The sequence below is a fragment of the Terriglobia bacterium genome (genome assembly GCA_020073085.1).
Classification (GTDB): Bacteria; Acidobacteriota; Terriglobia; order JAIQFV01; family JAIQFV01; genus JAIQFV01.
Genome location: JAIQFV010000003.1, coordinates 115,344 through 173,014, shown reverse-complemented (window position 1 = coordinate 173,014; position 57,671 = coordinate 115,344). Strand labels below are relative to the sequence as shown.

General features: G+C 56.7%; 46 protein-coding genes and 1 tRNA gene (2 of these 47 cut by a window edge). 17 read left to right on the top strand and 30 right to left on the bottom strand.

Annotation, left to right across the window (positions count from 1 at the left end; genetic code table 11):
• A protein-coding gene (locus LAO21_05050) for an MdtB/MuxB family multidrug efflux RND transporter permease subunit (protein MBZ5552066.1) crosses the window boundary here: on the top strand, positions 1-1,220 show its final stretch. 1,885 nt of this gene lie to the left of the window's left edge; only the last 1,220 of its 3,105 coding nucleotides appear in the window; its start codon lies off the left edge, out of view; its stop codon occupies positions 1,218-1,220.
• Positions 1,221-1,229: 9 nt separating this feature from the next.
• The gene (locus LAO21_05045; protein ID MBZ5552065.1) at positions 1,230-4,322 is read left to right on the top strand and encodes a multidrug efflux RND transporter permease subunit; all 3,093 of its coding nucleotides are present in this window, start codon (positions 1,230-1,232) and stop codon (positions 4,320-4,322) included.
• A gap of 125 nt (positions 4,323-4,447) precedes the next feature.
• Here LAO21_05045 and LAO21_05040 read toward each other — a convergent pair whose 3' ends face one another.
• The 5 genes from LAO21_05040 to LAO21_05020 form a co-directional block, all read right to left on the bottom strand.
• Positions 4,448-4,651: a hypothetical protein gene (locus LAO21_05040; GenBank protein MBZ5552064.1), complete on the bottom strand. Its 204-nt coding sequence runs from the start codon at positions 4,649-4,651 to the stop codon at positions 4,448-4,450.
• Positions 4,648-5,466, bottom strand: coding sequence for an ABC transporter permease (locus LAO21_05035; GenBank protein ID MBZ5552063.1), 819 nt, complete (start codon positions 5,464-5,466; stop codon positions 4,648-4,650). Before LAO21_05035 ends, LAO21_05040 begins: the two co-directional genes overlap by 4 nt.
• The gene (locus LAO21_05030; protein MBZ5552062.1) at positions 5,463-6,383 is read right to left on the bottom strand and encodes an ABC transporter ATP-binding protein; all 921 of its coding nucleotides are present in this window, start codon (positions 6,381-6,383) and stop codon (positions 5,463-5,465) included. Before LAO21_05030 ends, LAO21_05035 begins: the two co-directional genes overlap by 4 nt.
• Before the next feature lie 470 nt (positions 6,384-6,853).
• Positions 6,854-7,300 carry a GNAT family N-acetyltransferase gene (locus tag LAO21_05025; protein MBZ5552061.1) on the bottom strand — a complete coding sequence of 149 codons (447 nt, stop codon included), beginning with the start codon at positions 7,298-7,300 and terminating at the stop codon, positions 6,854-6,856.
• Positions 7,301-7,476: 176 nt separating this feature from the next.
• Entirely contained in the window at positions 7,477-7,821 is a 345-nt protein-coding gene (locus LAO21_05020; GenBank protein ID MBZ5552060.1) for a PadR family transcriptional regulator, read from the bottom strand.
• Between the two features lie 785 nt (positions 7,822-8,606).
• Here LAO21_05020 and LAO21_05015 point away from each other — a divergent pair.
• Positions 8,607-9,026 carry a hypothetical protein gene (locus LAO21_05015; protein MBZ5552059.1) on the top strand — a complete coding sequence of 140 codons (420 nt, stop codon included), beginning with the start codon at positions 8,607-8,609 and terminating at the stop codon, positions 9,024-9,026.
• Positions 9,027-9,206: 180 nt separating this feature from the next.
• Here the strand turns inward: LAO21_05015 and LAO21_05010 are convergent, their stop codons facing one another.
• Positions 9,207-9,533, bottom strand: a complete 327-nt coding sequence (locus LAO21_05010; protein ID MBZ5552058.1) for a hypothetical protein — start codon at positions 9,531-9,533, stop codon at positions 9,207-9,209.
• 791 nt (positions 9,534-10,324) lie between these two features.
• Here LAO21_05010 and LAO21_05005 point away from each other — a divergent pair.
• Positions 10,325-12,889, top strand: a complete 2,565-nt coding sequence (locus LAO21_05005) for a SpoIIE family protein phosphatase (protein MBZ5552057.1) — start codon at positions 10,325-10,327, stop codon at positions 12,887-12,889.
• A 90-nt stretch (positions 12,890-12,979) separates the two neighbouring features.
• Here the strand turns inward: LAO21_05005 and pepE are convergent, their stop codons facing one another.
• Positions 12,980-13,693 (bottom strand): dipeptidase PepE, encoded by a 714-nt coding sequence (gene pepE / locus LAO21_05000; protein MBZ5552056.1) that lies wholly within the window; start codon positions 13,691-13,693, stop codon positions 12,980-12,982.
• Between the two features lie 492 nt (positions 13,694-14,185).
• Here pepE and LAO21_04995 point away from each other — a divergent pair, with 492 nt between their 5' ends.
• On the top strand, positions 14,186-14,662 hold the full coding sequence (locus LAO21_04995) for a (2Fe-2S)-binding protein (protein MBZ5552055.1): 477 nt from the start codon (positions 14,186-14,188) through the stop codon (positions 14,660-14,662).
• Complete coding sequence (locus LAO21_04990; GenBank protein MBZ5552054.1) at positions 14,662-16,815, top strand: molybdopterin-dependent oxidoreductase; 2,154 nt, start codon at positions 14,662-14,664, stop codon at positions 16,813-16,815. The genes LAO21_04995 and LAO21_04990 overlap by 1 nt, the downstream gene beginning before the upstream one ends.
• Positions 16,816-16,909: 94 nt before the next feature.
• Here the strand turns inward: LAO21_04990 and LAO21_04985 are convergent, their stop codons facing one another.
• The gene (locus LAO21_04985) at positions 16,910-17,635 is read right to left on the bottom strand and encodes a dienelactone hydrolase family protein (GenBank protein ID MBZ5552053.1); all 726 of its coding nucleotides are present in this window, start codon (positions 17,633-17,635) and stop codon (positions 16,910-16,912) included.
• A gap of 511 nt (positions 17,636-18,146) precedes the next feature.
• Between LAO21_04985 and LAO21_04980 the strand changes: the two genes are divergently transcribed.
• The 3 genes from LAO21_04980 (at position 18,147) to LAO21_04970 (ending at position 23,750) form a co-directional block, all read left to right on the top strand.
• Positions 18,147-19,628, top strand: coding sequence for a hypothetical protein (locus LAO21_04980; GenBank protein ID MBZ5552052.1), 1,482 nt, complete (start codon positions 18,147-18,149; stop codon positions 19,626-19,628).
• Between the two features lie 535 nt (positions 19,629-20,163).
• A complete protein-coding gene (locus tag LAO21_04975; protein MBZ5552051.1) occupies positions 20,164-21,024 on the top strand; it encodes a prohibitin family protein in 861 nt (286 codons plus the stop codon).
• A 296-nt stretch (positions 21,025-21,320) separates the two neighbouring features.
• Positions 21,321-23,750 (top strand): ABC transporter permease, encoded by a 2,430-nt coding sequence (locus tag LAO21_04970; GenBank protein ID MBZ5552050.1) that lies wholly within the window; start codon positions 21,321-21,323, stop codon positions 23,748-23,750.
• Positions 23,751-23,825: 75 nt separating this feature from the next.
• Here LAO21_04970 and LAO21_04965 read toward each other — a convergent pair whose 3' ends face one another.
• The 3 genes from LAO21_04965 to LAO21_04955 all read right to left on the bottom strand — a co-directional run bounded on the left by LAO21_04965 (position 23,826) and on the right by LAO21_04955 (position 27,480).
• A complete protein-coding gene (locus tag LAO21_04965) occupies positions 23,826-25,976 on the bottom strand; it encodes a molybdopterin-dependent oxidoreductase (GenBank protein ID MBZ5552049.1) in 2,151 nt (716 codons plus the stop codon).
• 65 nt (positions 25,977-26,041) lie between these two features.
• Positions 26,042-26,497 (bottom strand): (2Fe-2S)-binding protein, encoded by a 456-nt coding sequence (locus tag LAO21_04960; GenBank protein ID MBZ5552048.1) that lies wholly within the window; start codon positions 26,495-26,497, stop codon positions 26,042-26,044.
• A gap of 605 nt (positions 26,498-27,102) precedes the next feature.
• Positions 27,103-27,480: a VOC family protein gene (locus LAO21_04955; protein ID MBZ5552047.1), complete on the bottom strand. Its 378-nt coding sequence runs from the start codon at positions 27,478-27,480 to the stop codon at positions 27,103-27,105.
• A gap of 84 nt (positions 27,481-27,564) precedes the next feature.
• Between LAO21_04955 and LAO21_04950 the strand changes: the two genes are divergently transcribed.
• Positions 27,565-28,350, top strand: coding sequence for a helix-turn-helix transcriptional regulator (locus LAO21_04950; GenBank protein MBZ5552046.1), 786 nt, complete (start codon positions 27,565-27,567; stop codon positions 28,348-28,350).
• 54 nt (positions 28,351-28,404) lie between these two features.
• On the opposite strand, the gene LAO21_04945 is transcribed toward LAO21_04950, so the two are convergent.
• Positions 28,405-29,385, bottom strand: coding sequence for a DUF362 domain-containing protein (locus LAO21_04945; protein MBZ5552045.1), 981 nt, complete (start codon positions 29,383-29,385; stop codon positions 28,405-28,407).
• 392 nt (positions 29,386-29,777) lie between these two features.
• Here LAO21_04945 and LAO21_04940 point away from each other — a divergent pair, with 392 nt between their 5' ends.
• Positions 29,778-31,334: an aromatic amino acid ammonia-lyase gene (locus LAO21_04940; protein ID MBZ5552044.1), complete on the top strand. Its 1,557-nt coding sequence runs from the start codon at positions 29,778-29,780 to the stop codon at positions 31,332-31,334.
• A gap of 135 nt (positions 31,335-31,469) precedes the next feature.
• On the opposite strand, the gene LAO21_04935 is transcribed toward LAO21_04940, so the two are convergent.
• The 6 genes from LAO21_04935 to LAO21_04910 all read right to left on the bottom strand — a co-directional run bounded on the left by LAO21_04935 (position 31,470) and on the right by LAO21_04910 (position 36,677).
• Positions 31,470-32,138: a PAS domain-containing protein gene (locus tag LAO21_04935; protein ID MBZ5552043.1), complete on the bottom strand. Its 669-nt coding sequence runs from the start codon at positions 32,136-32,138 to the stop codon at positions 31,470-31,472.
• Between the two features lie 679 nt (positions 32,139-32,817).
• Positions 32,818-34,458: an ABC transporter permease gene (locus LAO21_04930; GenBank protein ID MBZ5552042.1), complete on the bottom strand. Its 1,641-nt coding sequence runs from the start codon at positions 34,456-34,458 to the stop codon at positions 32,818-32,820.
• On the bottom strand, positions 34,455-35,378 hold the full coding sequence (locus tag LAO21_04925; GenBank protein ID MBZ5552041.1) for an ABC transporter ATP-binding protein: 924 nt from the start codon (positions 35,376-35,378) through the stop codon (positions 34,455-34,457). Before LAO21_04925 ends, LAO21_04930 begins: the two co-directional genes overlap by 4 nt.
• Positions 35,379-35,383: 5 nt before the next feature.
• Positions 35,384-35,833 (bottom strand): GntR family transcriptional regulator, encoded by a 450-nt coding sequence (locus LAO21_04920; GenBank protein MBZ5552040.1) that lies wholly within the window; start codon positions 35,831-35,833, stop codon positions 35,384-35,386.
• Positions 35,834-35,957: 124 nt separating this feature from the next.
• Entirely contained in the window at positions 35,958-36,119 is a 162-nt protein-coding gene (locus LAO21_04915) for a hypothetical protein (protein ID MBZ5552039.1), read from the bottom strand.
• A 117-nt stretch (positions 36,120-36,236) separates the two neighbouring features.
• Entirely contained in the window at positions 36,237-36,677 is a 441-nt protein-coding gene (locus LAO21_04910) for a hypothetical protein (GenBank protein ID MBZ5552038.1), read from the bottom strand.
• Between the two features lie 148 nt (positions 36,678-36,825).
• On the opposite strand from LAO21_04910, the gene LAO21_04905 reads away from it, so the two are divergent.
• Positions 36,826-37,287 carry a MerR family transcriptional regulator gene (locus LAO21_04905; protein ID MBZ5552037.1) on the top strand — a complete coding sequence of 154 codons (462 nt, stop codon included), beginning with the start codon at positions 36,826-36,828 and terminating at the stop codon, positions 37,285-37,287.
• Here the strand turns inward: LAO21_04905 and LAO21_04900 are convergent.
• From LAO21_04900 to LAO21_04870, 7 genes are all read right to left on the bottom strand, one after another.
• A complete protein-coding gene (locus LAO21_04900; protein MBZ5552036.1) occupies positions 37,277-37,438 on the bottom strand; it encodes a hypothetical protein in 162 nt (53 codons plus the stop codon). The genes LAO21_04905 and LAO21_04900 overlap by 11 nt on opposite strands.
• 13 nt (positions 37,439-37,451) lie before the next feature.
• On the bottom strand, positions 37,452-39,671 hold the full coding sequence (locus tag LAO21_04895; protein MBZ5552035.1) for a protein kinase: 2,220 nt from the start codon (positions 39,669-39,671) through the stop codon (positions 37,452-37,454).
• A 114-nt stretch (positions 39,672-39,785) separates the two neighbouring features.
• Positions 39,786-39,950 (bottom strand): hypothetical protein, encoded by a 165-nt coding sequence (locus tag LAO21_04890; GenBank protein MBZ5552034.1) that lies wholly within the window; start codon positions 39,948-39,950, stop codon positions 39,786-39,788.
• 43 nt (positions 39,951-39,993) lie between these two features.
• Positions 39,994-40,401: a hypothetical protein gene (locus LAO21_04885; protein ID MBZ5552033.1), complete on the bottom strand. Its 408-nt coding sequence runs from the start codon at positions 40,399-40,401 to the stop codon at positions 39,994-39,996.
• A 323-nt stretch (positions 40,402-40,724) separates the two neighbouring features.
• Positions 40,725-41,156 (bottom strand): hypothetical protein, encoded by a 432-nt coding sequence (locus LAO21_04880; protein ID MBZ5552032.1) that lies wholly within the window; start codon positions 41,154-41,156, stop codon positions 40,725-40,727.
• A gap of 139 nt (positions 41,157-41,295) precedes the next feature.
• On the bottom strand, positions 41,296-43,482 hold the full coding sequence (locus tag LAO21_04875) for a S46 family peptidase (GenBank protein ID MBZ5552031.1): 2,187 nt from the start codon (positions 43,480-43,482) through the stop codon (positions 41,296-41,298).
• Positions 43,483-43,672: 190 nt separating this feature from the next.
• Entirely contained in the window at positions 43,673-45,259 is a 1,587-nt protein-coding gene (locus tag LAO21_04870) for a glycosyltransferase family 39 protein (GenBank protein MBZ5552030.1), read from the bottom strand.
• A gap of 928 nt (positions 45,260-46,187) precedes the next feature.
• On the opposite strand from LAO21_04870, the gene LAO21_04865 reads away from it, so the two are divergent.
• From LAO21_04865 to LAO21_04845, 5 genes are all read left to right on the top strand, one after another.
• A complete protein-coding gene (locus LAO21_04865; GenBank protein ID MBZ5552029.1) occupies positions 46,188-47,369 on the top strand; it encodes an ABC transporter substrate-binding protein in 1,182 nt (393 codons plus the stop codon).
• A 108-nt stretch (positions 47,370-47,477) separates the two neighbouring features.
• Complete coding sequence (locus tag LAO21_04860) at positions 47,478-48,353, top strand: branched-chain amino acid ABC transporter permease (GenBank protein ID MBZ5552028.1); 876 nt, start codon at positions 47,478-47,480, stop codon at positions 48,351-48,353.
• 12 nt (positions 48,354-48,365) lie between these two features.
• Positions 48,366-49,370, top strand: a complete 1,005-nt coding sequence (locus LAO21_04855; protein ID MBZ5552027.1) for a branched-chain amino acid ABC transporter permease — start codon at positions 48,366-48,368, stop codon at positions 49,368-49,370.
• A 9-nt stretch (positions 49,371-49,379) separates the two neighbouring features.
• Complete coding sequence (locus LAO21_04850; GenBank protein ID MBZ5552026.1) at positions 49,380-50,099, top strand: ABC transporter ATP-binding protein; 720 nt, start codon at positions 49,380-49,382, stop codon at positions 50,097-50,099.
• Positions 50,092-50,796: an ABC transporter ATP-binding protein gene (locus tag LAO21_04845; GenBank protein ID MBZ5552025.1), complete on the top strand. Its 705-nt coding sequence runs from the start codon at positions 50,092-50,094 to the stop codon at positions 50,794-50,796. The genes LAO21_04850 and LAO21_04845 overlap by 8 nt, the downstream gene beginning before the upstream one ends.
• Positions 50,797-51,000: 204 nt before the next feature.
• Here the strand turns inward: LAO21_04845 and LAO21_04840 are convergent, their stop codons facing one another.
• From LAO21_04840 to secG, 5 genes are all read right to left on the bottom strand, one after another.
• Entirely contained in the window at positions 51,001-52,182 is a 1,182-nt protein-coding gene (locus LAO21_04840; GenBank protein MBZ5552024.1) for a response regulator, read from the bottom strand.
• A 232-nt stretch (positions 52,183-52,414) separates the two neighbouring features.
• Positions 52,415-53,605, bottom strand: coding sequence for a response regulator (locus LAO21_04835; GenBank protein ID MBZ5552023.1), 1,191 nt, complete (start codon positions 53,603-53,605; stop codon positions 52,415-52,417).
• Between the two features lie 23 nt (positions 53,606-53,628).
• Positions 53,629-56,421, bottom strand: a complete 2,793-nt coding sequence (locus LAO21_04830; protein MBZ5552022.1) for a PAS domain S-box protein — start codon at positions 56,419-56,421, stop codon at positions 53,629-53,631.
• A 752-nt stretch (positions 56,422-57,173) separates the two neighbouring features.
• Positions 57,174-57,258, bottom strand: a tRNA-Leu gene (locus LAO21_04825).
• A gap of 86 nt (positions 57,259-57,344) precedes the next feature.
• Positions 57,345-57,671 carry the 3' portion of a preprotein translocase subunit SecG gene (secG, locus tag LAO21_04820; protein ID MBZ5552021.1) on the bottom strand. 138 nt of this gene lie beyond the right edge of the window, so the window shows 327 of its 465 coding nt (coding positions 139-465); the start codon falls outside the window, past its right edge; its stop codon occupies positions 57,345-57,347.

Genomic DNA, 57,671 nt, shown 5'->3' with positions numbered 1-57,671 from the left:
CGGATGTCATCCGGCGACTGCAGCCGGCGCTCCAGAAAGTCGGGGGCATCACGCTATTCATGCAGCCGGTGCAGGATCTCACCGTCGAGGATCGCGTCAGCCGCACGCAATTTCAATACAGTCTCGAGGATGTTGACTCCAAGGAACTCGCCTACTGGACGCCGCGCATGATCGACAAGATGCAGAAGATTCCCGAATTGCGCGATGTTGCCAGTGACCAGCAGAACCTGGGCCTGCTCGCCACCCTGGAGATTGACCGTGACACGGCCTCACGGCTGGGCATTCTTCCGCAGACCATTGACGATACGCTCTACGATGCCTTTGGTCAGCGGCAGGTCTCCACCATATTCACCCAGCTCAACCAGTACCACGTGGTCCTGGAAGTGGCTCCGGAGTTTCAGAAAGACCCCAACTCGCTCAAGGACATCTATGTGCACTCGACGACGGGCCAGCAGATCCCGCTGAGTTCCTTCACGCGATTTGTGCCCTCCACGACCGCCCTGGCCATCAACCATCAAGGGCAGTTCCCGGTGGTCACGTTGTCGTTCAATCTGGCCCCGGGCACTTCGCTGGGGGAGGCCGTCAGCACCATTGACGGGGCCAAGCAGGAACTCGGCATGCCCCCCAGCATTCAAACGAGTTTCCAGGGAACGGCCGCTGCATTCCGGGCGTCTCTCGCCAACGAGCCCATCCTGATTCTGGCCGCAATCATCGTTGTCTACATTGTCTTGGGCATCCTTTACGAAAGCTACATTCATCCCATCACGATTCTTTCGACGCTCCCTTCGGCCGGCGTCGGCGCGATTCTCGCGCTCCTATTGTGCAAGACGGAGTTCAGCGTCATCGCGCTCATCGGGATGATTCTGCTGATCGGCATCGTGAAGAAGAACGCCATTATGATGATCGACTTCGCCCTCGAGGCCGAGCGCAAGGAGGGCAAGTCGCCGCTCGATGCCATTTACGAGGCCTGCCTGTTGCGCTTTCGCCCCATCATGATGACCACCATGGCGGCGCTGCTCGGTGGATTGCCGTTGGCCCTCGGGTCAGGGGTCGGGTCCGAACTGCGCCGGCCTCTTGGCATCACCATTGTCGGCGGATTGGTCCTCAGCCAACTGCTGACACTTTATACCACCCCCGTGATTTACCTGGCCTTTGACTGGTTGGCACGGAGGGTCCATTTGCAGATTGGCAATCCCCTTGGGGAGCCGGCGGGAGAATAGGCGTTGAATATTTCTTCGAACATTTCGGCGCCCTTTGTTCGCCGCCCCGTCGCGACCTCGCTTCTCACCCTGGCGATCCTGATGGCGGGAGCAGTCGCGTTTCGTTTTCTTCCCGTCGCCCCCTTGCCGCAGGTCGATTTTCCCACGATTTCGGTGAACGCCGGACTGCCGGGAGCGAGCCCGGAGACGATGGCTTCGGCCGTGGCCACTCCTCTCGAGCGGCAGTTCGGCCGCATCGCCGCCGTGACCCAGATGACCTCCTCCAGTTCACTGGGCTCAACCAACGTCACGCTGCAATTCGATCTGAACCGCGACATTAACGCTGCCGCCCGCGACGTCCAAGCCGCTATCAATGCTGCCCGAGGCCAGCTTCCGGCCGATCTCCCCGGCCAGCCCTGGTACCGCAAGGTCAACCCAGCCGATGCCCCCATTCTCTTGCTGGGACTTTCCTCCGAAAACATACCCCGCGGGGAGGTGTACGATGCCGCGGACTCCATTCTGGCCCAAAAACTCTCTCAGGTAGAAGGGGTAGGGCAGGTTTTTGTGTGGGGAGGCGCCCGGCCGGCGGTCCGGGTGGATGTGAATCCCAACCAGCTTAACGCGTACGGGATCAGTCTGGACCAGGTCCGCTCCGTCCTTTTTACGGCCAATGCGAACCGTCCCAAGGGCCAACTTTCGAATCAGGACGAGTCCTGGCAGATCAACACCACGGACCAGTTATTTAAGGCGAAGGAGTACCGCCCTCTCATCGTGGCATGGAAGAACGGGGCGCCCGTCCGATTGGATCAGATCGCCTCGGTCACAGACTCCGTGGAGAACACCCGGAATGCCGGAGTGTCCAACGGAAAACCAAGCGTGATCATGCCGATTTTCCGCCAGCCCGGGGCCAACATGATTGAAACCGTGGATCGCATCTTCGGGCTCCTGCCGGTTCTGCAAAACTCGATCTCCCCGTCCATCCATCTCGGTGTGATTCTCGACCGCACCACTACCATCCGGGCCTCGATCAAGGATATCGAAATCACGCTGATGCTTTCCATCGTGCTGGTGGTTTTGGTGGTGTTCGCCTTCTTGCGGAACCCCTGGGCCACCGCGATTCCGAGCATCGCCGTTCCGCTTTCACTGGTGGGCACATTTGGGGTGATGTACCTGCTGGGCTATAGCGTCGACAACCTTTCTTTGATGGCCCTGACCATTTCCACCGGGTTCGTGGTAGACGATGCCATCGTGGTCATTGAGAACATCGCCCGGCATCTCGAGGCGGGCATGCAGCCGATGCAGGCGACGTTGCAGGGCGCGCGCGAAATAGGATTCACGGTGATCTCGATGAGCACCTCGCTCATCGCTGTGTTCATCCCGATTCTTTTGATGGGCGGTATTGTGGGGCGGCTGTTCAGGGAGTTTGCCGTGACGCTGAGCGTGGCTATTACCGTCTCCTTGCTCGTGTCCCTGACGACCACCCCGATGTTATGCGCGCGCTTTCTGCGCCACGAAAAGCGCGAACATGGCATGGCTTACCGCATCGCCGAAGGGGGCTTTAACTGGCTTTATAACACCTACCACATCGGCTTGCGATGGGTTTTGCGAAATCAGCCGGTGGTGCTGGCTTTGACTATTCTGACTGCGTGCGTCAACGTGTACCTCTTCATCATTGTGCCGAAGGGCTTTTTCCCCCAACAAGACACGGGTCGATTGACAGGAAGCATCGTGGCCGATCAGGACATCTCTTTTTCAGCCATTACCGACAAGATGATGGCTTTCGCCAGGATAGTTCAGGATGACGCGACGGTTGACACCGTCACGGCATCAACCAGCAGCGGGAACACGGCACGCATGTTTATTCAGCTGAAGCCCCTGGCGGAGCGCAAGATGAGCGCCGACCAGGTGATCGCCCGGCTGCGCGGCAAGTTGGCCCATATCCCCGGGGCCACGTTATATCTTCAGGCCGTCCAGGACGTTAATGTGGGCGGACGCGGGAGTAATTCACAGTTCCAGTATACCTTGCAGGCCGATACCCTGCAGGACTTGAATTACTGGGCGCCCCTCATGTTAGAACGCCTGAAAAAGATCCCCGAACTCAGGGATGCGAACAGTGATTCGCAGAACCACGGTCTTGAGACCCAGTTGGTCGTGGACCGGGATACCGCCTCCCGGCTCGGTGTCTCCATGACCGCCATTGACGCCGCCCTGGGCGACGCCTTCGGCCAGCGGCAGGTCTCCAATATTTATAAGGGCCTGAATCAATACCATGTGGTGTTGGAAGTGGCGCCCGAGTTTCAGAAGAATCCGGAGGCGCTCAAGTCCATTTACGTCGCTTCAAAGACGGGCAGCCTGGTCCCCCTCAGCACGTTCTCGCACTATGAGACGTCGTACAGTTCCCTCTCCGTCAACCATCAGGGGATCTTCCCCGCCATCACGCTCTCGTTTAATCTGGCGCCGGGCACCGCGCTGGGCGATGCCGTGCGCGACGTCAAAGAGGCAGAGCGTGAAATCCGGTTGCCGGCAAATGTCCACGCCAACTTCCAGGGCACGGCGCAGGCCTTCCAGGATTCACTTTCCAGCCAGCCTGTTTTAATTCTGACCGCTCTCGCAGCTGTTTACATCGTGCTGGGGGTACTTTACGAAAGCTATATCCACCCCATTACGATCCTCTCGACCCTCCCTTCGGCCGGTGTGGGGGCGCTGCTCGCGATCTTTATCTTTCATACCGACCTCAACGTGATGGCGCTGATCGGGATTATCCTATTGATCGGCATTGTTAAGAAAAATGCCATCCTGATGATTGATTTTGCCATTCAGGAGGAACGCATCCGGGGCAAGCCGCCCCTAGAGGCGATTTATCAAGCATGCCTGCTCCGCTTTCGCCCCATCATGATGACCACGATGGCGGCCTTGCTGGGGGCCTTGCCGCTCGCCATCGGGGGGGGCACCGGGGCTGAACTCCGCCGTCCGCTGGGTCTCACCATCGTCGGAGGCCTCATCCTGAGCCAGATGCTGACGCTGTTCACTACCCCGGTTGTTTACCTCTACCTCGACCGGCTTCAGACTTGGGCCCAGCGCTTGCGCTTGCGTCGCGCCACGTCGGGACTGGCGTCTGAATGAGACCTCAAACCGATTGGAATATTCAACCTGCCTTCTGTTGGGGGACAGGTGCCCTTCCCTTTGTTCTCTCTAGGCCTGCAGTCCAAGTGCGCCTCGGCGCCTAGCCCCTCGGCCCTAATCACTCCTTATTTCCGTGGCTTCAATAACCGCCTTCTCTTGACTCTCCGTCGACCCTCCCACTTCTCGCGAAGCAATGCCCAGCGCTCGTGATCTCGCCAGCGCCCTGCGATCTTCAGATAGCGGGGCGAATAACCCTCGAGACGAAACCCCAGGCGGGCCACCAGGACGCGAGCCACCCCGCTCCGCTGGCCGACCCTGGCTGTGGTCATTGCGAGATATCTCTTCGGGAGAACAGAATATAGGCGAGCACAAATCCCGCTATGGCTATGCCTGCGAGCACGATCAGGTTCCTGGCTGGCAGTGGACTGCCCATCAACAACTCAAACGGGCTGTAATACCGAAAGGGAGACATCCAGGCGACCGATTCGGCCGGGGGCCAAGCGCGCGCAATATAGTCCAGAAGAAACGTCGCCAGTGCGAGGAGACCCACGAGCGCCCCGGCCACACTCCGACGTCGAGATGCGGCGCCGATCGCCATGGCGACTCCACTCCAGCACAGCATGAGCAGCCCCAGGTTGGCGGCAAGCGACAGAATCAGTCCTGGCGCCGGCCACGCCACGTCTCTGGGGGCAAGCGTCTTAAGGCCGCCCCAGGTGCCGATCATCATCATGACAAGGAGCGCCACCGTAGAGACCGTCGTCACCAGGATCGATCGCGTGATGATCCAGTGGCGCGCCAAGGGGCGGGCCAGGATTAAATCCATGAAGCCGGTTTCAATTTCCGAGGTCGGGGTGGTCGAAAGGGTCATGGAAAGCGCGACCAGCGAACCCATCACGGCCAAGTGAAAATACCCCACACAGACGAGTCCATCGAAGGATAGAAAGCTCGTGATGGAAGGCCCCATGATCTCGCGCATGAACGGAGGAATCATCGAGCCAATCTGCGCGAACGCATTGGATGACTGAAGCGATCTCGCCACAATGATCAGAAACACCTGAAAGGCGGCCAGCAAAACTCCCATCACCAGGACGAGAGTCCGCACCCGCCGGAACGAATGAGCGAGCAGGATCAACGGGCCTCTCATGACGCCCCTTCGCGATAGTATGGGATGAGCACGTCTTCAAGACGCCGTTCTTCAAATTCGATGTCCCGCACCGGAAGTCCCGAAAGCCGCTTGAGGAGAGGGCCCAGCGGACCCTCGACGCGCAAGCTCCACATGCGGGGATTGATTTCGACGGCTTCGTGGCCCGGTGGCAAATCCTGTTCGAGCTTGACCTCCTCTGAAAAGAACACTCGCACTCGGCGCGGGGCCAGCCCCCGGATATCTTCTACCGTCGAGAGAAGCACCAGTTCCCCTTTGCGAAGCAGGGCGATCCGATTACAGACGTGCTCCACCTCCGAGAGGACGTGCGAGGACATGAAGATCGTTCGACCGCGATGCTGGACGCCCGCCAGCAGTTCATAGAACGAATCCTGCATCAATGGATCGAGGCCCTCTGTGGGTTCGTCCAGGATCAGGAGCGGTGGATCAGCCTGAAACGCCTGGATGAGCCCGAGCTTGCGCTTCATGCCAGTACTATATTCACGCAACTTCCGTCGCAGGTCGGCTTCCGGGAGTTCTAACCGGTCTTGAAGTTCGCCCTGGTATTGTCGATCGACAATCTGTTGATTGAGTCCGGCAAGGAAATCCAACACCTCCCGCCCAGTCAAGTGGGAATACAAGCCCATCTCTCCCGGAAGGTAGCCGACGAGTGATCGCGCCTTGAGGCCGTCCGCCTGGCAGTCATGTCCCAGGATGAATGCCTTGCCGCTCGTCGGCCGGAGCAGGTCCAGCAAGATGCGAATCGTCGTGGTCTTCCCTGCCCCGTTCAAACCGAGAAATCCGAGGATCTCGCCTTGCTTGACTTCCAGCTGGAGGTTGTTCACCGCGGTCAATTTTCCGTAGCGTTTCGTGATCCCGCGGGCGGAGATGGCTGGCGTGGCTACGTCGATTGAATTCACAAGATGTTTTCCCGGGAAGCGCCGGCTTGCGCGCAACGATTCCGATGTCCGAAGTCCCCAGGCCTTCGGAAGGTACTTTCTTGAGGTCCGTCCCGAATCGGAGCCTGTTCCCGTTCGGGTCCACAACGCACATTTCGCGAATCCCCTACGATGTGTTCTCCGGGGGAATCACGAGGTGGATGCCGTGTTCAAGGAATTCGCGATGCCATGGGTCAACGTCTTCGACGAAACAGGTTCCATACTAAGCGACACCCTCCTCCAAGAGTTTGTCCATTGGCTGGTCCTAAAAACAACAAGGGAATATTGTGACAGGAAACACGCTGAGAAGGCTGAACTTTTGCAATAGAGCCAAAGAAACACACTCCACTCACAGAATTCCGCGGAAGGGCCGCTGTCATGCGTGGTCTGTGCTCCCGGAGCTCCCACTCCGGTCCAGACGATAATGTGATCGAGTTCGCACGGCATAAGATCTATTGAATATCCGACTCCTTCTCTTGCGGTACCGACCGCATGATTGGAACCGTTTCTACACCCCGTTCGCGGTAGCCCGCCCATCGGGCTTGTAAGAATTCGGGGGCATGGGAGAGATTCACGGGAATGAAGCCAATGCGTCCATAGAATGCCACCAGATCCGGATAGGCCAAGCCATAACAGGTGCGCTGTCCGATCACTGTTTCAGCCACGGCAAGCATGAGCTCTCCTATGCCTTGCCCTCTCCGGTCCGGTCGAACGCGCATTCCCCGGAGCAACAGGTGACCCTGCTCTTCACAGACGCGCAGGACGCCAATGATTCTGCTCTCCTCCTTGGCGATGACAAGCCGATCCGATGGGTTCAGGCCTCCCGAATACTCCATCTCCGAATAGAACTTCTGTACCGCGCTCAAATCCTCATTGTCGAACACGCGAATTGAGATCATCGTCTGGGCTTCCTCATTGTCTTGGATCCACGGAGATCGGATCGGTGATCAGGAGCCAGCAAACAAGAGACCGCCGCCGCTGGAATGATTGTTTTTGCTGACAGCTGAAAGCTCTCCACCAAAAGCTGATGGCTCTTCATTCCACTCATCCGGCATGGTAGCACAATGGAAAGCCGTCATACCCCCTCTGCTCCTTGCAACAGGCGGGCGATGATGCCTGCCCTTCGCTCCCAGCTCCTGGTTTCAGCAGCCAGCTGCTTGCGTCCCCCGTTCGTCAGCGAGTAATACCGGGCGCGCCGATTGTTCTCCGACGTTCCCCACTTTGAAGTGATCCAGCCCCTCTTGTGAAGGCGGAGAAGGGCCGGATAAAGTGTCCCCTGATTCATCTGAAGCGTGTTTTCGGAGATCTGTTCAAGCCGGCGGGCGATCCCGTAACCGTGCATCGGACCCGTGACCTCCAGGATCTTCAACACCATCAGATCCAGCGTCCCCTGCAGGACTTCGGCCCTGAATGGAACCACGATCTTTCTCCTTTAGATTATCAACAGGAAGGATACCCTCAGCCCTGTTGATTGTCAACATGAATGACTATACTTTCCCGTGCAGCCATGGCGACGCGGAAGGACACGTTTCACAGATGCAGTGTGTACTCCAGTCGGTGGGTAGTGCTATCCTTATCCTTCCCGTGGTCCGCCCAACGAGTTCGTGGCGATTGACCGGACTCCCTTGAACGGGAGTCAAGGAGGAGATCATCCCGTGAGTAAAGCCGACTGCGCTAGAGCCCTGGGTATTGTTTGCTTACTGGCAGTTGTTGCCGTCACGGTGTCCATCCCATTGACTGCGGCCAGAGGGGGTGGATTATTGCCACCGGCCTCGGGCGCGGGAAAGCCGGGGTTCAGTCCTCAGAAGTCCCCGGATCATCCCGGCGATCCGTGGATGGCCGGCGAGCTCATCACACCTGAAGATTTATTGAAGCAGATGTCGGGCCCGGACAAGCCTCTGGTTCTTCATGTGGGAGTCCCCACGCTGTTCAAAAATGGCCACATTCCAGGGTCAAAGCATATTGGCCAGGCGTCAACGCCGAGGGGCATCGAAGAGGTAAGAAGGCAGGTTCAAGATTTGCCGCGAAACCGTCTAATCGTGCTTTATTGTGGCTGCTGTCCCTGGGCCGATTGCCCCAACATCCGTCCGGCATTCAAGGCCTTGCTACAAATGAAATTTAGTCGCCTGCGGGTTCTACATCTCCCAAACAACTTCGGGGAGGATTGGATTAGAAAGGGATTTTCCACTGAAAAGTAATCGATCCATGCCACATCTCTTTGAACCGCTTCGATTGCGCGGCCTCACTCTTCCGACTCGCATTGCAGTTTCCTCGATGTGCCAGTATTCGAGCCCGGAGGGTTATGCCACGGACTGGATCGAAGGTGGGTGGGATATTGAGCAATCAGTCGTGCTGGTTCATCAGCTCGAGGATCGGGGAGTTGACCTGGTGGATTGCTCCTCGCGGGGCAGTTCCCCGGCAGCGCGCATTCCGTTTGGCCCCGGCTCTCAGGTTCCATTTGCCGATCGCATCCGCCGCGAAACTGGAATGATGGTGGGGGCGGTGGGCACTTCGCGAATCACCCCGGAGTTTGGTCTCAATCTCCGCGGAGGTGCCCTCACTGCGAAGCAGGCGGCAGATGGGGGTAGCGCCACCTGCCGCCTCTACTCTGCCTCGCGAGATTAATCAATTAAGAAGGCTCGCGGACAGAACAACAAGCCGATCAATTCAAGCGCTTGTTTGGTAAACACCTCCCTCTTTGAGTAGCCTCTTTTTTTCTGTCATTGGAGCGATGCGCCTGTACAGCTCGCTCTTCTCACCAATTTCATAAACCACCATCGGCGCCTGTCTGAACAAACAGTCGCCTTAATCCATTGGTTCGATTGAACTCACTGTGATGACGTCACCTTTCAGGGTACCGGTGACTTTAACCGACTTATCAACCAGACTGGAGGCCTGATTCTCCGGAGTCAGGTGGAACATTTTCCCGTCACCTGTGACCAGGATCAACTTTCCCGAGTCGTCCTTCTTGATGGTTCCTGTCCACGTCTGCTGGCTGTCCTGACCGGCATTCATCTGCTGCATTTGTGAAACCGGCAATGGGCCCGCCTGGGTTAAAACAAAGGAACTGAGAACCAGTACCATTCCAAACACCAGCGCCAACAATGAGCTCATTCTCTTTTTTCTAATCATGGGTCTTGCTCCTTTCTCTTTTGAATTATTCTTATGAAAAGCACCCCCGAAGGAGGAGGCTTCCCCGAACTTCTTGGTGCCCCGTTGCGAACAAATTACCATTCCCGGTATGGCATTGAGCACCTGCGCCGAGAATTGGGTCGTTCTTACGCTAAACGAGTCCGCCCTGATTTCTCAGAACGGTCCAGTGAAACTACTTTTCCAATGACCTTAGTGAACCGCAAAAGCCATTGGCCATGACGCTCAAGGGCATCATCTCCTGACTGCGCTTTTCTCAGGTCTGAGAATTCCCAGACCTGTTCTGCAAGGAGCCGCCCTACCGAGAGGTATTCGGGCTCTTCATTCTTCCCTGGCCAACGGCCTTTGCGTAATCCTGCAATACGCCTGATGTCTGACAATGTGCAACAGTACGCCCAAATCAAACAAAGTTCCTAACTCATGGTAAAAAAAAGCCAAACTTAATATTGACGTCTTATGGGCCGACTTTCGGCAGAGGAGTCTAGATGGAAAACGGGGAAAAACTCCCTTCTTTCCTCGTTATTCGGGTGATCAGTAGATCAAGCGGGTAACCCGAATACAGGGAGTAAAGGATTTGATCTTTACTTTCTGAATTTGCAATCTGCGTCTGTTTAGCCAGGAGGATTCTCCAGGCTTCATTTCCAATCCGTAGTTGCTTGGATCCGCACGGTTGGATATTCTCTTCCCGGCTGATCCAAGACACGCTCCCTTTGAAATGGAGATTTCCATTGTCGCAAATCTTAAAATCTACCACTCGCCCAAAACTTCTATATGTGACTCTTGCGCTTTTGTTTCTACTCACGGCTGGGTATCAATTCCGCCACGCGAAATTTGTTCTGGACTACATTGATGGGCGCGCCTGGGCTGTCACCGATCCAGGCGTCGTCAACCTGGGCAGTCCAGTCATCCAGTCCGTGAGCAAGGAGACCGAGGAGGCGGGGGTCCATGCGGGCGATACGATTCTCGCCCTCAATGGAAAGTCTTATCGAGGCCTATCGGATTTGATCCGGGTGGTTGAGTTTGCGCAGCCCGTGGATTTTTTCACAGTGAAGGTGCGTCACAAAAGCGGCTACCCATCTGAGGAAACAATTCGCGTTCCTTTTGTCCCGAGAAAGGCGGCGGCGTCAGATCAATGGTTTTTTATTGTCATTCTTCATTTGTTGTTGCCCTTCTGTTGTGTGGTGCTGGGGTTCTGGGTGAGTGTGGCCCGTCCGAGAGATCCGCTGGCGTGGCTTTTGCTGGCGTTGCTCCTCGGCTTCAGTCAACTATTTTCGCTGGGACTCGAGAATCAGGATGGGACGCTGATCAGCAACCTGGCGTTCGCCTATCATCTGTGGCTTGCTGCAAGTTGGTTTATTTGGCTCTTCCTGCTGGGACTTTATTTTCCGTCACATCTCGCCTTCGAGCGCCGCATCCCCTGGCTGAAATGGCTGCTTCTCGTTCCTCTTGGTATTTCCTCGGTGATGCAGGTGGTGCTGTTTGAAGGATTGCTTCAGGATGATCTGTTCGGCGCCCACTTCTTGGTTTACTATCAGAAATTCAGCAGATTCTTTGCGATCCTCCCCCTGGTTGCAATTGTGCTCTTCTTCGGAGCGATCATTGTCAAGTATTTCCTCGAACCCACTGCGGACGCTAAACGGAGACTACGACTGTTATATACCGGGATCTTCCTGGCGCTTGCGCCCACGATCACCCTGCTGATCGTCGGCAGCCGGACCGGCAGAGCCCTCGATGATTTTCCTCCCTGGATAGAGCTGCCCTGCCTGCTGATGACGTTCCTCTTCCCTTTGACACTGGCCTATCTCATCGTGATCCACAGAGCGATGGATGTCCGGGTCGTAATCCGACAGGGGGTTCAATACACCCTGGCGCGCGGTGGCGTGACGATTCTCCAAGGGGCGCTTGCTGCAGGGCTGGTGGTGACTATTTCTTATGTGGTGGCGTCTCACCGAACCCGCTTGCCTCAAACCATTGCCCTCATTGCCCTGGGCATGGTCATCATTTTGCGTCTCCGCTGGGTCATGCAAAGGGTGGCGGCGTGGATCGACCGCCGATTCTTCCGCGAATCCTACAATGCGGAGCTCCTTCTATCAGACTTGAGTGAAAAAGTGCGAACCATGGTCGAGACCCGTCCTTTGCTGGAAACCGTGACAAGCCGAATCGCCGAATCCTTGCATGTGCCCCGCATTGCCGTGTTGCTCGACGCCCTCGGACCTTACCGGCCCGCTTATGCGCTCGGGTATGATGGCACCCTGGACGTTACATTTCCTCGTGGGGGAACCGTCGAGCGCTTGCGCGAAAGCAAGGAACCCGCCCGCATCTACCTGACCGATCCCGATAGCTGGGTTCAGACCTCTCCCGAGGTGAGCGAAGAGGAACGCCAGAGGCTGGGACAACTCCAGGCGGAGCTGCTGTTGCCACTCCTTGTCAAAGACCGGCTGCTGGGTTTCATCAGTCTGAGCCAGAAGAGGTCAGAAGAGGCTTATTCCGGAACCGACTTGCGACTCCTCAATTCGGTGGCTTCGCAAACTGCCCTGGCGCTGGAGAACGCTCGTCTGACGGCAGCCATTGCCGACGAGGTTGCGCAGCGCGAGCGGCTGAACCGCGAACTTGAAATTGCGCGCGAGGTTCAAGAGCGCTTGCTGCCCCAGGAGCTGCCGGTCATTGAGGGATTGGACTATGACGGTATCTGCCGGCCGGCGCTGGGTGTCGGAGGCGACTATTACGACTTCATCGATCTTCCCGACGGCAGGCTGGCGATCGCGGTTGGGGATGTTTCAGGGAAAGGGATTTCGGCGGCCCTGATGATGGCAAATCTGCAGGCCTGCCTGCGGAGCCAGGCGACGACCTCCCCCGGAGACCTGGGCGGCATTGTCACTCGAATTAACAAACTAATCTTCCAAGCTTCGGCCTCCAATCGGTATGTCACGTTTTTCCTCGCTGAATATGCTCCCGCCACCCGACAACTTTGCTATGTCAACGCGGGACACAATCCTCCCCTGCTCTTCCGACATGGCAAGATCGGGATGGCTCCCGAGCGGCTGGAAGTGGGTGGCCCCGTGATCGGGTTATTGAAGCATTTTTCTTTTCAGCAGGGCGCTCTGAGGCTCGAACCCGGCGACCTGCTGGTGGCCTTTACCGACGGCATTACCGAAAGTATGAATCTGCAGGATGAGGAGTGGGGCGAGGACGCCCTCGTCCACACCGCGCAAAGCTGCAAGGGACTGAGGGCCCACGAAATCGTCGCGCGAATTCTGGCTGGTGCCGAGGCCTTTGCTGCCGGCGCCCAACAGCATGACGACATGACCCTGGTGGCATTACAGGTCGTCCCACATTGAATTCCGACGATCAGCCCGATTTGAGATCAGGGTCTGTCACGACCCCCGTCGGGCGGATATGGGCTTCCCCGGAAATTCTCCGGGTTGTGCTTATGCCACATAATCATTCAGATCGGCCACGGGGATTAATTCCACCGGCTCACATCCCCGCTTAAAGATGCGCGCCCCCGAGCAGCCTTTCAATTGAATGTTTCCATGTTCCACCCGCAACATGGCTCCCTCCCGCAGCCCCACCACCGGGGTCTCGTTCTCCTCCAGAAATTGGATGATTCTCTCTTCACGGGTTTCCCCCATGTGGCGGGAGTTCGGATCGGGATCCAAAAAGTGAGGATTAATTTGGAAACCCACCAAACCCAGCGCCTTGAGGGAGGGGGGTTCGACGATCGGCATGTCATTAGTGGTCCGAATGGTCGGGCACGCTACATTAGATCCCGCACTCGCGCCAAGGTAAGGCATCCCTGCGCCGACCCTCCGCCGGACGGATTCCAGTACCTTGAACTGGTACAGCCTATCCAGAAGGCGAAAGGTATTGCCTCCGCCGATGAATAGCGCCCCCGCCGTTTCAACTGCCGTCTGAGGATTCGCCGATTCATGAATCGAATTCAAGGTGTATCCCATGGCCTCAAACCGTTGCCGCGCCTTCGAGGTGTAAACCTCCCAATCGTGTAGGGCGTAAGGTACAAACAGCACCCCTCTTACCCCGCTGAGAAAATCGCGAATCTCTCCCTCGGCGTGATCGAGATACCCACGGCCATAAAGAGTGGAGTTGCTGATTAAGAGTAATCGGTTCGCTGTCAGGCTCATGACATGGCTCCTTGTTCACGCGGATTGGCTCGTAAAGAAAGTCGCACGGATTACATCGATTAACAATGGAACCCTCTTTCGTAAGAGAGCTCGCCAGCAGTCCTTGCCTCTCGTTCCCAGGGATCAATCACGATCTATTCTACTCACATTTTCCATCAAGAAGCGCTACAAACGGAAACCTTCGCATAAGAACAATGCGTGCCCGCCCTTCATAGGCCCCTTCGCGATTCCCTAGGGGGTTCCTTTGAGATTTCTTTCCTGAATGTTCTTGTCGTTCCGGCGAGAGACTTTCCATCCATGTAGGGTATAATCATCTGGCATCGTGAATCATGTGACTGATGGCTGGAGCCGGAATAATCTTCGGTAGCCGGATGATTCGAGGCGGGGTAGGAAGGCTTCTGTCTTGCTCCGGAGGTTCTTCTCCGGACTCCATGCGTTGAGGTCTGCCGCCCCTTCTTCCATCAATGTGTCTTGTTGATTCGAGGTTATACCATGGCCAGGATCACCCATTTATTCGTGAACGGCAGCGCCGTCCAGCTTGACGTGGACGCTGGAACCAGCTTGCTCACCGTGTTGCGCGACCACCTGGATCTGACCGGAAGCAAGTATGGTTGCGGTGAGGGACAATGTGGCGCATGTACCGTTCTAATCGATGGAACGGCACGCCGATCGTGCATCACCCCAGTGGGCACGGTTGCCCAAAAACAAATCACCACGATTGAGGGCGTTGCGAAGAACGATGTCCTTCATCCCCTCCAGCAGGCGTTCCTCCAAGAGGAGGCGATGCAGTGTGCCTATTGTACCTCCGGGATGATCATGGCAGCGATTCCCCTCTTGAACACGAATCACAACCCTACTGACCAACAAATCGCGCAGTTCATGCAGGGGAACATTTGCCGCTGCGGGACCTATCCCCGAATCGTTGCTGCCGTCCGGAGGGCAGCAAAAGCCATGAAGGAGGTGAGTTGATGAGCCGCCACGCTCAATCGGACGCAATGCTGGAACCCGAACGGTACGAGATTCACGGGGCGCCCACCTATCATTTCGAATGGCCCCGCCGGGACTTCTTCAAGGTCCTGGGCGCGGGCGTGTTGATCGTCTGCGTACCTAAAGAGGCCTGGAGCCTGCAGGAGTCCGGCGGAGCGAGACGTCAGCCCGGAGAATCGCTTCCCAGGGAGATCGATGCATGGTTGCACATCGCCGAGACCGGTGCTGTTACGATTTATACCGGAAAGGTGGAGATGGGTCAGAATATCCGGACTTCGCTCACCCAGGCAGTGGCCGAAGAACTTCGGATCGGTGTGGATAGAATCCGCCTGGTCATGGGTGATACGCGACTGGTCCCTTTCGACATGGGAACATTCGGGAGCCGCACCACCCCGACCATGAATCCGCAGCTTCGCAAGGTTGCAGCCGCAGCGCGCGAATTGTTGGTCGATTTGGCAGCCGAGCACTGGAAAGTCGGCCGCGGCCGACTGACGGCCGCTAACGGCCAGATCATGGATCCCGAATCAAAGCGCACGATCGAATATGCCGACCTGGTCAAAGACCGCCACTTGACCCAGGCCATACCCGCCCAGGAACCTCTGACCCCGGCGGGCCAATGGACGGTCGCAGGCAAATCAATCCCAAAGGTCGATGGAAGGGACTTCGTGACGGGGAAACACCGCTATCCCTCCGATCAGCGGGTGCCTGACATGCTCTATGGCAAGATCCTCCGACCACCCTCCTTCGGCGCCACGCTCTTGTCTCTCGACACGCGAGCCGCGGAGAGGATCGCCGGAGTTACGGTTGTCCACGATGGCAATTTTATTGGAGTGGCGGCGCCCAGCGATGAGATTGCGTCCCGTGCCATCACCCTTCTCCAGGCGGAGTGGAAGTCTCAACCGCAGCCATCCCACAAGGAGCTCTTCGAGTATCTCAAGACCAATTCCTCGGGCGAACGAAGCCGGGACTACGAGGTCGGGTCAATGGAGAAAGGGCTCAGCGCCGCCGATCACCGCCATGAACAAACCTATACGGTCGCTTACATTGCCCATGCCCCCTTGGAACCGCGGGCGGCACTGGCCCAATGGTCCGGAGAGGAACTCACGGTCTGGACCGGGACGCAACGGCCTTTCGCTGTTCGGAGCGAATTGGCCGAGGCCTTTCGGATTCCCGAAGACCATGTCCGCGTCCAGATGCCCGACACCGGTTCCGGATATGGAGGGAAGCACACCGGTGAGAGCGCCGTCGAGGCGGCGCGATTGGCACGTGCCGCCAAGCGCCCCGTCAAGTTGGTATGGACCCGTGGGGAGGAATTCACCTGGGCCTATTTTCGCCCGGCTGGAGTGATCCAGATCCGCAGTGGCCTCCGCCGCGATGGCATCATCACCGCGTGGGAGTTTCACAACTATAACTCCGGAGCCGCCGGAATTCGGACCTATTATGATGTGGCCAACCAGCAGATCGAGTTTCACCCGACCCGTTCTCCATTGCGGCAGGGTTCGTATCGCGCGCTTGCCGCCACTGCAAATCACTTCGCCCGCGAGTCTTTCATGGACGAATTGGCAAACCTCCTGAAACTGGATCCGTTGGAGTTCCGTTTAAAGAACTTGAAGGATGAGCGGCTGCGAGCGGTATTTCAAGCGGCGGCCGAACGGTTCGGCTGGGGCCGGGCTAAGAGAGAGGCCGGCCGTGGATTTGGAATCGGCGGTGGATTTGAGAAAGGCGGGAATGTGGCCACGTGCGTCGAAGTGGCTGTCGATCCACCCACCGGGCAGGTTAAAGTCGTTCGCATCGTCACCGCCTTTGAGTGCGGCGCCATTGTCAATCCCAACCATCTGCAAAATCAAATTGAAGGGGCAAACATCATGGGTCTGGGAGGAGCACTCTTCGAGGCCATCGAATTCGAGAACGGCCGAATTGTGAATCCTCGCTTCTCGAAGTATCGAGTCCCGCGATTCGGCGACGTTCCTCGAATCGACACGGTCCTGCTGGATCGAAAGGATCTGCCGTCGGTTGGCGCGGGCGAAACCCCCATCGTGGGTCTGGCGCCTGCCATTGGTAATGCCATTTTCGATGCCACGGGTATTCGTTTGCGCTCGCTCCCCATGGTCCCCAGTGGCTTGAAGAAGCCGTAGTCCGGCGAGCAACGCGGCTCGGCGCCTTTGTGGTATGGATGATTCCTCGCGGGAGCAGGCCCCGTTCGGCACGATGAGGTCGACCTGTCGGCCTCTAGAGGCTCTTCTTAAAGAACGCCAGCATGCTGGGCCATGCCTGTTGAGTGGCTTTCAGATTGGCGCCGTCCTTGCCGGTTTGGGCCCGAAGGAACCCATGGCCGGCGCCTTCATAGATGTGCGGATCATACACCTTCCCGAGCCTCTTCATCTCGGCGGTGGCAGGCTCCACCGTGGCTGTAACCCGTGCGTCATCCCCGCCATAAAATCCGGCTACCGGCGCTTTGATTCTGGCGAGGCCGGCGGCATCAGGCGGCGTGCCGTAGTACACGGCAGCGGCATTCAGATCAGGTTGCGCGGCAGCATAGGCGAAGCTGGCCGATCCACCCCAACAAAACCCTACAGTCGCACTCTTCCCGCTCGCCGCAGGCAAATGGATGGCATAGGCCCGCACCGCATTCAATCGCGCAATCGTCTCTTCCGGTGTCAGGGATCGAATCAGTTTCACCACGTCATCGCGACTCGACACTGAATCCGTTCCTCCACCTCCGGGACCCTTTCCGGACAAAAGGTCGGGGGCCACCGCAATATAGCCCTCTGCTGCCAGTTGATCGGCGACTGCCCGGATCCAATCCGAGAGACCAAAGATCTCATGGATCACCAGGACTACCGGCGCTTTATCTTTTCTTTCCGGATATACCACCCAGGTCCGAATCTTCTGATCGCTCCCAGGCAATTTCATGTCGAGGTACTCCCCATGGCGAGGAGATTTTTCCAGCGCCATTTTGGCCTGCTCCTCTCCAGCCGGGAGTCTCTCATCTCTTGCTGCCGCTGGAGTGCTCTGCGATGAAGCCATTCTCGCCGGGGGCTCTGCGTGAACGTGCTCTTGACTCCATACTGCCCCAGGTCCTGAGAACATCAAGACACCTGCCATCAAGGTGCCACACAACTTACCTCTTGAAATACCCATCTGAACCTCCGCGTTTTAGTTTAGGAATCCCTTTTATCGAATCTCTGATTAACTGTCGTTCAAGCGGGCGTTTCGCTCTCCCCTCTTCGAACTGGAGCTATGCAGGACTGCTCCCCGGGGCGATCCGCGCTCGAGGACGTCTGTTCAAAGTTCACCTTGCAACGGAAGGGGGATTCTAACACGGATGCAGGGCGGTTAGGAAACAGCGGATGTTCCCCCCGTACACTAGGATATCCTTCACTTTAGTGTTGCACTCACGTCCATTAGCCTTTAGGATTTGTAGGCTCGCCTTGAGGTTGCTCGAAACTTGAATCCAGCACTGATCATGCGAAGTATCACTCCACGCCACAGGCGCATCCTGTTCCTGGTCCTGCTCTCTGCCCTACTACTGATCCCCATCTGGCTGGTCGAGTTTCCGCCGCTCCTTGACTATCCCAACCATCTTGCTCAATCCTTTGTGCTCACGCACCTCGACGATCCGAGCTTTCACTTCTCCGAGTTTTACGGGCAGGAATGGCATTTCTACCCCTACCTCACCATGAACGCGTTCCTCATGGGAATGCAGCACCTGATCCCCCTGGAATGGGCGGGGCGGATTTTTTTAAGTCTCTGCCTGCTCGCGATGCCGCTCTGTGTTTGGTTCTACTTGCGCCAGGCGAACCCGGGGAATGATTCCCTGTCTCTGTGGGCGCTGCTCCTTTCCTACAATGTCTTCTTTTTATACGGATACCTGAATTTTTATTTGAGTGTCGCGCTGTGCTTCCTGGCGCTGGGACTATGGATCCGTTTTCTGAATCATCAAAGCCTGCTCCGCTGGCTGATTGCATTGGCTGCCATCATCGGTGTGTACGCAACTCATCTTTTTTCCTTCGGGATCTTGGGCCTTGTGATCACGGCCCATCTTTTGTGGAAGCGCAGTCCCATCCGGCGACTCGTGTACTCGTGGCTCTTGTTCCTGCCGGGCATTCTTTTCTACTTGACTCTGCCGCTCGGTGTAGCCCCCACCCATGAGATCGCCTTTGACGGCTTCGGCGACAAGATAGATTGGCTGACAGGGTTTATGCGCGGCTATTCTCCTTGGGTTGGTTGGGTCACGCTTTTCGGTCTTTTGAGCTGCGCTCTGCTGGCGTGGTGGCGGAACTCAGATTTCCGGTGGAATCGCGAATGGGCCGTCGCAGGGGGTGTCTTGTTCATTTTATTTTGGATACTCCCGGTGGGTTTTGGCGAAGCCTGGGATATTTACCCGCGTGTCCTGCCGTTTCTGTTTGTGGTGTTTCTCTCGCTCTGCCACGTCGGCAAGCGTGCCCGCTGGCTCGCACTCGTGGCGTTGGCGCTTTTCTTTGTCCGGATGGAGAACATTACCGAGCATTTTCTGGGAGAAAGAGCGCGACTCGCCGTCCTGGCGCAGTCCTTTGACATCATCCCCAAGGATGCGCGCGTTTTGCCGATCATTGATGGCGCCCATGACGGACCCGTCCGTCGCACCTATTACCATTTCTGGGCCTATGGGGCGATACGGCGGGGATGGTTATTGCCAAACCTGTTGAGTGTCCCAGGAATGGCGGCCCTGCGTTTGAAGAGTGGCGTCTATCGACCCGAGCTTTCCTGGGACCTGGACTACTCCCTCCCTCCCGACTGGAATAAGGTTCATGAAAAATACGAGTACGTGTGGGCCTACAACGTTTCCGACTCATGGCCGGATCTGCCGAGGATTGGCCGCGTGATCTTTCAGAAGGAGGATCTGAAACTGTACCGCCTTGATAAATCCATATCAGGCACCGAACAGACATCGAAACTCATCCGCTGAAATCCGGCTCGCCGTTTCTTTCAAGACCGATCAGCCACCCGGTCGAGACCTGTTATACCTGGAAACGTCCTTTTCCTGGCCATCTCACCGTCTTCCTCTTCAGTGAGGGTAAGCCCCCTTTGAATTTTTGAAGCAAGGCGATGATCCTGAATTAAGATCGTCCCCATTCGAAGATGGCCTCTCATCTCATGGTAGTCGACGGGGGACCGCAGGTTCTCGGGGTCCATTCTCACCCAGTCCCCTTCCCTCATCATGATCGCCAGAAAGAGATGGGACTTTTTCATGACAGGGTCCCTATAGGCCTCAAACTGGTTTAAGAATGAGAGAAACCCCGAACTGCTGCCAATGACGCCTTGACACCGATCGAACGGCTCCCTGACGTTGCTGTACCCACCCGCCTGAAGTCTCCGCCCCAAATCGTTCAAGAGAAGGGCGCGCTCATTCACCCGATGCAATGGCGTGTTGATGAATTGGACCGTCCCCGGTAGAATGCCTCAACGCTGGCAAGCCAGCAAGAAGGAAAAAGGAGGCTACAATGTCTTTATTTCAGAAGGGCACCGGAGATTCGGGCTCAACCTTACGTATTCCACCTGCGAAGCACATCCTTTCCCTGGGTATCGGAAAGATCGCCCTTGCGGTGGTGGCGTTTCTAATCCTGTGGACGTCGACGACTTCAGTCCCCACCGGGCATGTAGGCGTTCTGACGCTCTTCGGTCGGGTCACCGGCGAAGCCCTTTCCGAAGGTCTGCACATGATCAATCCCCTCAAGTCAGTTCACAAAATGTCCATCCAAACACAGACGATTAAGGAATCGGCCAGCGTCCCGTCAAACGAAGGTCTTATAATGTCCCTGGACACCTCATTGATATTCAAGCTCGACCGGACCAAGGCAGCCGAAGTCTACCAGGGGATCGGCGAGAATTATGTCAATGTGGTGCTCGAACCGAACCTCCGCGCGGCCATCCGCGGGGTGACCTCAGCCCACAGCGCCAACGCGCTCTATACAGGGGCGCGCGAGGAGGTGGCACAACGAATTCAGGACGAACTCGCCCAGACCCTGGCCCCTCGCGGGATTGTGGTCGAGCGGGTGCTGCTGCGGGACATCCAGTTGCCGGCCATGTTGCGTAGCTCCATCGAAGCAAAGCAGCAAGCCGAGCAGGACGCGCTTCGCATGAGCTTCGTTCTCCAAAAGGAGAAACAGGAAGCCGAGCGCAAGCGCATCGAGGCCCAAGGCATCTCCGACTTCCAACGCATCGTGGCCCAGGGGATCAGCCCTCAGTTGCTGGAATGGAAAGGCATCGAGGCGACCGAGAAGCTTGCCCTCGGTACCAACGCCAAGGTCGTAATCATCGGCAATTCCAAGACAGGTCTTCCGCTGATCCTGGGGCCACAGTAGCCATCGACGGCCCCTGTGCCGAGGATCTTCCCCGCTGTTCGGGCTGCTGCCCTTCCATCCGGCCGCTCTCTAAAGCTATGGAGCTCATCCGTGCCCAGGGTTCGGAATCTCCCGGGCGGATCCGTCTGCAGCCGTCACGCGGAAGCACCTCGATTTGATCCTCGCAGAGACCTCCTGTAATTTCAGAATCTTCAGGGAACTTATCTTCCCATCTTTACGTTAAAACAGAAGAGAGAATGCCGGGCCCCTTCCTTGGACGCAACACGCTGCCTTTGAATCACACGAGGAGAGACTGCATGGACACTTTAATTCAGGATCTGCGTTATGCAGGTCGGATGTTACTGAAAAGCCCGGCCATCACGCTCGTCGCCATCGTCTCCCTTGCCCTTGGCATAGGAGCCAATACGACGATATTCAGCTGGGTGAAGTCGATCCTGCTTCAACCCTTGCCGGGGGTCGCGGACACCAATCACCTCTTTGTCCTGGAGGAGAAAACCCTTTCTGGGTCCTTCACCAGCACGTCGTACCCTGACTTCTCCGATTATCAAAAAAACGCCGCCGGGATGGTCGATCTGGCCGCCTATGCGATGACCCCCCTGGGTCTGAGCGCGGGAGACCGGACGGATCGTGTGTGGGGGGAGGTGGTTTCTGGAAACTACTTCGATGTGATGGGGGTAAAGCCTGCGCTGGGACGCACCTTTCGACCCGAAGAAGGAAGAGTGCCCGGGGCCTATCCGGTGGTGGTGTTGAGCTACGGCCTGTGGGCACGGCGCTTCAATTCAGATCCGGACATCCTGGGAAAGACCGTGACCTTGAATAGTCAGCCCTTCACCATCATTGGCGTCGCCCCCAGGAATTTTTATGGGTCCTTCGTGAGTCTCTCCATGGATCTTTGGATCCCGATCATGATGCAGCGCCAGATCTCCACCGGGACAAGCATGCTCGATGTGCGGGGGAGCCACTGGCTGCTGGTCTTCGTCCGTCCTCGACCGGGAGTCAAGATGGCCCCGGCCCAATCCACCATCGACTCCTTGGTCCATGAGCTTGCCGCGCAATATCCCGATACCAACTCGGGTCGAACGGCCACTCTTCTCCCCATCTGGAAATCTCATTTCGGGGCTCCCCAAATATTCCGGCCCGTGTTGACGGTGCTGATGGCAGTGGTCGGCGTCGTCCTGCTCATCGCCTGCGCCAATGTCGCCAATTTGATTCTGGCCCGCAGCCTGGGACGACGCAAGGAAATTGCGATTCGCCTCTCGGTGGGCGCCAGTCGCGGCCGCCTGGTGCGTCAGTTACTCACAGAGAGCACTCTCCTGGCCCTGTTGGGAGGAACGGCGGGCCTGGGGCTGGCGCATTGGGGGGCAAGTCTCATGCGCACCTTTACTCCCCCTGCCAACCTGCCGATTCAACTGACCATCGAAACCGATGGACGCGTTCTCCTGTTTACTTTTCTGGTCTCCGTCCTGACCGGTCTGATCTTCGGTTTGATGCCGGCGATGCATTCCTCGAACCTCCATCTCGTTACGGCGCTCAAAGACGAAACCGTCCGCACGCACGGAAAATCGCGAATGCGGACCTCGCTGGTGACCGCCCAAGTGGCGCTCTCCCTGGTCCTGTTGATTGGGGCGGCCCTCTTTCTACAAAGCCTGCGAAAGGCCCAAACCATCGACCCGGGGTTTGATCCAAACAACGTCCTGGTCGCCTCCTACGATCTCCTGGCCAGCGGGTACTCAACCCCGCAAGGGAAGGTCTTTCAAAAACAATTACTGGAGCGCGTTCAGACGCTTCCCGGGGTACAGTCCGCAAGCCTTATTCGCCGGCTGCCCCTTGGATTCACGGGAACAAATTCAATGAGCGTGACCATTGACGGCTACGTGCCGAAGCCTAAGGAAGAGGTGGTGATCTCCATGAATTGGGTGGGGCCGGAATATTTTCATACCATGCGGACCCCCATCCTGAAAGGGAGGGATTTTACCCTCCAGGACGAGGCCTCCACCCAGCGTTATGTGATCATTAACCAGGCCATGGCCGATCGGTATTGGAACGGGAGAGATCCGCTGGGACAGAAGATCCAAGCGGGTTCGGCGAGCTGCGAGGTGATTGGCGTGGTGAAGACCGGCAAGTATGAAAGTCTGGGAGAAGATCCCGTCCCGTACATGTTCTTCCCTCTTATCCAGTTCTATCACTCCGATGCCACCGTGGTGGTCCGCGTCCAAGGAGATCCGGCTGCGTACCAGTCCGCCGTCCGGGAAGTCGTGCGTTCGTTGGATTCCCGCCTCCCACTCTTCGACTTCCACCGCCTCTCGGATTATATGGAGACGCCGGTCTTCGCGCCTCGCATGGCTGCTTCCATCCTGGGGCTGTTCGGGATCCTGGCGTTAGTCCTGGCCACGGTCGGACTGTACAGTGTGATGGCCTATTCGGTCATGCAAAGGAGTCATGAGATTGGCATCCGCATGGCCCTGGGCGCTCAGCGCAAAGATGTCCTTTCGCTCGTCATCAAGCATGGACTCTTCATCACAGGAATCGGAATCTCCCTGGGTCTGTTGGGTGCTTTCGGGGTCACGCGCTTGGCGCGGAGCATGCTCTTTGGGATCAGCCCCGCGGATCCGGTGACTTTCCTGACCATTTCGCTGGCCCTCTCCGCAGTCGCAATCCTCGCTTGTCTTATCCCTGCACGGCGAGCCACTCGGATTGATCCGTTAGTGGCATTGAGGTATGAATAGAAAGAGCAGGCAGCGGTCAGCGTTCTGCGGGCAGAGGATCAGTTCAGTCGCTCTGGTTTCCACACTCGGATTGGCCTACATCCCCTTGAGCGCTTCTTTGACTCTTTCCGGTGTCATGGGCATTTGGAACAGACGGATGCCGGCGGCGTCGTAAATGGCGTTGGCAATTGCCGCACCAATCGGCACGATCGCCGGTTCTCCCCCACCTTGAGGTGTCAGCGCGTCGTTCTTTACGAGAATAGCCTCAATCTCCGGCAACCCGGAAAAACGAGGCAATTCATAGGTATCAAAATTCTTTGTCAGTAACTCGCCGCCATTAAACCGAACCTCCTCCGATAACGCGTACCCCAACCCCATCATCATGCACCCTTCCATCTGCATCCGGGCGCCATCCGGATTGATGACAATTCCCATGTCCTGGGCACACACCATCCGCTTGACCTTCACCTTACCGCTGGACTGATCGACCCGAACCTCAGCGATCGTCGCCACATAAGTTCCCGCATCAATACCACACGCAATCCCGTAACCGCGTCCGCTCGGAAGGGTCGCTTTATTCCAGCCAAATTTTTCAGCCGCCGCTTCGAGGACACTCCGCATCCTCTTGTCGGAAGTGTTATTCAAGCGGAATTCCAGCGGATCGATCTTTGCTTTGGCCGCCATGATGTCGATCTGCGACTCCCTCGCAAAAACATTGATGTTCGCTCCGGGAGCACGCCACGGTCCCGTAGCAAAGAGATGCGTTTTCCCCGGATCCCTTCCCCACTGACCATAGACCCGGATGAGATTGTTCGGGACATCATAAAATTGCTCGGCACTTCTCGCGCCCGCAAAGTACACGTGATAATCCCACAGGCAGATCTTGCCCGCTTTGTCTGCGCCGGATTTGACCTTGACCACTGCCGCCGGCCTGAACGTATCGTAGAAGAACTCCTCAGCGCGAGTCCAAGCCACCTGGACCGGCTTCCCCGCAATCTTGGCCAGTTTCGCGGCTTCAATTGCCTGAAGGCCAGCGCTGCTCTTCCCGCCAAACCCACCGCCCACGAAGGGCGTGATCACCCGGACATTTTCTGGAGGGAAGCCGAGGGCTTGAGCGATCTGTTGTTGGTTCGGAAACGGCGTTTGAGTCGAGGTCCAAACCGTTGCCTTTCCACCTTCGACCCTTGCAAGAGCGGTATGGGTTTCGATAGGAGCATGCGCGCCATAGCCATTCACATATTTTCGGTCAAAGACCTCCACGGCCGCCTTCTCCCCCTCCGCCAGATCCCCTTTCCGCTCTCTTTCCTGCAGGGGAGGGGCGGCGCCGAGGAGATGATTGAAGATGGTCTTATCGTTGACCGTTGCCTTGGGAATATCAAATTCAGCCTTGATACTGGCAAGGGCTTTTTCCGCTCCTTCCGGATCCGGATGCAGAACAGCAATCAGGCCTCCTTCTTTAACCACGGTGACCCCGGGCATTTTCTCAGCTGCCGAGGTATCGGCATTCTTCAGGGTGGCCCCGTGTGCAGGCGGACGGAGGATCCTGGCGTACATCATGCCGGGCAGCCTCATGTCCCCGGCATACTGGGCCTTGCCGGTCACCTTCGATACGCCATCCATTCGGTTCACCGGCCTGCCCATGACCGTAAATTCCGACACGGATTTCGTTACGGCCTTTCCATCCAGTTTGCGTGTAATCTTCTGTCCTTTTGCTAACTGGCCAAAGGTGACGCGGGCGTTCTTGTCGCCGGTGAGAAAGATAGTTCCATTCTGGACGCTCAGCTTATCCTTGGCGGTCTTCAACTGCTCCGAAGCCAGATCCAGCAACACCGCCTTCGCCTCCGCAGCGGCCGCGCGGAGCGCCGGCCCAAAGAAGCGCGTCGACATCGATCCAAATGTCCCCATGTCCCATGGACACAGTTCCGTATCTCCGAGCACCATGTGGACGGATTCCAGCGAAACGCCAAGCTCGTCCGCCGCCATCTGTGCCAGCGAGGTGATGACGCCCTGCCCCATCTCAATCTTTCCCGAATAAACCGTCACCTGGCCATCTTCGGCAATCCGAAGATAGGCATTGAAATCGGTCGGATACCCTCTCCGGGGTTCCTGCCCGAAGAAGTCCAACACGTCAACGGTGAAAAAAACGATGATTCCTCCACCAAAAATCTTTATGAAGTCGCGCCGCTTCAGTAATCGTGGGGCGTTGGGAGACGGCCTTTCCATCACCGCGAATTCTTCTTTTTGCATGATGACCCTCAAATTCTCAAATAGTATTCCGAACCATCTAAAACTGTGGGATTCTCAATCTGTCATTACACTTTTCTTGATGCACTTTCGATGGCTTCGACAATCCGCTTATGAGCCGCGCACCGGCATAAGTTTTGGTCCATGCCCGAGATGATCTGGTCGCGGGTCGGTCTTGGATTCTTCAGCAACAAGGCATAGGCATTCATGATCATCCCCGGGGTACAAAACCCGCATTGCAGCGCCCCGAGCTCGGCAAACGCCTTCTGAAGAGGATGGAGGGTCCCATTCCCGGCCAGGCCCTCGATGGTCGTGACCTCTTTGCCGCGAACCTCCCTTACCGGAAGTTGGCAGGACCGGAGCGCTTCCTTTCCCACCACCACCGTGCAAGCACCGCACAGGCTTTCGCCACAGCCGAATTTCGTTCCCGTAAGTCCCAGGTCTGTGCGCAGAACCCAGAGAAGCATCCGGTCGCCTTCGACGTCCAATTTTGTGGATTTGCCATTCAGTTTAAAGTTGATTATTTCATTCATGGGTACGCTCGTTTTCTAGGAGAGAGTTTCAGCGAAATATGGCAGCATCGGAGTCAGATTTGTTAGGACAGAAAAAATCGGATCCAGGCGTCCATCCCGGTCACCGGCGAGCCGGCATGCCCCCTGGACTAACCAGCCGTTCGCACGCCTCCGACTTCATGAGGGAATCATCTATGATGGGAGTGGCGGAAGTCAAGTGAAGAAAAAAGAGAGGACGCGATCCGGGGGATTTGTCTCATGATCACGCGAATGTCGAGGGTATACAGCTCGGGTAGCCTCGCCGCGCTCTTGCGGCGGGGGCGGGTGCCAGAGGATTTCATTCCGGTGGTTTCTGGCTGGGACCATTAGGGATGCACCAATGCCCATGTGATGCGGAATCCTTCTCCCTGCATAAGTCATCGCGAATTCAAAGAATAGCCCCCGCCGCAAGGGCGCGGCGGGGCTACCAAAGCGACCCGTCAGGACCTGATGACGCCCACTGTTTTTGTGATCAGCAGGAGGCGAGGATTTACACCCGTGTCAACCGACCCGATGAGGCACCCTCGTCCGGCGTCAAGGGGATAGAGGTTGTTGTTTCGCAGGCACGCCCATCAGATTCAAGCGCTGTGTTGCGACAGAGACAGAATGTTGCCGTCGGGATCTTTGAACCAGGTCACCTTGTCGCCACCGGGCGCTGTCCAGATCCCGTGTTCGTCTTGTCCGGGCAATCCGTACCGCTCGAACTGGACTCCCCGCTGCTCGAGTCCCGACACTATTTTTTCGATCTGGGAGACTTCCCACCCCAGGATTGTATACTTGTGAAGTTTAAAGTCGGGAACCTTCGTGATCCGCACCCTGATCCCGGCGGCATCCATCACCAGCGCAAATCGATCTTCGCTCACAACGCCAAGACCCAACACCCCTTCATAGAACGCCCGGGCTTTCTTATAATCCTGAGTGGGAACGAACGCCATGATCTTCGAGGAACCGAGCATAGGCCCTCCTTACTTGTTTATTGGAAAAGCTGGGGAGATCTTACCCCTGGACGGCCTTGCTTTCTTTCGATATTATGACAAGAAATGTTGAAGACGCGACAAGGGGCATTTTTTGATCGGCGGGGCCATCCTAGCGCCCGGGTCACCACGCTCACCTACGACTTCCCGGACGGCTATGTTATCCCCCGGCATTATCATGACCGTGATCAGCTCGTCTACGCCTCCCAGGGGGTCATGACGGTGCGGACCGAGGAGGGCACCTGGGTGGTTCCTACCCAGCGGGCCGTGTGGATTCCGGCCCGGATTCCCCATGGAATTACGATGTCCGGCGCCGTGTCCATGCGAACCTTGTACTTGAAACCATCCCTCGTGCAGGCTCTGCCGAGGAGCTGTTGTGTCGTGAATGTAACGCTGCTGCTGAGGGAGTTGATTCTCCACGCCTGCAAATTCCCCCGGTTAAACAGCAAAGTCCCCCTCCAGGCTCACCTGCTCGACTTCCTTGTTGACCAGCTGGAGACCGTCCGCGCCATCCCTCTTCAGCTCCCCAGCCCTCGAGACTCCAGGGCCGTCAGGGTGGCCCAAGCTCTTTTGAATGATCCGGGCGATCAACGCCCCCTGGAAGAACTCTGCAAGACTGCCGGGGCGAGCAAGAGAACTGTGGAAAGGTTATTCCAACTGGAAACCAGCATGAGTTTCGGGAAATGGAGGCAGCAACTTCGCCTCATGCATGCCATGCGGTTGCTTGCCGGGGGGGAAAATATTACAACTGCTGCCCTGGAGGCGGGCTACAGCACCCCCAGTGCATTCATTTCGATGTTCAAAAGGATGCTCGGAGCGAGCCCTCACCGCTATTTCAAGAACCCTCTTTGAAAGGCGGATCTCGACGCGGACGATACGATCGGAAGTGGATTCAACCTTTCCATCTCAACCCTGGGCCAGAATTGCTTTGAGCTCATCACCATAACCGCGACTCACTGCATCGGCGGTCACGATCTCGATCTGACCGGGGCCTCCGATTCCCAGGCCCAGCTCGACGGCGCGTTGGATCTGTTCCTGTTCGAAAATTTTTCGGGACATAATGGCGTCGTTCGAACCCAAATGCTTAAGAACTGCCACACCCACGGCGTCGACCGCGACGCGGTCCGTTCCTGCGATCATAACGCCGGGGTTGGCCCGCTTGCCGCTGGAGGGGCCGCCGTCCACAAACGCCTCCAACCCATCCATGACGACGAGTTGAGGCCTGAAAGCCTGGTGAATCTCGGCAATCATGCGACGCATATGGGTTTGTCGGGCGCCATGAAGCTCGCGCATCAAGCTCTTGTGCGTCACCCCCACCGCGAGTTTGATCGACATGCTGAAGATGCCGCCATAGGCATGCGTCTTGAGGCAACAGGTCCAGAGAAGGTATTCAGCCTCGGTGATAGGCCGGGCGACATCGAATCCATTCTGCCAGTGGCTGCCCGGCGGGTTGATGTGCACCCAGCCGTCCGGCGGCAAGTCCTCGAAATTGATGATATCGAATCCGAGCTCCTGAGCGAGGGCGGGGATGCCTTTTTCCTCCATCACCGACTTCGTCTTCGGCGGGCCGCTCCGCTCGCCAATCGCGATATGGGCCGCACCCCGCGCCTTCATCTCCGCCACCAGCTGGCGGAGCGTGTCATTATGCGTGGAGCCCGGCGTCGGATCTGCCGTGTTGAAATTCGGCTTAATCAAAACCTTCTTCCCTCTCGGCGAGGGAACTTCAAGCAGTTTTAAGGCGGCTTGGATGCCTTGGATTCGATCCTGGGTCTTGACCAGGGCCACCTTCGCCTTCTTAACCTCTGCCGGCAACAGTAGTTCCCGCCCCAGCACCGACAATGCGGCTGCCCCCGCGGCAGAATGCCTGAGAAAATCGCGACGTTTCATGGATGTTCACCTCTGGTTGGATGCGCCTGATGAGTATCAGGGCGAGCAAGGATGGTGCCCACATCGCGCCTCCTGCGAGGTGGACACGAAACAGTTTACAGTCTTTCGATACTTAAGAGAAGCGATGTTTTGAGTGGAAGGAGGTGAGGAACGTTGAAAGGGACGATCTAAGGGACTGTCCCCGCTCTTGGGGGACTGTCCCTCTTATCTATTTTCCCTTGAGCCAAGCGTTACGACTGCGTATTATGAATCTAGATTTCGGCCATTTCAGGGATGGCTGATCGGAGGAGGCTTTCTATCCGTACGCATCTACTTAGGTCCACCCCATTCGGAGATGCTCTCTCCTCTCCTTGGAGACAGTTTCAATCCTCAGTTTCGTGAAAGGACAGAGTATGGCTATTGTTCTCGACGGATCTTCATTAACGATTGAGCAGCTCGTGCAAATCGCGAGACACGGCGAAAAGGTTGAGCTTCACCCCCAAGCCTTGGAACGGATCAAAGTGTGCCGCGCGATGCTCGAGCGAAAGATCGAAGCCCACGAAATCATGTATGGGGTCAACACCGGTATCGGGGAGTTTTCCGAGGTGGTCCTGAATGACGATCAGGTGAAGCAATTTCAGAGGTACCTTATTTACAACCATGCCGCGGGGATTGGCGATCCTGCCTCCCTTGAATTCGTTCGAGGAGCCATGGCGAGCCGCATTAACGTCCACGCGCGCGGCCACTCGGGATGCCGTCCCGAGATTACGCTGACCTACGTTGACATGTTAAACAAAGGGGTGACGCCGGTGGTCTGCCAGAAGGGCTCGGTGGGCGCCAGCGGCGATCTGGCCCCCATGTCGCAAATCGCGCTGCTCTTGATGGGAGAGGGAGAGGCGTTCTATGAGGACCAACGGCTGCCAGGCAGTGAGGCCATGAGGCGTGCGGGAATCCCGGTTCCTGGCTTGCAGGCTCGAGACGGCCTGGCGGCGATCAACGGATCCAACTTGATGACGGCCATGAGCGCCCTTCAACTCTATGATGTCAACCGCTGGCTCAAGCAGGCCGAGATCGCCTGTGCCATGACACTTGAAGCCCTTTATGCAAACTTGAAACCCTATGACTGGAGGCTTCATGCCCTGAGAGGCTTTCCGGGTGCGATGAGAAGCGCCAACGCCATCATGAAGTGCCTTCAGGGAAGCGATCTGCTGTCGGGCAAGATCAAGACCAAGGTGCAGGATGCCTACTCAATGCGATCCACCCCGCAGGTGATTGGAGCCGCGCACGATGTTGTGGCGTTCGCGAGGGACCAGGTCGAGATTGAACTCAACGCCGTGGCCGACAACCCTATTTTCCTCCCGGAGGAAGACCTCACCCTGACGGGGGCAAACTTCCAGGGCTCTCCGGTTTCACTTCCCATGGACATGGTCGGCGTGGCCATGACCATGGTGTGCGTGCTTTCGGAGCGGCGTCTCAACCGGATGACGAACCCGGCGTTGAGTGTGGGGCTGCCGGCGTTCCTTACCAAGGGAGCGGGCATGTTTTCCGGCATGATGCTCAGTCAATACACAGCGGATACGCTCATCGTGGAGCAACGAATGCTTTCGGCCCCCGCCTCAATCGGTTCGATCCCGGCCGCCGCTGACCAGGAAGACTTTGTATCGATGGGAATGAATACCGCTCTGAAGAACAATCAGATTATCGACAATGCTTACGGTGTGCTTGGGATCGAGTTCATGGCCGCCTCGCAAGCCCTGGATTTCCGCGACTTCAGGCCCGGGACCGGAGTCGAAACGGCGCGCAGCATCGTTCGCAGACATGTAGCACATCTTGACACCGACCGCCCGCTGTACTCGGACCACAACGCCATGAAGACCCTCGTCAAGTCATGTGAGATTCTTGAAGAGGTCGAGGCGGCAGTGGGTTCTTTGGAGCCTCAGGCCCCGGAACTCGCCGGCGCACTCGCGTAAGGGATGAAGTTTTGAAGGAGGGGCAAGGCTTGCGGTTTGCTGTGATTAACATCCCACGGAGAGAAGTAAGACCTTAGTGCGGTTCCAGTAATATCCTCAGGCCCATTGTTCTAGGCGTCTGCTCACCCTGCTTGTTCAGGCGCCACTCGTTGGCCCGCTCTCTCCCTGGCACCCTGCCAACTCGGGATAGAGGCGCGCAATGCAGTCGGGGCAGAGGCCGTGCGTAAACCGGGCAGTGGAATGTTCCATAATGTAATTGTCCACCTGTTGCCAGTACCCTTGGTCATCTCGAATTTTCTTGCAGCCCGAACAAATGGGCAACAGACCGCTGAGGGTCTTCACTTTTTCCAACGCCTCCTGCAACTCGCTCACATAACGGTCTCTTTGTTCCTCGAGCAGCTTCCGATCGGTAATATCACGGCTGATGCCGACAATTCCGGTGACCACACCCTGGGCCGTCTTCAAAGGAATCTTGCTGGTGAGGTGCCAACGATTTTCGCCCGTGTCCCGGTGCAAGGCCATCTCCTCCCTGTTCAGCAACGCCCTTCCTGTCGAGACGATCTGCATCTCATCCTGATGATATCGCTCCGCCAGCTCGCGTGGGTGGAAGTCGAAGGTTGTTTTCCCAAGTACATCTTCCTGAGAGGGTGCTCCAATCGACAGCAGGTGGGCGCGATTATTGAGAATATAATGTCCTTTGATGTCTTTGAAGTAGATCAAGTCCGGAAGGTTATCAATCAAAGCCCTCAAGAGTAATCGTTCGTTGTCCAGTGGTCCGGCATCTGTCTTGCGGTCATTCTCCATGATTCGCCCCTATTAGTCCTGTCCACTGAGGAAGTCCGTGCAGTTTTTTCCACATTTGAAAGCCGGCGGATTATTGGCTCTCGCCACCCAGCCCAAGATCGAGACCCTGAATCTGCAAAGGATCGGTTCAAGCCGGACCACTGCAACCCCCACAAAAGCACCGACTCACTGGGAAGGACCGAGTCACCATCCATCGGCGATCGGCTGACGATGAAGTGGGGCGACCCGGAAGCGGGGTCGCCGAATTCTTTTCCGGGAGAGATTCTACCTCAAAGAAGACGAGGCTGTATCTCAAATGTTTGATTCTTGTGAGGGTGTAATCCAGGGGGGGTCAGCGATCGGTGGGTCGGTCATTGAGTCTTCAAGGCGACGAGACGGTAACACCGCGATGGCTACTTCCGTCTATTCAAAATATTCGACGTTGCTCTTTCAGGGCAACTCAACAACCAAGAATGGTCGCCCCGTCCCAGGGCGTTGCCCTGGGCTCTTGAAGGGTGCCCTTTCAGGGCAGAGAAAGATGTCGAGGCCAGGAAGATTCCACCCTAGACCATGTCTTGGAGGTCTTTACCAATTGGGAGCGATACCCCCCACCGTTTATCGTTTGAAGGGTGGAAAACACGCTTGCCCAATAAGCGACCTCACGCTTTCGGGTCCCGCCTTTACCCCCGCCGCGAATGCTTTACTTTTGAATTCCACGAAACCCATGGCGATGGAGCCAAGCTTCGAGGACATAGTCCGCCATCTGGAAATCCTTGACTTGAAAGGTACGTGTGAATCGGGCTGTCTCTATTCGATCCGGAATTACCACTTCAGCCCCTGAAAGCCATTCCGCATCGACGGGAAATCGGCGGAGGTCATTCCGGCCCTTCAGATCATAAATCAGCTGAGTTTCCCAGTATTGAAGGGCTGGTCCACCCTCAAGAAGAAGCTGACGCCCGGTCCCGCCACCAGTGAATTGCTTCGCGGATTCCAAGACCTGGCGTCGGTTGCGATTAATAACATACACCGGGCCTTCGTCGGAGGACCCAATTGACCGGCCGCGAAGGAGGATTGAAAGCTGGCCAGGTTCGAGCGCGACGCGATAAACGGTCGCAAGGTACGAGCCTCTTTGAAAATGCGCCCCTTCCTTCAAAGGTAGGCTTCCCTTCGCCTCATATCGGTAAAGTCTGAAATGCGCCTCCCCAGAATAATTTCCCGACTCCTTTCCCTTTTCAGTAAAGAGCCCCTTCTCCACCTTCAGAAGCTCTATGAGTTGAGTGGCCGCAGTTTGACCCGGTATCTTGAGTCCCTGCAGGACAGCCTCTTGCACATTGCCGTAATATTCTTCGCGGTCCCTCGCATAAGGAATCTGAGATCCGTCGTCAAATGCGAGCTTTCCTTTCAATCGCGTGAGTACCACGATCGAGGAGGGTTGGACATTTGACAGCTCCAGTACTCCGAATATGGCTTGTTGCCCAGGGGAATTGTCGCTATCTGAAACCCACCAATCGTTGCCGCCGGAGTTGCTGGCTTTGTCTCGCAAGGCAAGCCCGATGCGGCGGCTTTCAGAGTTTTCAGGGCGGGTCAAAGACTGGAAGGATTCTACAAGATCCCAGCTCGTCAGATGGTAGATTGGGTGAATCAAAATTAAACTTAAGGCCAAGATCACCACCGAGCGGCCCGTGCGGCGGCTTAGATACTGGTGACACACGACAAAAGCCCCAAGCAGCAGCGTCAGGATCATTCGCAGGATCTCTCTTGACAGGAAAATCTCCATCCCGCTGGAGGGGCGCTGCACGAAAGTAAAGAGCTGGAATGAGAGCGCCCAGAGGATGGAGCCAATGACGCCCGCAACGGCGAAGATTGGCAGACTCGGAGTCAGCACCGCTATGCAGGCGCCCATGAAGAGGAACGCCAGCTCATTGATGAGAATTTGGAACAGGCAGGCGCCGATTCGCTGGGACTCGAGCCCGTAATGGAAAAGCACAACAAACTCGGCAGCCACCGGGGCGACAACAAGGAAGAGAAGTATGAAAACGCCCTTTGAGGCGAGAAGTGATCCTCGCGAAATGGGACGAGTCAACCAAAAGGCTGAGGTCCCCACCAGGGGTTCTTCATGAATCAGGAGAGCCACGATCACCAGAAGAATGAGGTTGAGCAGGTATGGATTCAACACCTGGCTGGGGAGCCGATTAAGCAGGCCACCGATCTGTTCAGGATTACGAGCCAAGGGATCCTGGAAGAGAAACGCGGTTTGAACACTCAGAATGGCCAATAAGGCAACAAGCAGCGGCCAGAAGCGGCGAAGATCTTTCTTAAAGAGGTGGAGGAACTGCGTCATAACGTTTTTTCCTCCCGGCTGGACCCCTTACTTTGTCGGGCCAGTGTCACGAAAATGGATCTCAATGAAAGGGGGGAAATGAAGAGATTTTCTGCCGTGGGAAATATCCTCCTGATATGGGCTTCACTCTCCCCTTCCTGATACTGAGTCTCGATGAAGCGAAGCACTTTTCCGGCGACTTGAAGTGGCCCCCAGCTTCGGGGCAAGTTCGTGGCTGCAGCGGCTGCCTCCGGAAGAGTGACTTCAACCTCGCGGAACCTCGCCTGAAGCCGTTCCAACTCCTCCGAGAACAACAATCTTCCTTCGTTAATGAAGCCCACCCAGTCGACCAGGTTTTCGATGTCTTCCAGATCGTGAGAGGAGATGAAGAGCGTCCAGTCTCCCTGCCCGGCCAATTCAAGCATCCCTTGCACCAGCTCCTCACGCACGGCGACGTCCAATCCGCTGAAAGGCTCGTCCAGCACGAGCAGGCGAGGACGATAAGCCAGGGCCGTCACCATGGCGGCCTTGATTCGCTGCCCCCGTGAAAGGGTCCGGATCTTTCTTCCCGGCGGCAGATCAAACTGGCGGACGAGCTTTTCGCCGAGAAGACCATCCCAAGTGGGATATAAAGGCTTACAGAATTGCAGCAGCTGCTCCAATGTCATCCAGCCCGGCAGTTTCTGGTTTTCGGAAACATAGCCAATCTGCGCCAATTCCGAACTCCCCAAACGCGTTGAGTCCTTCCCCATCACCATGACTCGGCCGGAGGAGGGGCGGAGCAAATTCATGAGAACGTGGATGGTGGTCGTTTTCCCCGCACCGTTCGGACCTAACAGAGCGAAGAGACTACCCTCCGGAACCATCAGGTTCAGGTCACAGACCGCTTCGAGCCGTCCAAATCGGCGCGTTAGATTTTCACTCCACAAAGGGGAATTCATGACTTCTACCTCCTGGGCTTGACGGCTTCCACCCGCTCGCTTGATTTCCTCTCTGACAGGCGCATCCAATGCTGCTCTACCGCCTCCACCAAGTCCTCGAGTTCCAGGGACATCCTCTTGGCTTCCACCACCAACCGTTCTAAATCATCTTTCAGCAGGGCGCTACGCTCCCGCGGCAAGGGGGGCGGAGTATCTGCCACGATGGTCCCGATCCCCGAACGGACTTCGAGCAGTTCCCGGCGTATGAGTTCGGCAACCACCTTGTGCGCCGTGTTTGGGTTTATCTTGAAAGCCTGACTCAAACTCCGCACTGAGGGAAAAGGATCACCCGGACGCAATTGGCCGCATACCAGGCTCTTCTCGACCGCATAGATAATTTGCCGGTAGGGGGAAACCCCTGGTTTAAATTCCACTCGGAACGGCAACATATGTGTACTATCTATACTAGTACACATAGAATGTCAACTGAAGACTTATTTACGAAGCGGATCGTCTATTGAGGATGTCCTTGAGTCGTGGCAGGAGGTAAGCGCCTATTGCGGATGAGAGTATAAATTGACGGAGGAGTGCCCTGTCCGTTCATTCAAAGTATTCCCGGTGAAGGCGCAGGGCAAAGTAGAGCCCTGCGCCCGAACCGACGATGCTCAGAAGAACGGCCGTCATGAACCCCACGAACGCCCCCAGCCACCAGCCGATGGCGCCGCCCACAGTGACACACAAAAAAGAAAGAAGGCCTTTCATCGTCAGGGATCCGTATGAGGAGACGATGATATCGCTTTTTGGACTGGTGTCAAACCTCCGCACGAATCGGGATCCAATTTTGGACTTCTTTAGAACCTGGGGGCAATCCCCGCGTGCTTATCGTTTGAACCACGGAGAAAACTCTGGCCGGATGAACGACTTTACGCCTTCGCGGCCCGTCAGGCGCCACCACAGCTTGCCGCCATCACGCTCCAGTCGAATGCTGATATCAAAGAACGGACAGCAGGCCCGCTCCAGCAGCGTGAATTCCGTCAGGGCCTGGTAGTTGGAGGGCTCCGGGGAAAATTCGAATTCATATCCATCCGGCAACTCCTGGACCCCCAGCAACGCCGACCTCATGATCGTGCTGAGTTCTCCCTGGCGCTTTCTCTGCTCCGGGGTCAACGCCGTCCGGTCGCAGAAGAAGGGGGTCTCTTTTTTGCTCTGTGCCGAAGTATTGGATCGCCGGCCCCCTGTTTGACCTGCCAACGCCAGGTTCGGGAAACTCATGCACCCCAGGATTATCATTGTTAACACGACTGAAATTGATATCTTCATGCATCCTCCTCGTTCGGTTGTTTTTGTTGTATTACGCGTCCGGAGCAGCACCTTACAACTTCAAGTCGACTTGAAGGCAAGCAAGATTTCTGTAAAAAGTTGTCGACAGATCGACGCAACAACCGCAGGAGTGACTTAGAATATTGGCATGACACAACTAACCATTTCCGAGGTCGCGCGACAGGCGGGCCTGCGGCCGTCCGCGATCCGCTATTACGAACAGATGCGAATACTTCCCCCACCCCCCCGGATCAGCGGGCAGCGGCGCTATGACACCACAGCGCTCCACAGGCTTGCCGTTATCCATCGGGCACAGCAGTCTGGCTTCACGCTGGACGAAGTTCGGCGCCTGTTTTTTGGCTTCCGCAAGACCACCCCGGCATTTATGCGCTGGCAGAAACTCTCACAGCGAAAGCTCGCAGAACTCGCTCAGTGGATGGATCAGATCAAGTCCATGCAGGAATTGCTGCAAACGATGGTCGCTTGCTGCCGATGCGAAACAATGGAGGAGTGCGGGAGGGGGATTCATCGTCAAGGTCGCGTGGATGTTCCACTTGAAGCGTTGATTCGCAAATCGCCGCGGCATCCAACGAAGATTGTCATGGGATGAAACTGAGTCCCCGGTGTGACATCTCCCCATTTAACGCCCGGCGCGCCTCATCAGTGAGCGCTGTTTGATCACCGGCAAGCTCTTCCAATTCTTCGTCCGTCATGCTGGAGTACAGCGCTGCCAATCGCTTTCCTTCAGAATCAACATCCATTTTCCGTTGCCTTCTACGATCCGACGTCCGTCAGGTTCATTTTCTGTAACAGCGTCCGCCGCCGTCCGACGGTTTGTACCACGGGCATGCAACTGAGAAAGGTGGCGCTGGGATCGCGCGCTTCAATTGCTCTTTCGAATTGATCGGCGGCAAGGTCGAGTTCCGAGCAAATCACATGGAAAACACCGTAGCCCATGGCGCATCCGTGAGCCAGCTCCGGAGAGTCCAGTCGGGCGAGCAGCCCCTCCGCACGGGTCCGATCTCCAGCCATTGCATATTGCCCCGCCAGGCCACCGATCATTGCCGGATACGGCACGAGTTGAAGTCCTTTTTCCCATGCAGCGATCGCCTCCGACGCCATCCCTTTCTTCGTGTAAATCAGGCCGAGGATCCAGTGGGCAAACCAGATGTCCTGGAAATCGAGGAGCCGATGCAGTTCCTCGATGGCGAGATCATCGGATCCTCGGGCGCTGAGTATCTCTGCCAGCGCCGCCCGCGGCAGGGGTGAAAAAGGGTCTGCCTTGAGCGCAGGCTCAATCACGGCGATCGCTTCATCAAAGCGATGGAGCGGCATCAGGATAAACTGGGCACAGCTGAAACGGGCCCTCGACGACATCGGCTCGCGAGCGAGGGCGAGTTGATACCGCCGCAGCGCCTCACCCCAGTCGTATTCAAACTGACCCGCCACTTGTCCTAGAAGCACATGGCCTTCCGGCTCCCTTTCGTCCAGCTGGACCGCTTTGAGGGCCGCAGCCTTCGCCAGGGGCATCACCTCGAGGGCCGGTCTTCCACCCATGACGGGGCTAATGAGGAAGCATCTTGCAAGTCCCAAATAGGCCGGTGCATAGCCCGGATCGAGGGCGATGGCCTCCTCAAAGCAAGCCTTACTGCGAGCCATCTCCGGCGGACTCATTTTGAAAAAATGGTACCAGCCTTTTAGATTGGCATAATAGGCCTCAAGGTTCGCCGCCTGGCGCACCAGGGCCGTTCTTTCTCCAACCAGCCGCACCTTGAGCATGTCGACGATGGCCTTCGCAATCTCATCCTGCACTTCAAAGACGTCCGTCATTTCACGGTCATAGCGTTCGGACCAAAGGTGGTATCCGTCAGCGGCATTAATCAGCTGCGCCGTCACGCGAATACGATTTCCCGAGCGGCGCACACTGCCTTCAAGCACCGTGCGCACGTCCAATGCTTCGCCGATCTTGCGGATGTCCTGTTCCTTGCCGCGGAAGGCGAAGGCGGACGTCCGGGCGGTGACCTTCAGATCAGGGACGCGGCTGAGGGCGTTCAGGATCTCCTCCGCCAGCCCATCGCTAAAGTACTCGTTCTCTTTGTCCGCGCTCAGGTTGGCAAAAGGAAGGACGGCAATGGATGGGGCGGGCTCGCGCGAATTCCCCGTCGCGTGGAGCAGTCGCTCCAGTGCCGATTTAACATCGGAAGCTTGAGTGAAGCGCCTGGCCGGATCCTTCTGAAGGCAACGGCTTACAATCCCCGCCAGTTCGGACGGAACCCCGCTGAGCGGGGCCGGTTCGTCACGCAAGACCGCGCTGACAACCGCAATGCCCGACTCTCCCTCGAAGGCCCGGTGTCCGGCAAGCATCTCGTACAGCACCGCACCAAATGAGAAGAGGTCACTCCGGGCGTCAACAGGCTTTCCCTGAACCTGCTCCGGCGACATGTACGGCGCGGTCCCCATTAACAACCCGGGCTCAGTGGCAAAACTCTCGGTCCGAGATCCGACCTTCATCGGTGGGGCGCTCTCGACTATTTTTGCCAAGCCGAAGTCCAGGACCTTGATCTGATTTTTCGGGGTGATCATGATGTTCTGGGGCTTAATATCGCGATGGATGATTCCGCGGGAATGCGCCTCCACCAGGGCATCCGCCACCTGCAGAGCGATGTCCATCGACTCTCTCAATCCCATGGACTGCAGTTTCAGCCGGTCCGCGAGGGTCTCCCCCTCCACATATTGCATGACGATAAACGTCCTGCCCTTTTCCTCCCCCACGTCGTGAACCGTACAGATATTCGGATGGTCGAGCTTGGCTGCCGCCTGTGCTTCCCGCATCAGGCGCTTCCTGGCGACCTCATTGGCCACCGATTCGGGGGGCAGGAACTTGATCGCCACCGGCCGGCCCAGCCGTGTATCCTCGGCCAGATAGACCTCTCCCATCCCGCCGGCTCCAAGCGCCGCAGTGATCCTGTAGGGTCCGATCAGTTGTCCGATCACAGAGTGAAGCTTCTCGCCTTCCGAATAATCTGATACCCCACCAGGTGCGAGACGTCGCCGGGGCCCGCCGGGGCTTTCAAATCACAACGTCGTCTCGATCTGCAGCACCTCGGCTCAGCCTTGATGTCTGTAGGTGGGATCCACGAAATTCTTCTCCAGGGCAGACCATGCTTTCTTGACGATTTCCGAAAATCCTCTCTCGGCGGAAGATGGAATTCCCACGGGGACGGCCAGACCTATACACATCCCCATGAAGAGAATACGAAGCATGCTTGCCATCTTATCCTCTCCTCGCGCCGATTCTTGAGACTCCAGAACTCCTTTAAGGTTCCTTCGTCTCGGCCTCCGGCTGTGGTGCCTCCCTTATCTCAAAACTCCACCCGCCGATGTCCTGATCTTCGTGAATAAGCGCCACCCGGACCGTGCCGGGACCCTGGATCGGCATCCCATGAAAGTGAAAGATAAGACGACTCGTGAAATTTTCTCGGAAGTCAATCTGGATGGGTCGTTTGAAGAGCTCGGTCTCGCCCCAGGTAATACGCAGCGAAGCGGGGACGATTTGTCCTTGTTCGCCATGAAATTCTGTGAAAAAAAGACAATTCATCTTGGGCAACGCAAATGGAAAACCGCTGGGGACCATTTCTTCAAAAATATTGAATACCGAGATGGAGTTGGTATCGGCATCTTTGACCACTGATTCAGCACACAACGCTAGACGGCAGGAAATCATCTTGTCTCTCCTCTCACATCAACGGTTGGAAACGTACCATCTAAATTTGGGGCGACAATAGCTGAACAACCTAATGATTAGGAAACCAGGAAAGCAGGAGGCTAAAAGCCATCAATCTAAAATGAACTTGATTTGTTGAGAAGCTTTACATCGGCGCTGTTGCTCTGGCCTCTCGGATGCACGGCAAAGTCTTATTTGGGCTTCGGCCCCTCCGGAAAGTCACAGGCTTTCGGCAAGAGTGCGGGGCAGAGCCCCCCAACCCTTTAGAGGATCTCGATCCGCGAATGGTCGATCAATGCGCTCCGAAGCTGCAACCCAAACCCTCAAGCTGGAGTCGTCCGGCGCAGCCGCCCGACATCGAGCAGCAAGGCGATGATCACAATACCAAATTGGATCAGAGCCACGCCGACCGCAGATCGGGTTCCGAGCATGGGCACCCGCAGGACAATCACTAAAAGAAGGACCAGCGAGGCCACGAGGATGGCCCACCAGCTCCACACCTCGCCGCGCCGGTAAGGAAACAGGACCACGGCAAGGAAAAGCAGGGCATAGGTGGCGGCGTAAGCGGCGGCGGTCACACGACGTGCGCGTATTGTGCGAACCACGTCGGCCGGCGCCGGAACATCAATCAAGGTCATGCCAGGCCCCACCAGCCCATCCGGGGACTGACTCAACGCAACATAGGCCGACGCCATGCCACCCAGAAGGGTCAGGGCGCCAACCAGTAAAAGCAGAATCCAACTGACTGTCCTCATGTGCACCTCCGGAGTAATCTCTGAATCAAAAAGGGACGGCACCTTCTTTTCGAATCCATCAAGATGATAGAGCAGGAGGTGCGAGTCCCCTGATTTGGCAAAGGACAGACAAGGACGTCTGCCCCACACAGCATAACGTTTACTTAATGATTCCCATTTCCTTTAGCAAATTCCCGGCACCGTCGACGTCGGTCATGTTCCACAGCATGTAACGGCTGTCGACGTGGATGGAGCGGGTCTTGGCCTTGTCGAAAAGGAAATTCGAGGCCACCGTCTCGTAAGTGCCGTCAAAAAGCAGGCCCACCAGTTCACCCTTGGCGTTGAGCGTCGGGGAGCCGGAGTTTCCGCCCGTCGTGTCCACAGTCGAAAGAAAATTCACCGGCACGTCTTTGAGAGAGGCGTCCCAGTAAGGAGTCTTTTCCCCTGCCCGGACCTTTTTGATCGCGTCGAGTTGGAATTGCGGCGCGTTGAAATCACCTTCACCGGTCTGCTTCTCAACGATCCCGGCCAGCGTGGTGTGGTCTTTGTAAAAGAGTCCATCCTTCGAATCCACACCCTTCACCGTCCCGTAAGTAACCCGCAAGGTGCTGTTGGCATCGGGAGGAACCAGTCCACCCGACCTAGCCAGGAGCGCCTCCATGTATCGCGGCCGGAGGCGGGCATACGCGCCGGCCCGGTTCTTGGCGATCTCCCGGTTCGCTTCCTGTAACGGGTGGAGTGCTGCCGCCAGCATGATGAAGGAGTCTTTAGTGGTTTCGAGATCCGCCGTGCTCTTCTCCATCAGGCCAAGACGAAAGTCCTTATCTGCCATTTTGGTGTTGGCATACAAGGTATCCAGGAACGCCTCGATAGCCTTATCGGCGTCCGCCTTCGCCATGCCTGCCTGAAATCCAGCAGCCTTGTCGAGCGGCTCTATGCGCTGGTCGGCAGGAAGCGCCGCCGCCATTCCGAGCGCCCATCGCAAAAGGGTGCGGTCGACGGTCGCATCCAGGGTTCGCTGCATGCGGTCCTGACCCTCTTTGAAGCGGCCCCAGTCACGTTGCTGGAATCCCGGCTCACGGTCAAGGTCGTTCTTGGGCCGCTGAGTCGACAGCATATAGAGCGATTGCGCCGCACCCAGGTATGAAGACGATGAGATGACGCTTCCCAGGACGGCGTTGCGTTCGCGGGTCTTCTCGCTCTCAGCTTGAAGCCCGCGGAGGGCCGGCAGGATGTCGCCGCACTTCTTCTGTCGTTCCGGAGTCGCTGCAATCCATTTTTCGAGCGACTTCTCCTGGACTTCCTTCTGGGAAAGAACGCCGCCCTTCGAAAGTCCCTCGAGCATGCCCTTCTGATTGGTCAAGCCGTTGTTCAGTCCCTGTACACGACCGGCCACCTTGATGGCAACCGCCTTGTTGTCTTTGGTGAGTTTATCGAGAATGGCCAGCTGTTCCTGTGCCAGACGGATCGACCGCGGAAAAGACCATTCGGTCGTTTCCTTCACCTCGGAGTAGGTCTGGTGACGCGACGTCCGGCCCGGATAGCCGACCACAAAGACCAGTTCACCCGACTTGGCGCCCTCAGACGACACTTTCAGCCAGTGCTTGGGATGGTACGGGACGTTATCCTTGGAATGTTCGGCCGGCTTTCCATCCTTTCCCACGTAAGCTCGCAGGAACGACCAGTCGCCAGTGTGGCGCGGCCAACGCCAGTTATCGGTCTCGCCCCCAAACACGCCGATCCCTTCATGGGGCGAATAGACCAGCCGGACGTCTTTGATCTCCATCTGCGCGATCTCAAAATACTTGAGACCTGAGAAGAAGGACGCTACGTTGCAGCGCAGGCCGCCCTTTTCGCAGGAGGCGACCCGCTCTTTAATGCGGCGTTCGATGAGATCGTAGCGCTGGCGGTCGGTGAGTTTTGGATCAATGTTACCGGTGATGGCCGAGGTTACTTCAGTCACCGAGGTCGTGACGAGAACACGCGAACTCGGGCCATTCCAGAGTTCATCACCACGCGTCTTGGCCAGGTAGCCGTCACGGAGCAGGTTGCGATCAGGGGTGGAGTTGAATTGAAGCGTCCCCGTGACACAGTGATGGTTGGTCGCGATGAGACCGTCGGGCGACACGAACGATGCCGTGCAACCCCCGAGCGACACGATGGCGCCCATGGGCTGGCCGGTCAGGTCAGCAAACGCCTTCGGATCCCCCTTGAAGCCCATGGCCTGAAGCCGGGCGGCAAGTTCGGGGATTTGCTGCGGCATCCACATCCCCTCTTCCGCGAGCAACAGGGCGGACGTCATCAGGAGCACGGCGACGAGGAAAGCGATCGAACGTAAAAATTTCATGAATGTAGTTCCTCCTTGAGAACAATGGCTGGATTGTGAGCACTTGGATCACGTTAGGAAAATTGGTGGCCACCCCGGTCATTTGAGAGTCATTGGAATCCGGGGACCTATTCCAGGGGCGTGACGTACTGCGCACGGAGTATATCGCTGTGCCGAGGAAGACTCAAGGATGAAGAATCAATTTGAAGACTCAATTCCAGTTCTTCAGTTGCGGCCAGATCTGTTGAAGCGTCCATCCCCGGGGCTTGCGGCACAGAAAGAGTGTGAAATGTTCCTGCTTCATGGCGTAGGGGTGACCGATTTCGCCCACCGCCTCGACGCTTTCAAAATGTCGTTCCTCTCCTTCCCGCCTGCCGCCCAACACAATAACGATCTCGCCGGTATAGGAGCGTGGCCCCCAATCCCAATTGCTGAGGTGATTGCCAATCGACTTGGGCAAGCCGAACTGGGGGCCATAGAAATCGATGGCGCCGGTTTCGCCGAAATCGTTGCCAAAGATGGCGGTCCTGGCGCGCTCTTCAGGGGGCAGCCTGTTGTAGACCTTTGCGACCGCCTCGACCATCTCCGGCCAGCCGAAACGGTCGGCAAAAAACTGGGGCATCGCATTGGTGGCACGACGTTCGAACCGGGGTTGTTCAATGTGAAACGTCTTCGTGTACCAGAGATACGTGTCCGGCGGGAGAATGGGCATTACCGTCGGAGCGATCCATATACCCGTCAGGATCAGCAATGAAGCATACGCCGGGCGCAGCCATCGCAGACGGCCGAACTCCAACCACTTTTCGATCGCGACCGCCCCCGGCGCCATCAGCATCGGATAGACTGGCGCGAGATAGTAGATCTTCCCATGAGTCACCAGCAACACGGCAAGCATGGCGAGATAGGCCCAACCCAGCAACCGGTAACTTCTCCCGTCGCGCGAAATCAGAAGCCGCCAAAGCCCCACCATCCAGATCGGGGCCGCAGTCGGCGGAGAGAATAAGATTTGGATCCATATGTAGCGGAGAGGACCGGGGACGATATCCCGTCCATTCCTCCGGATGTTGGCAAGCAGTTCCATAAGGGGAAAGTGATGCTGAATATTCCAGATCAAGTTGGGAAGAAAAATCACAAACGCGATGGCGCCCCCCAGCAGAAACCAGCGATTCATTAGCAAACGCCGTTCCGCTGTCAGCACAAGCCCCGCGACCAAGCCAAATCCGAAGAGCGCCATGGTCTGCTTGTTTTCGAGTCCCACCCCGGCGAGCAGGCCAAACCAGACCCACCGCCGCGGGTCGCCGGTCTTGATGATGCGGATCAGAATGAGCGCGCATCCCATCCAGATCAGAGGTTCAATCGAGTTCATTGACAAGTAGCTGTCGAAGGCGAGGAAGCCGGGGGCGATGAGCACGGCAATCGCCGCCAGCGCCTGCGCAAATCGCTTTCCTCCCAACTCGCGCACCATCGCGCCCGTCACTAGAATGAGGCCGGCCCCGGCGAGCGCGGCAAAGAGCCGGATTGAGACCATCGAGTTGCCAAAGAGGGCGCGTGTGAGCCATGCCTGGAAGGCCGTCAGAGGCGGCATATCGACGTAGCCCCAGGCCAGGTGCTCGCCACAAGCCAGGAAATAGAGCTCGTCTATGAACAGTCCGTACACGCCGGCCGTCGCAAGATGCAGGGCCAACTTAAAGGCGGCGAGATAGGCCACTATGGCCGGACCGGTGGTGAACCCGGAATTCGTCTCTTGATTTTCATTACGAATCTGTCTCTCGGGCAGCTCTTGCGCACGTACGGGCATCGGGCCAATCTCCTGGGACGATTCCATGGGGGGCCCTAATCGGGGGCTGAATCACAAGTCTCCGGCGGCGGGTCGATTGGCATCAAAGTCCATCGTCTTGTCGTCGAGAACACTCCTGTCAATGCAGGACGCTCTCGTCCGCGTTGGAACGATTTAAGATCGCGGTGATGTTGATCTGCCACTCGGTTGACTTCCGGAATCTATAAAGAGAAGCAGAGTTTGGAGCTCTGCTCGTAGTTAATTGAATTCGCCAATGGGTCGGAAGATTCAATCCATCAATCGACTTAAAGCCGTCGAATTTTTCTTGGAGCCGCTCGGAATTAAGACGAGGAAGCCCGGAGATATCAGCATCGACATACTCGGTATAAACATGCTGATACGTCCCCGGATCAAAATAGAGTAAATTCGGACAAGGCGCTCGCACCCGATATGGATGTATTTCGGCGTCTCAACACCCTCCCTTTTCAGTACCTATTGTGAATGAAACAATAGTGACAATCAAGGCCTCGAACTGACTAGCCTTGAGTTTCGGGTTATCCCGTCAGACTTGACACAGCGAGATCGGGTTCATATCCAGCTGCCGCCTCACTTAAGAGGATAACGTTCCCGTTGGAACAGAACCAAGAGAATGTTATGATTCGCCCGCTTCGATTCGAAAGAGAATCTGTTACTCATCGGAGATGTCGCTCTGGGGGGCAGGATCCTAAGAGTGCGCGAGATCGCCAGCCCAATGATCCCATTGGCAAGCTCGGGCGTGCGATTTTTTCGTCAGGCGAGTCACCATGCCTTTTTTCAGCGATCCCCACTGAGCAAAATGCTCCCCGAGGCTACTAAAGCCCAAGCATCACGAAATCCTCGCCGGGAGTGAACGGCCGGAACGCGATACCCGCAAATTGGAGGAGAAATGACCATTAGACCCGCCCAGAAGATGTTAGTGTTTCTCACAGCAGTCACCCTTTCGGTCTGCGCCACTGCCGTCAATGTCCCTTCCCAAACGATTAAAGTCGGAGTGGTTCTCCCCTTGACCGGCAGCGAAGCCGCCTTTGGGGAGATTGAGAGGAACTCATTCCAACTGGCCCTCGATGAGATCAACGGGAAAGGCGGAATCAAAGGGAAGAAGATTGAACTCATCTTTGAGGATGACACGGGAAAGCCCGACGTGGGTCGCTCGGCCGTGGAAAAGCTGATCTCCCAGGACAAGGTTTCCGTGCTGACCGGAGGATATTCCAGTGCCGTCAGTATCGGTGTTACTGCCCTGGCCCAGCAGAAAAATGTCCCTTTCCTGGTGACAACTGGTTCGGCCGATGAGATCACGGAGAAGGGTTACAGTTATGTGTTTCGAATCAACCCCCCCGCCAGTGAGTATCCGGAGGCCGTCACCTCCTTTCTCCAAGAAGTGGCGAAACCCAAGACCGCGGTCATTCTCTATGAGAACACCAGCTTTGGACAGTCGAGTTCCAAGTCGTTCGAAGGCAATCTTAAGAATCTGGGCATCCAGGTTCTGCTCAAGGAGGCATACAACGCCAACGCGGTGGATTTTAAGCCCATTCTGACGCGAGTCAAGTCGATGAACCCGGAATTGATCTACATGGTTTCCTACGTGATGGACGCTGCCCTGCTGATGCGCCAGTCCAAGGAACTCGACATCAATCCCAAACTCTTTGTCGGCGGTGGCGCCGGATTTACGCTGCCGGAATTCCGGGAGAACGCCCAGGCGTCGGCTGACTTTGTTTATTCGGCCACGTTGTGGTCGGAGGCCGTCCCCTACCCCGGGGCCATGGATTACTACAAGAAATATAATGCACGTTTTAAATCGATCACGGAATATCACGGTACCGAGGCTTATGCCTGTCTCTATGTGATTGCCGATGCCCTGCAGCGCGCCCGCAGCATCAGCCCCAGCGACATCCGGGATGCCCTGGCCGCCACCGACACGAAGACGGCCTTCGGTCCCGTCAAATTTGTCTCCTATGGCAAAAAGACGCAACAAAACCGGCTGCCCACTTTTATGGTGCAATGGCAAAAGGGAAAACTGGAGACCGTGTGGCCTCGAAACGTCGCGACGAAGGGGTATGTTTTCCCAACCCCGCCCTGGCGGGATCGCAAGTAGGCTGTGCGCTCTGATTTCCGGAATTGAGGGATTCGCCTCCCGAGTAACCTGATTGGGTTGCGCGGTGATTGTGCACACTATCCTGTCGTCACCCAGAAGGAGCGAGGGATGGATGTTTTCTGGCAAACGCTGGTTGCCGGTGTACTCAAAGGAGGATTGTATGCCCTGATCGGGATTGGAATGACCCTCATCATGGGGGTCATGGGGATCATCAATCTGGCCCAGGGGCAGTTGATGATGGTGTCCATGTACATTACCTATGTGCTTTTCTCAGTCCTCCGGATCGACCCTTACCTCTCGCTCGCGATCGCCATGCCCGCGCTTTTTTTGCTGGGAGTCCTGATTCAGAAGTATTTCTTGAACCCCCTCCTGAAGGTCGACACGATCCTGCCGCACAATCAGGTATTAATGACCGTAGGGATCGGTATGGTCCTGACCGAAGTCATTCGCTTCATTTTCAAGTCCGATTACCGGTCGGTGAGCACCACCTACTCCAACAAGACTTTTTTCCTGGGACACATCTCCTTTAGCGTGGCGCTCACGATCGCCTTTGGGATCGCAGTGATTTTTACCCTCGGGATGTTCCTTTTTCTAATGAAAACGGATCTCGGCCGGTCGATCCGGGCGACGGCGCAGGACAAGGAGGCGGCCACCCTGATGGGGGTCAACACCGGACGAATCACAGTCATCACGTTCGGCTTGGGCTCGGCACTCGCTGCTTGCGCCGGCACCCTGCTGGCGCCGGTCTTTTATGTTTTTCCGGACATCGGCGGGCCCTTTACATCGAAGGCCTTCGTGATCACCATTCTCGGGGGTTTGGGTTCGACAGTGGGCGCGATCTTGGGGGGGCTCACGCTGGGGATCGCAGAGAGCCTGGGCTCCACGTATCTCGGAATGGATTATGAAAACATTATCGGCATGGTCATTTTTGTGGGTGTTTTGGTCTTTCTCCCGAGTGGCTTCAAGCGATTGACGAAGATTTAAAGAATCACCCCGATGAAAAGAAACCTTTACCCGCTGATTTTCCTGCTGGCCCTGATCGTACTCCCGCTCCTGTTGCGGCAGGAATACTACCAACATCTGATCATCCTCTTCATGATGTGGGTCATCATTGGTTCCGCCTGGAACCTCCTCGCCGGCTACACCGGACGGGTTTCATTTGGTCACGCCGCCTTCTTTGGGAGCGGGGCGTATGCCGCGGGACTGCTCACATACCATTACGCCATCTCTCCCTGGTGGGGGATGGTCACCGGCGGCCTGCTGGCGACAGCGGTGGCCTTCCCGTTCGGATGGATCACCTTTCGACTCCGTGGGGCCTATTTCGCCCTGGCCACCCTGGCCCTGAATGAGGTTTTGAAAGATGCTGCCAAGATCGCCGAGCCCGTGACCAATGGAATGGTCGGGATCCTGATTATGCCGACCTTTTCCTCGAAGTTGCCCTACTACTACATCATCCTGTTCATGATGGTCCTGACGGTTCTCTGCATGCGTTTCACCGTCCATTCAAAACTGGGGTATTGCTTTGTCTCGATTCGAGAAGACCAGGATGCGGCAGAGAGCATGGGAATCAACACCACCCGTTACAAGATGATCTCGCTTTGCATCGGGACGTTTTGGACCGGATTGGCGGGGGCCTTCTATATGAACTACATGGGGTTCATCGACCCCTCGGTCGTATTCTCTCTTCAAGACCTCTCCATCGCCGCCGTGCTCGTGGGGATTGTCGGCGGGGTGGGGACCATTTATGGCCCGGCCGTGGGGGCCTTCGTTATGATCGCGGTACAGGAGTTCTTCAGGTCCGGCTTCTTCGGCCTGTTCAAGTACTTCGCCGACAGGACGGGGTCGAGCGCATTTACCACCCTTTCTGAGTTTGTGAAGTCTGCTCACACCCTCGGATTTGGATTGCTGGTCATTCTTGTAATTCTACTTCTCCCGAACGGGATCGTCGGGGACTGGGCGAAGATCAAGAGAAGCGTTCTTCGGATCAAACCCGAAAACTGAGGCGCCGGCGTGTCTTTTTTCAGGGCTGAAAAACTCGTCAAATACTTCGGCGGTCTGGCTGCGGTAAATAATGTCAGTTTCGAAGTCCGCCAGGGTGAAATCTTCGGGCTGATCGGGCCGAATGGTTCCGGGAAGACGACAACGTTCAACCTGATTACCCGCTTCCACCGCCTCAACTCCGGCCGAGTGATCTTCAAGGGCCAGGAAATTCACCATTTGCCGACTTATCAAATCTGCAGGTTGGGGATTGGGAGAACGTTCCAGGTGGTGAAGCCGCTCGGCCGCATGACCGTCCTCGACAACGTCATTGCGGCTGCGTTCGCCCGGGTCAACACGGTGGGCGAGGCCCGGCAACTGGCGCTCGAAACCATCGACTTTTGCGGCCTTGTACCCGTGCAAAACCTGTTGGCCAAATCGCTCCCGATTGCCTGGCGCAAACGACTGGAGATCACGCGGGCCATGGCTACCCGCCCGTCGCTTCTTCTCTTGGACGAAACCTCAGCCGGCTTGAACCCTACCGAATTGCTCCAGGCCATCGACCTCATCAAGAAGATCCGCGACCATGGCACGACCATCATCATTATTGAGCACATCATGCATGTCATCATGTCCATCTCTGACCGCATTCATGCCATTAATTTCGGCCAGACGATCGCTGAAGGAACCCCGCAAGAGGTCGCCCAAAACAAGGCCGTGATCGAGGCCTACCTGGGAACTGACTATGCTTAAGGTGGAGGGCGTTGACGTCTACTATGGCGACCTCCAGGTTCTCTGGGAGGTGTCCTTCGAGGTCCGCGAGAAAGAGATCGTGGTCCTGGTGGGGGCCAACGGCGCCGGCAAATCCACTACCCTGAAGACGATCTCGGGCCTGTTAAGACCCAGGAAGGGCACCATCGAATTTGACGGGCTACGATTGGACCAAACACCCGCCGACCGCATCATCGGAAGCGGGGTGGTGCACGTGCCCGAAGCGAGGCGCTTATTCGTGGAAATGTCGGTTGAAGAGAACCTGATCATGGGTTCGTTGTCTCCCGCCGCCAAGGTCCAGCGCAAGGAAAGGCTCAATTGGGTGTACAGTTTATTCCCGCGGCTCCTGGAACGGCGCAAACAGCCTGCGGGGACTCTCTCCGGCGGGGAGCAGCAGATGTGTGCCATCGGCAGGGGGCTGATGGGACTGCCCAAGGTCCTGATGTTCGACGAACCATCGTTGGGACTTGCGCCTATCCTGGTTCAAAACGTTTTTGAGATCATCCAGCGCATCAACAAAGAGGGGGTCACAATCCTTCTCGTGGAGCAGAACGTGCGGCAAACGCTTACTTTTTGCGACCGGGCCTATGTCCTGGAGAACGGCCGTGTCGTTCTTCAAGGGGCAGGGGGGGAACTCATGACCAACCGTTATGTCAAGGAGGCATACCTCGGGCTTTAGATTCTCGATTCCTGAATCTGAGCAGATTGAGTTTGACTCGTAGTGACGATGCACCTGAAGTCAGAACTCGGAAGTCAGAAGTCAGAAGGGAGACGGGCACTCCGGGGCCAGCTGTTCGGACGGGGCGGTATCAATCTGACCTTCTCTTTCCGAGACCCGGAGCAGGCCTCCTGATGTCATTCGAAGGTGATCTATTGACCCTGATCAACGCGACTTGATTTGGACGATGAAGGTGAGGGCTTTGACTGCCAGCTCACTGAGCAGGTAAGGTTTGGCAATCAGATCGGTTCCACCGCTCAAATTGGATTGGGCTCGGCTTTGAAAATCCGATAGAACGGTCACGAAGATTACCGGGGTTTCTCGGTTGGTGGGCATGGTGCGCAGTTCCTGGCACAGCTCGAATCCGGTAATGCCAGGCATATCCACATCCAGGAAGATCAGGTCAAAGTGGTTCTCGGTGAGAAGCTTCAAGGCCACCTCAGAATCCTCCACGCTGACGGCCTTCAAACGGGCCTTGGAGAGCGCCGTACATAGGGTGCGCCGGGAAATGGGCTCGTCATCCACCGCCAGAATTAGGGTCGAGGACGGAAACTCGAGTTGAGAATGAGGAACCTCCCCCAATAGCCGCACCAGACAATCGACCGTGTTCGCTATCGTTCCCAGCGTCGAGAACGTGATCTCTCTCGGTTTTTCGCGGAGCTCCTGAAGCATGACTTCAAAGGCGCTCGCCAGATGGGAGATCCGCTGAAATCCGGTCATCCCGGCGTAGCCAGCCAGGAAGTGAACATGCCGCGAAAGGTCCTCGAGAAGGGTCGTGCGGGCGGTGTCGGCGGCCTTAAGGACAGCCTGTAATCGATCCTGCAAATCTGCCTGGATTTGCGGGGATCGTTCCATGAATTGTCGTCGGATCTCCGAAGGAAGGGCCGTGTCAATATCCAAGGGGTGGGCCGGGGCAACCCCTTGGACCGCCGCAGCAGCAGATGTGGCATCTGAGGCCTGCGCGACCGTCGCCGTCAAGGAGGGGGTCAACAGCTCGTTAATAATATCCAGGATCACCTTGGGAGAGGAGTTCAACTTGGAGACGCATTGATTGGCGCCGGCCTCCAGGGCCTCTCGAAACATATCCCCATCGTATCCGTTGGAAACCACCACGATCGGTAGCGACGTCAACTCCGGTTCCATCCGGATCCTCCGGATGATTTCCAGTCCCGTAATCTTCGGCAGGATCAGATCCAGTTGGACCAAATCAGGTTTGAAGGCATTTAACTTCTTCAGTCCTTCTTCCCCATCCAGGGCAACATCCACAAGGTATCCTGCAAGCTCAATCTTATTGCTGTAGATGGCAGCGATGACCAGGTCGTCCTCAATGATCAGAACCTTTTTCATGGGTTACCCTCGGACATTGAATTGGAAATTCTGTCGCGTCATCGAAGAACGCATCGCAGAATCACTGCACCTCATGACGGTACCGAAAGAAGCTTGTCGCCTGAAGGCCGCGGCGAATCGGTCGCCCACCCTGCCTGGAGGTCACGGCATCGGCGTAAGCACCCAGCGCTTCGGCGCACCGCTTGATTGCACCCGGTAAACCCAACGAATTGCGCTCCTCCGGCCCTCCCCTCTAGCTTTGCACAATGAAGGTCAAGGCCTTGACAGCGAGTTCAGCCAGGAGAAAGGGTTTGGCAATGAGATCGTCGCCCCCGCTGGACTTCGACTGGAGGCGCCCTTCAAAATCTGACAAGACGGTCACAAAGACCACCGGCGTTTCCTTGTGCTTCGGCATCCCGCGCAGTTCCTTGCACAATTCGAATCCGCTCATCCCCGGCATTTGCACATCGAGAAAGATCAGATCAAAGGAATTCTCGGCGAGGAGCTTCAGTGCCAGCTCCGGGCCTTCCACGGTGACCGCCTTTATATTGACTCGGGCGAGGGCAGACGAGATGGCCCAGCGGGAGGTTGGATCGTCATCAACGGCCAGGATCAGCCCCGAAGGAACCAATTCGCCCTGAGCGTTGTGTGCCTCCTTGAGCAGCATCACCAGGCAATCCACCGCCTGAGCGACCGTACACAAAGTCGAAGGGGTGACTTCATTCGGCTCGTGGCAAAGCTCCTGGAGCATGACTTCGAAGGCATCGGCCAAATGGGCGATCCGATGAAAACCGGTCATTCCCGCGTAGTTCGCCAGAAAGTGGACGGGTCGGGAGAGTTGATCTAAAAGCGGTCCACGCGCGGACTCGGTCGGACACTTCCGGATGGCCTGCAACCGCTGAAGCAAGTCGGTCTGAATTTGCGGCGAGCGGCGGATAAACTGCTGCCTGATTTCCGAGGGAAGGGTCGTCTCCAGATCCAGCATTTGTGCTGCAAAGGTGTCTTGAGAGGTCTCGGCGGCTGACGCTGCGGCGGCCCGCTCCCCTTGTTCCTGAAGGAGCTCCGAAGCGGACTCCTCGAGACCCAGAAGTTGGTCGATGCTGTCGAGCACGACATCAGGTGAGGAGTTCAACTTTGAAATGCACCGGTTGGCGCCAGCTTCCCAGGCCACTCGGAACATATCGATGTCATAGCCGTTCGCCAACACGATAATCGGCATCGTTTTCCACTCGGGGCGGCTGCGAATCTGCTTGATGATCTCGAGCCCGTTCACCTTGGGCAGCATAAGGTCCAACTGAACGAGGTCAGGCTTGAAGATGTTTAGCTTTTTCAACCCCTCCTCCCCATCCACCGCGACTTCAACCAAGTATCCCGCAAGCTCGATCTTGTTGCGGTATATGGCAGAAATGATATGGTCGTCCTCAATGATTAAAATTTTCTTCATAATTCCTTCTCAGACTACTGGATTCAAATTTCTCGAACATAACTGGTGAGCGCAGTGCGGAGTCGTTCCAGTTCCTGGCGGGCTTGGGAGAGCCAAAGCCCGGCATCGGACAATTGTTCATCCCGTCCCTGTTGCTCCAGAACTTTCAAGGGCGTCACGATTGATTTCATCCCGCAAGTCAAACTCGATCCGACCAGCTTATGGGCCAGACGATTCACCTCATGGGCGGAGCTGGTCTTGACGGCTGCCTCCAGACCGGTAATGATTTCCTCCGACTGAACGAGATAGAGGTCGACCAACTCACGCACCCGCACCGGATCGCTGCCGCATACTTCCTGAAGCCGTCTCAAGTCGAAGGGCGGCGGAAGGGGCGTTGCAGCGGGGGACGAAGGACCTGGCGCCGATTCAAGCTGGGCAGGTGGGGCCGCTTGAATGTCGGCGGGTTGTGAAAGCGCGCAGTTCTCCAACATCTTCCGCAGTTCCTCCAGCCGCACCGGTTTACTGAGGTAGTTGTCCATCCCCGCCGAAAGACATTTCTCGCGGTCACCGACCATGGCATGGGCCGTCATCGCAATGATATACAGTGGTTTCTTTTGCTGGCTCTGTTCGTGGAGCCGGACCTGGCGCGTGGCTTCGTAGCCGTCCATTTCGGGCATCTGGCAGTCCATCAGGATGGCGTCGTACGGAATACGCCGGATGGCCTCCTGCACTTCCAGACCATTGGCGACCGCATCGGCGCTGTAACCCAGCTTGCGCAATTGTCCCATCGTCACCTTTTGGTTGAGCAAATTATCTTCAGCCACAAGGATACGCATTTTTCGCAAGGGACGAGGTTCTGAAGCTGGATTGGCGGGATGTTCCTTCCCGCTCTCCGTCGCGGCGGCAGGATGCGCTTGCTTCTCCAGGCGGACGGTAAACCAAAATGTCGAGCCCTCGCCCACGGAACTTTTCACACCAATCTGACCTTCCATCATCTCAACCAGTTGTTTGGAGACCGCCAGCCCCAGCCCGGTGCCCCCGTACTTTCGCGTCGTCGAGCTGTCGGCTTGACTGAATGCCTTGAACAACCGGGCCTGCGTTTCGGGCGCAATGCCGATGCCGGTGTCCTCCACTTCAATGCGGAGGGTTACATGGGTCGGGGTCTCGGCTTCGTTGGCCACGCGGACCGTGACTTTACCTTGCTCCGTGAATTTGACGGCATTACTCACGAGATTCGTGAGGATCTGACGCAAACGCCCGGGGTCCCCCCGCAATTGGGTCGGAACATCCGGGACGACAATCCCGGCCAACTGGAGTTTCTTGGTCCGGGCCGCTTTGCCGACCAGGGTCAGCGTATCTTCGACCACTTCATTCAAATCCAAATCCAGGATCTCAAACGTGAGTTTTCTGGCGTCGATTTTCGAGAAGTCCAGGATATCATTGATCAACGCCAGCATCGATTCACCGCAGGTGCGGAGCGTTTCGGCATATTCTCTCTGTTGCAGGGTCAGTTCCGTATCGAGGAGCAAATTCGTCATCCCAATGACCCCGTTCATGGGGGTGCGAATCTCATGGCTCATGTTGGCCAGAAATTGGCTGCGCGCCCGAGTGGCGGCTTCAGCAGCCTCCTTGGCGACTCGCAGTTCCTCTTCAGCACGGATCCGCTCCGTCATATCCCGCCCGATGGCCTCAATGGCAGCCGGGTTTCCGTCGGTTCCCCGCACCAGGCGAATATTTTCTTCCACGAGGATATCGGAGCCGTCCTTGCGCTTGAAACGCATGCGATAGTTGCGGACAAATCCGGAGTTTCCGAGCGCCCTCGCAAGTCTCTCCCGTTCTCTGGGAACTGCCCCGGCAGCCTGGCCGAGGTCTTTGCCAAGCAATTCCTGCTCACTTTCGTATCCCAGCATCTTGACGGCGCTGGGATTGGCAAGAGTGATCGCCCCGCTCACGGAGGCGACAAGAACATAGTCCTGCATGTTCTCGATAATGTTTCGGAACTTTTCTTCACTCTCACGCAGTGCATCCTCCATGCGTTTACGTTCGGTGACGTCACTCATGAAGGCCAGGGTTGCCGGCCCCTCCGCAAGCTGAACTCGAGTTGCCGCCAGATGCATGGGGAATTGCGAGCCGTCCCTTCGCAGGCCAATTGTTTCCTCTTCATGGGGGACGGGCATTCCCAGGGCGTGACGCCGCATTCGATTCGCAATCTTGTCTCGACATTGGGGCGCAAATACATCCAACACCGGCTGGTCGCGGAGTTCCCTCTCATCCTGAAACCCGAACAGGAGTCGAAAACTTGCGTTTGCATAGAAAATCTTTTCCCATCGGGCCACGCTGATGGCAACGGGGGCGTTTTCGATGAGAGATCGGAACCGCGCCTCGCTCACCCGCAGCGCTTCTTCCATCCGCTTCCGTTCCGTGATTTCATTGACCACGCCAATGAAGTAAAGCGGCTTGCGATGATCATCCCGGATGACTGAGACGGCCGCATCCACCCAGATACAGCAATTCTCTTTGGTGATGAATTGCTTTTCCATCCGGTACTGATCGCGCTCGTCCTGCAAAAGCTCTGCGATGAGACTACATTCCGTTTCAACATAATCCGGGTGGGTCAGTTGCGCAACGTTCATCCCGAGCAACTCCTGGCCTGAATAACCGACCAGCTCCTGGAAGGCTTTGTTGGCGTAGAGGAGGTTACCCTCCCGATCGCCAAAGGAGATGCCCGTATTGCTGCTTTCAAAAATCCCCCGAAAGCGGGCTTCGCTTTCTCTCAAGGCGCTATTGAGATTCTTGAGTCTCGCGGCGTGCCCGTCTTGATCCCCCGTCATGGTCATAATAGATCTCTCCGTTTCCTGCATCTAGCAGACCACCTCCTTGCAGGTATGGAGCGGTACTGCGTCCTTCCCCTTGACCGCGATAAATCGGCCCGAGCTGCAGGTCACATGAGACCCCTTGCCCGCCAAGCCATGAAGGGGGGCGCGAATTCGATGTAACAAATTAAACGGCAAATCACAATTACAGGTTTTCAATCGATTACCTTTCAATACACACTTAGTAATTAGAGGCCTCGCCCAAGCTTGGGCCGATCGACCGGCGTCACCAATCTCAAGGGGTCATAACCAGATATTGCAGAGGCACTGTTTATTCCTGGAGCATCTCCACTATCAAGGGGGTACCCTTGATTAGAATTCAATCCAGAACCCCGGTCTGCCGCAGTTCCTCGGCCTCAACGTCAGCGGGAGGGATCGCTGGTGGGATACACCTTGGCACTCTCCAAGACCTCCTTCAACTAACATATCGCCCTATTCTTACAGAGCTTTAGGATTTTCTTTGGCAGAAGGGGGGGGCTGCCGGTCTGTAAACTCGTGGGCAGCGGTGGTTCCCTTTCGGTCTTGGCTCCTGATCGGCCTAAATGCAGACCGCGAGGTCCAGACATCTAAGGAAGGATAAATGGGGGCGTGAAGTGAATTCAAGGAAGAGCGCCAGCTTCTTCCTTGTTTGCCCACGAGGCGTAGTCAAATAAAAAAAGCCACCGGGATTGAGTGGCTTCAAAAAGAAACATTTATTCGTCCGAGGAGATTGAAAATGGTGCGGAAGGTGGGACTTGAACCCACATGCCTCACGGCGCCACCCCCTCAAGATGGTGCGTCTGCCAATTCCGCCACTTCCGCGTTTGAGTCCTGCCCAAGATCAATTTGGGTTAAATACTGCATCCCCGGTCAGTCAACTTCACAAAGGCACGGCAGTGCCTCTAGGACTACTTTTTCACCGGGGCTGCCGGTGCCGGCTTCTGAGGCGCCGATTTACTGGGTTGAGGAGACCCTGCTTTCCCTTGATTGGCTGGCGCGCTCGGTGATGCTCCACTGGTCTGTCCGCCGGGTGTTCCCTGTTGGGGCTGGGGCGTCGCGGGGGCCGGGGAAACCGGGGGTGAAACGGGCAGCGCTTGTTGCGGGACTGGTGTGCTCCCCCCCTCCAAAACGGACCCGGTCGTCCGCTTCGACGCCATAATCGCCAGCGTAACTGAAGTAATCATGAAGACGATGGCCGAAATGGTCGTAATCTTAGAAAGAAGTGTGGCAGCACC

Bases quoted from the DNA above. Each gene is read 5' to 3' on its own strand.
- LAO21_04860 (MBZ5552028.1), top strand. From the start codon at position 47,478: ATGGATGTTTTCTGGCAAACGCTGGTTGCCGGTGTACTCAAAGGAGGA.
- LAO21_04985 (MBZ5552053.1), bottom strand. From the start codon at position 17,635: ATGGCGCTGGAAAAATCTCCTCGCCATGGGGAGTACCTCGACATGAAA.
- LAO21_04855 (MBZ5552027.1), top strand. From the start codon at position 48,366: ATGAAAAGAAACCTTTACCCGCTGATTTTCCTGCTGGCCCTGATCGTA.
- LAO21_04915 (MBZ5552039.1), bottom strand. From the start codon at position 36,119: ATGAAAGGCCTTCTTTCTTTTTTGTGTGTCACTGTGGGCGGCGCCATC.
- LAO21_04910 (MBZ5552038.1), bottom strand. From the start codon at position 36,677: ATGAAGATATCAATTTCAGTCGTGTTAACAATGATAATCCTGGGGTGC.
- LAO21_04835 (MBZ5552023.1), bottom strand. From the start codon at position 53,605: ATGAAGAAAATTTTAATCATTGAGGACGACCATATCATTTCTGCCATA.
- LAO21_04990 (MBZ5552054.1), top strand. From the start codon at position 14,662: ATGAGCCGCCACGCTCAATCGGACGCAATGCTGGAACCCGAACGGTAC.
- LAO21_04945 (MBZ5552045.1), bottom strand. From the start codon at position 29,385: ATGAAACGTCGCGATTTTCTCAGGCATTCTGCCGCGGGGGCAGCCGCA.
- LAO21_04845 (MBZ5552025.1), top strand. From the start codon at position 50,092: ATGCTTAAGGTGGAGGGCGTTGACGTCTACTATGGCGACCTCCAGGTT.
- LAO21_04970 (MBZ5552050.1), top strand. From the start codon at position 21,321: ATGGACACTTTAATTCAGGATCTGCGTTATGCAGGTCGGATGTTACTG.
- LAO21_04880 (MBZ5552032.1), bottom strand. From the start codon at position 41,156: ATGAGGACAGTCAGTTGGATTCTGCTTTTACTGGTTGGCGCCCTGACC.
- pepE (MBZ5552056.1), bottom strand. From the start codon at position 13,693: ATGAGCCTGACAGCGAACCGATTACTCTTAATCAGCAACTCCACTCTT.
- LAO21_05035 (MBZ5552063.1), bottom strand. From the start codon at position 5,466: ATGAGAGGCCCGTTGATCCTGCTCGCTCATTCGTTCCGGCGGGTGCGG.
- LAO21_05015 (MBZ5552059.1), top strand. From the start codon at position 8,607: ATGCCACATCTCTTTGAACCGCTTCGATTGCGCGGCCTCACTCTTCCG.
- LAO21_04830 (MBZ5552022.1), bottom strand. From the start codon at position 56,421: ATGACCATGACGGGGGATCAAGACGGGCACGCCGCGAGACTCAAGAAT.
- LAO21_04975 (MBZ5552051.1), top strand. From the start codon at position 20,164: ATGTCTTTATTTCAGAAGGGCACCGGAGATTCGGGCTCAACCTTACGT.
- LAO21_05010 (MBZ5552058.1), bottom strand. From the start codon at position 9,533: ATGATTAGAAAAAAGAGAATGAGCTCATTGTTGGCGCTGGTGTTTGGA.
- LAO21_04890 (MBZ5552034.1), bottom strand. From the start codon at position 39,950: ATGGCAAGCATGCTTCGTATTCTCTTCATGGGGATGTGTATAGGTCTG.
- LAO21_05025 (MBZ5552061.1), bottom strand. From the start codon at position 7,300: ATGATCTCAATTCGCGTGTTCGACAATGAGGATTTGAGCGCGGTACAG.
- LAO21_04900 (MBZ5552036.1), bottom strand. From the start codon at position 37,438: ATGGATGTTGATTCTGAAGGAAAGCGATTGGCAGCGCTGTACTCCAGC.
- LAO21_04865 (MBZ5552029.1), top strand. From the start codon at position 46,188: ATGTTAGTGTTTCTCACAGCAGTCACCCTTTCGGTCTGCGCCACTGCC.
- LAO21_04875 (MBZ5552031.1), bottom strand. From the start codon at position 43,482: ATGAAATTTTTACGTTCGATCGCTTTCCTCGTCGCCGTGCTCCTGATG.
- LAO21_04965 (MBZ5552049.1), bottom strand. From the start codon at position 25,976: ATGCAAAAAGAAGAATTCGCGGTGATGGAAAGGCCGTCTCCCAACGCC.
- LAO21_04935 (MBZ5552043.1), bottom strand. From the start codon at position 32,138: ATGGAGAATGACCGCAAGACAGATGCCGGACCACTGGACAACGAACGA.
- LAO21_04930 (MBZ5552042.1), bottom strand. From the start codon at position 34,458: ATGACGCAGTTCCTCCACCTCTTTAAGAAAGATCTTCGCCGCTTCTGG.
- LAO21_04840 (MBZ5552024.1), bottom strand. From the start codon at position 52,182: ATGAAAAAGGTTCTGATCATTGAGGACGACCTGGTCATCGCTGCCATC.
- LAO21_04950 (MBZ5552046.1), top strand. From the start codon at position 27,565: ATGTTGAAGACGCGACAAGGGGCATTTTTTGATCGGCGGGGCCATCCT.
- LAO21_04940 (MBZ5552044.1), top strand. From the start codon at position 29,778: ATGGCTATTGTTCTCGACGGATCTTCATTAACGATTGAGCAGCTCGTG.
- LAO21_04905 (MBZ5552037.1), top strand. From the start codon at position 36,826: ATGACACAACTAACCATTTCCGAGGTCGCGCGACAGGCGGGCCTGCGG.
- LAO21_04925 (MBZ5552041.1), bottom strand. From the start codon at position 35,378: ATGAATTCCCCTTTGTGGAGTGAAAATCTAACGCGCCGATTTGGACGG.
- LAO21_04955 (MBZ5552047.1), bottom strand. From the start codon at position 27,480: ATGCTCGGTTCCTCGAAGATCATGGCGTTCGTTCCCACTCAGGATTAT.
- LAO21_04995 (MBZ5552055.1), top strand. From the start codon at position 14,186: ATGGCCAGGATCACCCATTTATTCGTGAACGGCAGCGCCGTCCAGCTT.
- LAO21_05040 (MBZ5552064.1), bottom strand. From the start codon at position 4,651: ATGACCACAGCCAGGGTCGGCCAGCGGAGCGGGGTGGCTCGCGTCCTG.
- LAO21_04885 (MBZ5552033.1), bottom strand. From the start codon at position 40,401: ATGATTTCCTGCCGTCTAGCGTTGTGTGCTGAATCAGTGGTCAAAGAT.
- LAO21_04870 (MBZ5552030.1), bottom strand. From the start codon at position 45,259: ATGCCCGTACGTGCGCAAGAGCTGCCCGAGAGACAGATTCGTAATGAA.
- LAO21_04920 (MBZ5552040.1), bottom strand. From the start codon at position 35,833: ATGTGTACTAGTATAGATAGTACACATATGTTGCCGTTCCGAGTGGAA.
- LAO21_04980 (MBZ5552052.1), top strand. From the start codon at position 18,147: ATGCGAAGTATCACTCCACGCCACAGGCGCATCCTGTTCCTGGTCCTG.